Origin of the sequence: Peribacillus alkalitolerans (assembly GCF_010882125.1) — a bacterium.
Taxonomy (GTDB): Bacteria; Bacillota; Bacilli; order Bacillales; family DSM-1321; genus Bacillus_BN; species Bacillus_BN alkalitolerans.
The window spans coordinates 1-57,671 of the sequence record NZ_JAAGVZ010000020.1; the positions used below are offsets into that span (position 1 = coordinate 1).

The 57,671-nt window shown below is 36.3% G+C and carries 57 protein-coding genes, 1 pseudogene, 1 riboswitch and 1 other annotated feature (1 of these 60 running past the window's edge); of the genes and pseudogenes, 48 read left to right on the forward strand and 10 right to left on the reverse strand.

Features of this window, described 5'->3' with window-relative positions; translation table 11 throughout:
* Nucleotides 1-403 precede the first annotated feature (403 nt).
* The 12 genes and pseudogenes from G3O09_RS17960 to G3O09_RS18015 all read left to right on the forward strand — a co-directional run.
* Nucleotides 404-1,159, forward strand: coding sequence for an ABC transporter ATP-binding protein (locus G3O09_RS17960; protein WP_163102827.1), 756 nt, complete (start codon nt 404-406; stop codon nt 1,157-1,159).
* Nucleotides 1,160-3,091, forward strand: coding sequence for an ABC transporter permease (locus G3O09_RS17965; protein ID WP_163102828.1), 1,932 nt, complete (start codon nt 1,160-1,162; stop codon nt 3,089-3,091). It abuts the gene before it with no gap.
* A 24-nt stretch (nt 3,092-3,115) separates the two neighbouring features.
* Entirely contained in the window at nt 3,116-3,469 is a 354-nt protein-coding gene (locus G3O09_RS17970) for a YxeA family protein (RefSeq protein WP_163102829.1), read from the forward strand.
* 305 nt (nt 3,470-3,774) lie between these two features.
* Nucleotides 3,775-4,485 (forward strand): response regulator transcription factor, encoded by a 711-nt coding sequence (locus G3O09_RS17975; protein ID WP_163102830.1) that lies wholly within the window; start codon nt 3,775-3,777, stop codon nt 4,483-4,485.
* A 3-nt stretch (nt 4,486-4,488) separates the two neighbouring features.
* Nucleotides 4,489-5,901 carry a HAMP domain-containing sensor histidine kinase gene (locus tag G3O09_RS17980; RefSeq protein ID WP_163102831.1) on the forward strand — a complete coding sequence of 471 codons (1,413 nt, stop codon included), beginning with the start codon at nt 4,489-4,491 and terminating at the stop codon, nt 5,899-5,901.
* Between the two features lie 229 nt (nt 5,902-6,130).
* The gene (locus tag G3O09_RS17985; RefSeq protein ID WP_163102832.1) at nt 6,131-6,568 is read left to right on the forward strand and encodes a BrxA/BrxB family bacilliredoxin; all 438 of its coding nucleotides are present in this window, start codon (nt 6,131-6,133) and stop codon (nt 6,566-6,568) included.
* 364 nt (nt 6,569-6,932) lie between these two features.
* Entirely contained in the window at nt 6,933-7,736 is an 804-nt protein-coding gene (locus G3O09_RS17990) for a transporter substrate-binding domain-containing protein (protein ID WP_163102833.1), read from the forward strand.
* 100 nt (nt 7,737-7,836) lie between these two features.
* Nucleotides 7,837-8,505 carry an amino acid ABC transporter permease gene (locus G3O09_RS17995; RefSeq protein ID WP_275898330.1) on the forward strand — a complete coding sequence of 223 codons (669 nt, stop codon included), beginning with the start codon at nt 7,837-7,839 and terminating at the stop codon, nt 8,503-8,505.
* Nucleotides 8,498-9,220 carry an amino acid ABC transporter ATP-binding protein gene (locus tag G3O09_RS18000; RefSeq protein ID WP_163102835.1) on the forward strand — a complete coding sequence of 241 codons (723 nt, stop codon included), beginning with the start codon at nt 8,498-8,500 and terminating at the stop codon, nt 9,218-9,220. Before G3O09_RS17995 ends, G3O09_RS18000 begins: the two co-directional genes overlap by 8 nt.
* A 460-nt stretch (nt 9,221-9,680) precedes the next feature.
* Nucleotides 9,681-10,670 carry an aromatic acid exporter family protein gene (locus G3O09_RS18005; RefSeq protein WP_163102836.1) on the forward strand — a complete coding sequence of 330 codons (990 nt, stop codon included), beginning with the start codon at nt 9,681-9,683 and terminating at the stop codon, nt 10,668-10,670.
* 38 nt (nt 10,671-10,708) lie between these two features.
* Nucleotides 10,709-11,215, forward strand: a complete 507-nt coding sequence (locus G3O09_RS18010) for a L,D-transpeptidase (protein ID WP_163102880.1) — start codon at nt 10,709-10,711, stop codon at nt 11,213-11,215.
* 365 nt (nt 11,216-11,580) lie between these two features.
* Nucleotides 11,581-11,742: pseudogene (locus tag G3O09_RS18015) on the forward strand (transposase); the annotation flags it as partial.
* A gap of 429 nt (nt 11,743-12,171) precedes the next feature.
* Here the strand turns inward: G3O09_RS18015 and prli42 are convergent.
* A complete protein-coding gene (prli42, locus tag G3O09_RS18020; RefSeq protein ID WP_163102837.1) occupies nt 12,172-12,267 on the reverse strand; it encodes a stressosome-associated protein Prli42 in 96 nt (31 codons plus the stop codon).
* A gap of 200 nt (nt 12,268-12,467) precedes the next feature.
* Here prli42 and mce point away from each other — a divergent pair, with 200 nt between their 5' ends.
* The 8 genes from mce to G3O09_RS18060 all read left to right on the forward strand — a co-directional run bounded on the left by mce (nt 12,468) and on the right by G3O09_RS18060 (nt 19,971).
* The gene (gene mce, locus G3O09_RS18025; RefSeq protein ID WP_163102838.1) at nt 12,468-12,884 is read left to right on the forward strand and encodes a methylmalonyl-CoA epimerase; all 417 of its coding nucleotides are present in this window, start codon (nt 12,468-12,470) and stop codon (nt 12,882-12,884) included.
* Nucleotides 12,881-14,431, forward strand: a complete 1,551-nt coding sequence (locus tag G3O09_RS18030) for an acyl-CoA carboxylase subunit beta (RefSeq protein WP_163102839.1) — start codon at nt 12,881-12,883, stop codon at nt 14,429-14,431. The genes mce and G3O09_RS18030 overlap by 4 nt, the downstream gene beginning before the upstream one ends.
* Nucleotides 14,432-14,545: 114 nt before the next feature.
* Nucleotides 14,546-15,667, forward strand: coding sequence for a tripeptidase T (locus G3O09_RS18035; protein ID WP_163102840.1), 1,122 nt, complete (start codon nt 14,546-14,548; stop codon nt 15,665-15,667).
* Nucleotides 15,668-15,763: 96 nt separating this feature from the next.
* A complete protein-coding gene (locus G3O09_RS18040) occupies nt 15,764-16,240 on the forward strand; it encodes a chemotaxis protein CheW (RefSeq protein ID WP_163102841.1) in 477 nt (158 codons plus the stop codon).
* Nucleotides 16,241-16,370: 130 nt separating this feature from the next.
* Nucleotides 16,371-16,799 (forward strand): 3-hydroxyacyl-ACP dehydratase FabZ, encoded by a 429-nt coding sequence (fabZ, locus tag G3O09_RS18045; protein WP_163102842.1) that lies wholly within the window; start codon nt 16,371-16,373, stop codon nt 16,797-16,799.
* A 67-nt stretch (nt 16,800-16,866) separates the two neighbouring features.
* Nucleotides 16,867-18,126 carry a DNA polymerase IV gene (locus G3O09_RS18050; protein ID WP_163102843.1) on the forward strand — a complete coding sequence of 420 codons (1,260 nt, stop codon included), beginning with the start codon at nt 16,867-16,869 and terminating at the stop codon, nt 18,124-18,126.
* 87 nt (nt 18,127-18,213) lie between these two features.
* Nucleotides 18,214-19,623, forward strand: coding sequence for an NADP-dependent phosphogluconate dehydrogenase (gene gndA, locus G3O09_RS18055; RefSeq protein WP_163102844.1), 1,410 nt, complete (start codon nt 18,214-18,216; stop codon nt 19,621-19,623).
* 204 nt (nt 19,624-19,827) lie between these two features.
* On the forward strand, nt 19,828-19,971 hold the full coding sequence (locus G3O09_RS18060; protein WP_163102845.1) for a hypothetical protein: 144 nt from the start codon (nt 19,828-19,830) through the stop codon (nt 19,969-19,971).
* 59 nt (nt 19,972-20,030) lie between these two features.
* Here the strand turns inward: G3O09_RS18060 and G3O09_RS18065 are convergent, their stop codons facing one another.
* Nucleotides 20,031-20,645, reverse strand: a complete 615-nt coding sequence (locus G3O09_RS18065; protein WP_163102846.1) for a cyclase family protein — start codon at nt 20,643-20,645, stop codon at nt 20,031-20,033.
* A 15-nt stretch (nt 20,646-20,660) separates the two neighbouring features.
* Nucleotides 20,661-22,130: a glucose-6-phosphate dehydrogenase gene (gene zwf, locus G3O09_RS18070; protein ID WP_240338485.1), complete on the reverse strand. Its 1,470-nt coding sequence runs from the start codon at nt 22,128-22,130 to the stop codon at nt 20,661-20,663.
* A gap of 470 nt (nt 22,131-22,600) precedes the next feature.
* Between zwf and rnz the strand changes: the two genes are divergently transcribed.
* Complete coding sequence (gene rnz, locus G3O09_RS18075) at nt 22,601-23,515, forward strand: ribonuclease Z (protein WP_163102848.1); 915 nt, start codon at nt 22,601-22,603, stop codon at nt 23,513-23,515.
* 135 nt (nt 23,516-23,650) lie between these two features.
* Complete coding sequence (locus G3O09_RS18080) at nt 23,651-24,085, forward strand: PH domain-containing protein (protein ID WP_163102849.1); 435 nt, start codon at nt 23,651-23,653, stop codon at nt 24,083-24,085.
* Between the two features lie 56 nt (nt 24,086-24,141).
* Here the strand turns inward: G3O09_RS18080 and namA are convergent, their stop codons facing one another.
* Together namA and proC are read right to left on the reverse strand one after the other, a co-directional pair.
* Nucleotides 24,142-25,158 (reverse strand): NADPH dehydrogenase NamA, encoded by a 1,017-nt coding sequence (namA, locus tag G3O09_RS18085; RefSeq protein ID WP_163102850.1) that lies wholly within the window; start codon nt 25,156-25,158, stop codon nt 24,142-24,144.
* Between the two features lie 80 nt (nt 25,159-25,238).
* On the reverse strand, nt 25,239-26,084 hold the full coding sequence (gene proC / locus G3O09_RS18090; RefSeq protein WP_163102851.1) for a pyrroline-5-carboxylate reductase: 846 nt from the start codon (nt 26,082-26,084) through the stop codon (nt 25,239-25,241).
* 59 nt (nt 26,085-26,143) lie between these two features.
* Nucleotides 26,144-26,362: a binding site (T-box leader), on the reverse strand.
* 200 nt (nt 26,363-26,562) lie between these two features.
* Here proC and G3O09_RS18095 point away from each other — a divergent pair.
* The 7 genes from G3O09_RS18095 (at nt 26,563) to G3O09_RS18125 (ending at nt 32,501) form a co-directional block, all read left to right on the forward strand.
* Nucleotides 26,563-27,525 carry an MBL fold metallo-hydrolase gene (locus tag G3O09_RS18095; protein ID WP_163102852.1) on the forward strand — a complete coding sequence of 321 codons (963 nt, stop codon included), beginning with the start codon at nt 26,563-26,565 and terminating at the stop codon, nt 27,523-27,525.
* Nucleotides 27,526-27,530: 5 nt separating this feature from the next.
* Nucleotides 27,531-28,322 carry an SDR family NAD(P)-dependent oxidoreductase gene (locus G3O09_RS18100; RefSeq protein ID WP_163102853.1) on the forward strand — a complete coding sequence of 264 codons (792 nt, stop codon included), beginning with the start codon at nt 27,531-27,533 and terminating at the stop codon, nt 28,320-28,322.
* 332 nt (nt 28,323-28,654) lie between these two features.
* Complete coding sequence (locus tag G3O09_RS18105) at nt 28,655-29,188, forward strand: DUF3221 domain-containing protein (RefSeq protein ID WP_163102854.1); 534 nt, start codon at nt 28,655-28,657, stop codon at nt 29,186-29,188.
* Between the two features lie 81 nt (nt 29,189-29,269).
* A complete protein-coding gene (locus G3O09_RS18110) occupies nt 29,270-29,794 on the forward strand; it encodes a sigma-70 family RNA polymerase sigma factor (protein ID WP_163102855.1) in 525 nt (174 codons plus the stop codon).
* The gene (locus tag G3O09_RS18115) at nt 29,787-31,127 is read left to right on the forward strand and encodes a DUF4179 domain-containing protein (RefSeq protein WP_163102856.1); all 1,341 of its coding nucleotides are present in this window, start codon (nt 29,787-29,789) and stop codon (nt 31,125-31,127) included. The genes G3O09_RS18110 and G3O09_RS18115 overlap by 8 nt, the downstream gene beginning before the upstream one ends.
* Before the next feature lie 155 nt (nt 31,128-31,282).
* Nucleotides 31,283-32,038, forward strand: a complete 756-nt coding sequence (locus tag G3O09_RS18120) for a threonine/serine exporter family protein (protein WP_163102857.1) — start codon at nt 31,283-31,285, stop codon at nt 32,036-32,038.
* Between the two features lie 16 nt (nt 32,039-32,054).
* A complete protein-coding gene (locus G3O09_RS18125; RefSeq protein WP_163102858.1) occupies nt 32,055-32,501 on the forward strand; it encodes a threonine/serine exporter family protein in 447 nt (148 codons plus the stop codon).
* A gap of 44 nt (nt 32,502-32,545) precedes the next feature.
* Here G3O09_RS18125 and G3O09_RS18130 read toward each other — a convergent pair whose 3' ends face one another.
* Complete coding sequence (locus G3O09_RS18130) at nt 32,546-32,692, reverse strand: hypothetical protein (RefSeq protein WP_163102859.1); 147 nt, start codon at nt 32,690-32,692, stop codon at nt 32,546-32,548.
* A gap of 60 nt (nt 32,693-32,752) precedes the next feature.
* Nucleotides 32,753-32,947 (reverse strand): YqzH family protein, encoded by a 195-nt coding sequence (locus tag G3O09_RS18135; protein WP_163102860.1) that lies wholly within the window; start codon nt 32,945-32,947, stop codon nt 32,753-32,755.
* Nucleotides 32,948-33,083: 136 nt separating this feature from the next.
* Here G3O09_RS18135 and G3O09_RS18140 point away from each other — a divergent pair, with 136 nt between their 5' ends.
* From G3O09_RS18140 to G3O09_RS18175, 8 genes are all read left to right on the forward strand, one after another.
* Complete coding sequence (locus G3O09_RS18140) at nt 33,084-34,280, forward strand: MFS transporter (RefSeq protein WP_163102861.1); 1,197 nt, start codon at nt 33,084-33,086, stop codon at nt 34,278-34,280.
* Between the two features lie 56 nt (nt 34,281-34,336).
* Nucleotides 34,337-36,511, forward strand: a complete 2,175-nt coding sequence (locus G3O09_RS18145; protein WP_163102862.1) for a beta-propeller domain-containing protein — start codon at nt 34,337-34,339, stop codon at nt 36,509-36,511.
* 24 nt (nt 36,512-36,535) lie between these two features.
* Nucleotides 36,536-37,105, forward strand: a complete 570-nt coding sequence (locus G3O09_RS18150; protein WP_163102863.1) for a GNAT family N-acetyltransferase — start codon at nt 36,536-36,538, stop codon at nt 37,103-37,105.
* Between the two features lie 486 nt (nt 37,106-37,591).
* Entirely contained in the window at nt 37,592-38,536 is a 945-nt protein-coding gene (locus G3O09_RS18155; protein WP_163102864.1) for a sugar-binding transcriptional regulator, read from the forward strand.
* Nucleotides 38,537-38,772: 236 nt separating this feature from the next.
* Complete coding sequence (deoC, locus tag G3O09_RS18160; RefSeq protein ID WP_163102865.1) at nt 38,773-39,447, forward strand: deoxyribose-phosphate aldolase; 675 nt, start codon at nt 38,773-38,775, stop codon at nt 39,445-39,447.
* A 127-nt stretch (nt 39,448-39,574) separates the two neighbouring features.
* Complete coding sequence (locus tag G3O09_RS18165) at nt 39,575-39,970, forward strand: cytidine deaminase (protein WP_163102866.1); 396 nt, start codon at nt 39,575-39,577, stop codon at nt 39,968-39,970.
* A 66-nt stretch (nt 39,971-40,036) separates the two neighbouring features.
* Nucleotides 40,037-41,218 carry a NupC/NupG family nucleoside CNT transporter gene (locus G3O09_RS18170; protein WP_163102867.1) on the forward strand — a complete coding sequence of 394 codons (1,182 nt, stop codon included), beginning with the start codon at nt 40,037-40,039 and terminating at the stop codon, nt 41,216-41,218.
* A 92-nt stretch (nt 41,219-41,310) separates the two neighbouring features.
* Nucleotides 41,311-41,946, forward strand: a complete 636-nt coding sequence (locus G3O09_RS18175) for an AmiS/UreI family transporter (protein ID WP_163102881.1) — start codon at nt 41,311-41,313, stop codon at nt 41,944-41,946.
* A gap of 232 nt (nt 41,947-42,178) precedes the next feature.
* Here G3O09_RS18175 and G3O09_RS18180 read toward each other — a convergent pair whose 3' ends face one another.
* Both G3O09_RS18180 and G3O09_RS18185 read right to left on the reverse strand, forming a co-directional pair.
* A complete protein-coding gene (locus tag G3O09_RS18180) occupies nt 42,179-42,967 on the reverse strand; it encodes a LysM peptidoglycan-binding domain-containing protein (protein WP_205439681.1) in 789 nt (262 codons plus the stop codon).
* Between the two features lie 186 nt (nt 42,968-43,153).
* Nucleotides 43,154-43,924: a L,D-transpeptidase family protein gene (locus G3O09_RS18185; protein ID WP_163102868.1), complete on the reverse strand. Its 771-nt coding sequence runs from the start codon at nt 43,922-43,924 to the stop codon at nt 43,154-43,156.
* Between the two features lie 540 nt (nt 43,925-44,464).
* Between G3O09_RS18185 and G3O09_RS18190 the strand changes: the two genes are divergently transcribed.
* The 10 genes from G3O09_RS18190 (at nt 44,465) to G3O09_RS18235 (ending at nt 54,749) form a co-directional block, all read left to right on the forward strand.
* Complete coding sequence (locus G3O09_RS18190) at nt 44,465-44,713, forward strand: alpha/beta fold hydrolase (protein WP_338048420.1); 249 nt, start codon at nt 44,465-44,467, stop codon at nt 44,711-44,713.
* A complete protein-coding gene (locus G3O09_RS18195; RefSeq protein WP_163102870.1) occupies nt 44,701-45,297 on the forward strand; it encodes an alpha/beta fold hydrolase in 597 nt (198 codons plus the stop codon). Before G3O09_RS18190 ends, G3O09_RS18195 begins: the two co-directional genes overlap by 13 nt.
* Before the next feature lie 30 nt (nt 45,298-45,327).
* On the forward strand, nt 45,328-46,860 hold the full coding sequence (locus G3O09_RS18200) for a carboxypeptidase M32 (protein WP_163102871.1): 1,533 nt from the start codon (nt 45,328-45,330) through the stop codon (nt 46,858-46,860).
* 90 nt (nt 46,861-46,950) lie between these two features.
* Complete coding sequence (locus G3O09_RS18205; protein WP_163102872.1) at nt 46,951-47,949, forward strand: NAD-dependent epimerase/dehydratase family protein; 999 nt, start codon at nt 46,951-46,953, stop codon at nt 47,947-47,949.
* Between the two features lie 14 nt (nt 47,950-47,963).
* The gene (locus tag G3O09_RS18210) at nt 47,964-48,284 is read left to right on the forward strand and encodes an MGMT family protein (RefSeq protein WP_163102883.1); all 321 of its coding nucleotides are present in this window, start codon (nt 47,964-47,966) and stop codon (nt 48,282-48,284) included.
* A gap of 558 nt (nt 48,285-48,842) precedes the next feature.
* Nucleotides 48,843-50,048: an MFS transporter gene (locus G3O09_RS18215; protein ID WP_163102873.1), complete on the forward strand. Its 1,206-nt coding sequence runs from the start codon at nt 48,843-48,845 to the stop codon at nt 50,046-50,048.
* Between the two features lie 135 nt (nt 50,049-50,183).
* Nucleotides 50,184-51,005, forward strand: a complete 822-nt coding sequence (nadE, locus tag G3O09_RS18220) for an ammonia-dependent NAD(+) synthetase (RefSeq protein WP_163102874.1) — start codon at nt 50,184-50,186, stop codon at nt 51,003-51,005.
* A gap of 549 nt (nt 51,006-51,554) precedes the next feature.
* On the forward strand, nt 51,555-52,118 hold the full coding sequence (locus G3O09_RS18225; protein ID WP_163102875.1) for an ECF-type riboflavin transporter substrate-binding protein: 564 nt from the start codon (nt 51,555-51,557) through the stop codon (nt 52,116-52,118).
* A 95-nt stretch (nt 52,119-52,213) separates the two neighbouring features.
* The gene (locus tag G3O09_RS18230; protein WP_163102876.1) at nt 52,214-53,947 is read left to right on the forward strand and encodes an ABC transporter ATP-binding protein; all 1,734 of its coding nucleotides are present in this window, start codon (nt 52,214-52,216) and stop codon (nt 53,945-53,947) included.
* A complete protein-coding gene (locus tag G3O09_RS18235) occupies nt 53,919-54,749 on the forward strand; it encodes an energy-coupling factor transporter transmembrane component T family protein (RefSeq protein ID WP_163102877.1) in 831 nt (276 codons plus the stop codon). The genes G3O09_RS18230 and G3O09_RS18235 overlap by 29 nt, the downstream gene beginning before the upstream one ends.
* Before the next feature lie 70 nt (nt 54,750-54,819).
* Here G3O09_RS18235 and ade read toward each other — a convergent pair whose 3' ends face one another.
* Nucleotides 54,820-56,559, reverse strand: a complete 1,740-nt coding sequence (gene ade, locus G3O09_RS18240; RefSeq protein WP_163102878.1) for an adenine deaminase — start codon at nt 56,557-56,559, stop codon at nt 54,820-54,822.
* Between the two features lie 84 nt (nt 56,560-56,643).
* Nucleotides 56,644-56,745: riboswitch (purine riboswitch) on the reverse strand.
* A gap of 207 nt (nt 56,746-56,952) precedes the next feature.
* Here ade and G3O09_RS18245 point away from each other — a divergent pair.
* A protein-coding gene (locus G3O09_RS18245) for a DsbA family oxidoreductase (protein ID WP_163102879.1) crosses the window boundary here: on the forward strand, nt 56,953-57,671 show its 5' portion. It continues 19 nt past the right edge of the window; only the first 719 of its 738 coding nucleotides appear in the window; its start codon is at nt 56,953-56,955; the stop codon falls past the right edge of the window.

Sequence of the window (57,671 nt, forward strand, 5' to 3'; positions counted from 1 at the left end):
AGCCCCAAATAGCTTCTCTTCTTAAAAGTGCCCAAAAACAAAACCAAACCAGTTATGGAGTGGGAGCCTTGACAGTTTCGTTCATATCAGGAGGCTCGGTGAACGCCCCCCGGAAAGCAAGCGGCTGGAGTGGAAATCAACCATTCGCCTCCCATACATATCAAAAATGTCAAAAGGTATCGAGAGAGCGTACTCTCGATACCTTTTGTCGACAATCTGAAAGGATGACTTCTTTTCATTAATAATAAGGGATTTTATCTAAGTATAAATCCATAGTAATCCTAAAAAAGCAAATCCTATTTCAGGGTTTGCTTTTTTAAGGTTTATGTAAGGTTTGAATTAAATTAGTGTAAGGTTCAGGATTTATAATCACCTATGTAGTTGATACGAGGAGGATTATTAAATGAAAACAATCTTACAAGCAAATAGAGTTCAAAAGGTATTTGATAATAAAGGAATCGTGTATAAAGCTTTGGAAGATATTGATTTAGAAATTAAAGAGGGCGAATTTATTGGGATTATGGGCCCATCAGGCGCTGGTAAATCAACATTACTAAATATTTTTTCCACCATTGATTCCCCATCGTCTGGAGATATCATTATCGCAGATCAAAACATTGTTAATATGAAGGAAGAACAACTGTCTGATTTCCGACGGAATAAACTTGGATTTATCTTCCAAGATTACAATCTTCTTGATACATTAACGGTCAAAGAAAACATTCTGCTTCCTCTTGCGTTATCAAAAGTACCAGCCAAAGAGATTGAAATACGTGTTAATAAAATCGCTGATACATTTGGAATTCGAGAAATCTTGGATAAATACCCATATCATATATCAGGAGGTCAGAAACAACGAACTGCAGCATCTCGGGCCATAATAACAAGTCCAGATATCATCTTTGCGGACGAGCCTACTGGTGCATTAGATTCAAAATCTGCTATTAGCTTATTAGAAAGCTTAAACGCATTAAATAAAGAGAATAAATCTACTATTATGATGGTGACGCATGATGCTTTCGCTGCTAGCTTTTGTCAACGGGTGTTATTTATTAATGATGGCAAGATCTATACAGAGATTCATAAAATGAACCTTTCTCATAAGGAGTTCTTTCAAAAAATATTAGATGTCCTAGCTTCTCTTGGAGGTGGGCATTAAATGACATTATTTAGTTTGGCTAGGAAAAATATTAGGCAAAATTTCACCAACTATTTCTTATATTTTGCATCCATGATTTTCAGCATAGTGATCTACTTTACATTCGTTTCATTAAAATACGATAAAACCATTCAAGCTACTACAGGCTCATCACAAAAAATCAACTCTGCTTTTAGTGGTGCAGCAGTAGTCTTAATGATCTTTGTAGGGATTTTCATTTGGTATTCTAACGCCTTCTTTACAAGGAAACGTAAAAAAGAAGTGGGTCTTTATTCTTTATTGGGTGTACGTAAGAAACAAATTGGCCGTATGTTATTTTATGAAAATTTTATTATGGGGATAGTAGCCCTTATTATTGGAATTCTTCTAGGTTCTTTATTATCAAAGGTTTTTGTTTCAATTTTAATGAAAGTCATTGGTTACGAATCCATGGGGAATTTCGTCATTTCATTCGAAGCGATAATAAATACGATAATCGTATTCTTTCTAATTACAATCCTAACTTCGATTCAAGGTTACCGATTGATATATCGATTTAAATTAATTGAATTATTCCAAGCAGATAAAGAAGGTGAAAAAGAGCCGAGAGCTTCTTTTATCCTGGCTCTTATATCCATAATATTAATCGGAATTGGTTATTGGCTAGCTTTACAAAATTTATTGGAATCGAATGTTTGGAAAGTAATAGGATGGATGGTTACTCCACTTGTAATTTTAAGTACAGTTATACTGGGTACGTATCTACTATTCAGTACATTAACCGTATTCCTATTAAAGCTGTCTAGAAAAAATACTAGATCCTATTGGAAAGGGATTAACATCATTGGGGTTTCCCAGCTTCTATATCGCATAAAAGGCAATGCTCGGACTTTGACGGTTATTGCAGTACTAAGTGCTACAACATTAACAGCAGTTGGAACTGCCTACAGTTTGTATTACAACACTAGAAGTAATATAGAAATCGCTGATCCTAACGACATGATGTTTGTTTCTAAAGATAAGACCGTATCTAAAAAAGTTGAAAATATCATCTCAAGTAATAATAATCATGACATTGTCTATCATGTAGAAATTCCGACGCTTCAAATCACTGCAGATATCACAACCCTAAAAAGTAAAATGTCTAGTGATGAAATGATTTATACAGTAATTTCAAATAGCACATTTAATAAATTAGCTAAAACACAAGATAGAGGAGACTCCTTATCGTTAATTGGGAATGATGCAGCTGCATTAGAAGCCGTATATTATGACGGTTTGTCACCAAAGTATGTGGGATCAACGATATCCTTGAATGTAAAGGATCACGTCGAAAACATTACGTTTAAGAACCTAAAAAAATACAATGTCCTAAATCTATATACTGCAGGTGCCACTCTCGTTGTGAGTGATGAGTTGTTTTCCAAATTAGAAAAAGAAATATTCCCTGTGAACATGGAAATATACAAGATTACAAACGAAGATGAAGCTAAGCAACTTACAAAAGATATTCAATCCATTTTATCGGAAGAAGCAAACTTCTCAAGTTTTTATGCAGATTATACAGCTGCCTTGGAATCAACAGGATTAATGATATTTATGGGTGGATTTTTAGGATTAGTATTCCTTGTCGCAACAGGAAGTATCATTTACTTTAAACAATTAACAGAGGCAAATGCAGATAAATCTCGTTATGAGATTCTATACAAAATTGGTGTAAATAAGAAAGAAGTAAGGAAATCAATCGCAAAACAAGTATTGTTTATCTTTTCCCTTCCATTAATAGTAGGAATCGCTCATTGTGCAGTTGCTTTGACTGCTTTATCAAGACTATTACAAACAAACCTAATGATCCCGGTTGTACTATGCATGGGGGTATATACTTGTATTTATATTTTTTATTATTTCTTAACGGTAAATGCATACTACAAAATTGTCATGAAAACAAAATAATCAAATAGATAGAGGAGCTTATCGATGAAAAAATTAATTTTATTTGGAGTAGCTATAGGAGCATTATTAATTGGTGGTTTATTGTTTATTCAAAATATAAATGTTAATAGAATAGGTGCGAATCAATATTATACTCAAATTGAAGGTCAAGGAAAGAAGTTAGTAGGGAAAGCAGACAATGGTGAGACGTTTATATCATATGAATACGAATTACCAGCTTTTAATAAAAAGGGCCAAGAAAAAACACTAACGTTTACATCACATAAACAACTTCGTGACAAAGCGTATTTATGCCTTTTTGTTAAGGATGGAAAAGGTGTTACATCCTATCAGGAAGTAACAAAGAAAGAACTTCCTGAAAAAGCAAAAATAGATTGAAATAAAGACATACCTTTTCCTTAAGCATTAAAACTTCTATAAACTAAAAAAGAATCCTTAAAAAGGGTTCTTTTTGTATGCCAGAATTTATATCTAATGGAGGATAATATAAGAACAGACATCGACTTTCTCCATTAGGGAGATAAGGGGTGATTTTCTAATAAACATAAAAGGGATGAATTATAGTAAGCTTTAGGATTATCATTTTGTTTTTCCTTTGAATTTTGCCATCCCTGATATTAAACAAGTTCCCGTTTTTTATATAATGAGGATTAAATTTGTCCAATTATGGAGGTAGTTTTTTAATGACGCTAAAAAACAAAAAAGTTTTAATTATTGACGATGAAGAAGATCTATTAAGACTATTGAAGACCGTTTTAATGAAAGAGGGAATAGAACATGTGTTTACCTCTACCACAACGAGTGACGGATTGATTCAATTTCAACAAAAACAACCAGATATTGTTTTATTGGATATTATGCTACCAGATGGAGAGGGCTATGATGTGTGTAAGCAGATTCGAACCACTTCTAACGTGCCCATTTTATTTATATCTGCAAATGCAGAAGAAATTGACAGAATTTTAGGATTTGCCATGGGTGGGGATGATTATATCACAAAGCCATTTAGTCCGAAGGAAGTCGCATATCGAGTAAAGGCTCAATTACGAAGAGCGGATTACTTACTGATAAATGATACAAAGGAATCAATTATTAAAGCAGGTCCTTTCGAATTAAATGAACATAGAGCAGAATTGACCAAGAATGGAAAAATGATTGATCTGAAGCGAAAGGAACTTGGATTAATGACTTATTTTCTAAAAAATATGAATAAGGTCATTAGTAAGGAAAGACTTTGTGATGCTGTCTGGGGCGAGGATTTTATTGGCTTTGATAATACCATAATGGTACACATCCGAAGACTTCGTGAAAAAATTGAAGATCAACCTTCCAGCCCAAGATATTTAATTACCGTTAAAGGATTAGGTTATAAACTAATTGTAGAGGAAGAATAGGAGATGAAATGGAGATTAACTGGAAGATATTTGATGTCAGTAGTTTTGGTTGTAATACTAGTCATATTAATAAATATTTTTACCATTTTGTTATTACTGATTGTTCAAGTTACATTAAATGTACCAATTTTTCAAGCGAAGGAATCAACTCCTGCTGAAACTTTTACCAGGAGTTTTCAAGAACATATAATGGCTTCAAATGATGAAATCGCTATTAGTGAGAAAGGTAAGAAAGAGCTTATTTCTAATAAAGCATGGATACAAATTTTAGATGAAAATGGAAAAGAAGTATATGGCTATAGAATTCCTGTAGGTATCAAGAAGAAGTATACCCCTTTAGAAGTGGTTAATTCACATAAATATGTTGAAGCTGATACTTCTTCAACTGTTTTTATTAGTGGAAAAAAGATAAATAACAAAAAATATAGTTACTTTATTGGGTTTAAGAATCCTTATATTGAAAAAATCATATTTTCTTATGATTCACGAAATATCTTACATAAGATAAAAGTAGGAAGTATTGTTTTATTACTTATAGATAGTTTTATTGCTTTATTGATAGGATATTTTTTTAGTAAACGACTTACTCATCCATTACAAACATTAATTAGTGGAATTATAAGATTGGCAAATAAAGATTACAATGTACTTTATGAACCTAAAGGAATCTATAAAGATGTTTTTTATAATGTAAATAGTTTATCGAATCAGCTTAAAGAGAACGAAAAAGAAAGAAAAAAAATAGACTTGTTAAAAGAAGAGTGGATTAGCAATATATCCCATGACATAAAAACACCGTTAGCCTCTATTCAAGGCTATGCAGAAATGATGAAGGATCAAGAATATCATTTTTCTTTAGAAGAAATGAGAGAATTTGCGGAAATAATCGAAAAAAAATCACTATATATGAAAGAGCTCATTGAAGATTTAAACATAACCACAAGATTGAAAAATAAAGAACTAGCGTTAAATACAAAAACGATTAATATTGTAACTTTATTACGTAATACTGTAATTGATATATTAAACGATGCAAGATATTCAAATAGAAATATTAAATTTCAAGTTCAGAATGAAATTATTAATATTGAAGTTGATGAAATATTAATTCGGAGAGCGTTTAATAATTTAATTTACAATGCAATCGTCCATAATGACTCCAAAGTAAATATAGTTGTAAGTATTGAGTCGAAAGAACGAACACACATTACAATAATGGATGATGGTAAAGGAATCAAAAAGGAAGATCTTAATAGAATTTTTGACCGTTATTATCGTGGAACCAATACCGGGGAGTCACATAAAGGATCTGGACTCGGAATGGCCATCGCCAAAGATATCATTCAGGCACATAATGGGGAGATATCAATTAGCAGCGTGATTGATCATGGTACAAAGATTGAAATCGAATTATAATGGACCATTTAATACCATTTTCTTTCAATATATATGTATATGCACAAAAAAAGATAGCAACGACTTTGGTTGCTATCCAATCTAGGGAGTTTAGGGGTATAATCTAGATGTACTAGTATTGTACCCGGACTTTTTAAAAATAAACCAACTTTACTAAAATCCTTCTTTATTGAATAGTAGCGTTTCTATTGATATGATAGATATGAATATTTGATTAGGAGACGATACCATGAGTATGGACTTTAACTTTTTTATGAATGATATTGTAAGACAAGCACGCCAAGAAATTACTACTGCAGGTTATACAGAGCTTAAGACACCTGAAGAGGTAGATGAAGCATTCAATAAAAGTGGCACGACACTTGTTATGGTGAATTCAGTATGCGGTTGTGCAGGTGGAATTGCCCGTCCAGCAGCAGCTCATTCCGTTCATTATGACAAGCGCCCAGATCATTTAGTAACTGTATTTGCTGGTCAAGATAAGGATGCAACGGAGCATGCCCGTAACTACTTTGTAGACTATCCACCATCATCACCTTCTTTTGCATTATTAAAGGATGGAAAGCTTTGTACGATGATAGAGCGTCATGAAATCGAAGGTCACGATCCTATCTCTGTTGTGACAAAGCTGCAAAATTACTTTGATAAATATTGTGATGAAATTTAATTCAATGGGGACCCTAAAATAGGGTCCCTTTTTCTAATGCAGTTTTAAGACTGCATAAACTGGTAGCAAAGAATGCAAAAGAGAGGTGGAAACTTACGAGTACTTGAATAATGAAACTACACTTTAGCCCTTATTTGAAGGTGCCGAAATCAGTAATATCCCTTTTGGAAAATATTTTTAAATAATATTAAACTATTTATTTTTAATAACAATATTGCATAAATATAAGTATGTGTTAAAATACATATCAGTGAATATATATTAAATTTAAGGTTTTTGCTTGATAAAAATCTATAAATATCTCATAATAATTTATTATTGTGAAGTATGAAAATATTTAGAAAATTATAGGAGGAAAGTAAAAATGAAAAAATGGTTAACAGTAATCCTAACATCAATTCTATTAGTGGGACTTCTATCAGCTTGTGGAACTTCTGACAAAGAAGGTGCTTCCAATGCTGAAGGCGGAGAAAAGAAAGTACTAAAAATGGGAACATCAGCTGACTACCCACCATTTGAATATATCGATACAGCAAAAGGTGATGATATTATCGGTTTTGATGTTGATTTAGCAAAAACAATCGCAAAGAACCTTGGATATGAAGTTACAGTTCAAGATATGGATTTCAGTGGACTTATCACTGCTTTACAATCCGATCAAGTTGATTTTGTATTGGCAGGTATGACACCTACTGAAGAACGTAAGCAAAGTGTTGATTTCTCCGATGTATACTACATGGCTAATCATATGATCGTAACGAAAAAAGACAGTGGTATTGAAAAACAAGAAGATTTAGCAGGGAAGACAGTTGGTGTACAACTGGGTTCAATCCAAGAAGGATTAGCAAATGATTTGAAGGAAACTGGCAATATCGATATGAAGGTTGAAAACCGAAATCGTATTCCTGAACTAGTCCAAGAGATAATGGCTGGACGTTTCGATGCAGCGATCATCGAAGATACGGTGGCAAAAGGATACCTAAACGATAACAAGGAACTGGTTGGTCATGTAATCCCTGTACCTGAAGAAGAAGCTGGTTCTGCAATTGCATTCCCTAAGGACAGTGAATTAACTGAAAAGTTCAATGAGGAACTTAAGAAAATGCAAGAAAATGGTGAACTAGAAAAATTAATCGTTAAGTGGTTTGGTGGAGAGCAAGCAAAATAATGTAATAATCCATCATAAACCTTAAAGTGTCTGGCATTCTAAAAATTTCCCTTTTTAGAATGCTTGGCACTTTATCTAGTTTATTCCCGGTCTTAAGGAGATGAGAAAGATGAATTTTGATTTCGAAAGGATTTTGCCTTCATTGCCTTTCATTTTGGAAGGTATTCCACTAACGTTAAAGGTCGTAGCAGCAGCAGGGTTGTTAGGGTTTGCATGGGGTATCATATTGGCCTTATTCAAAATCAGTAGACTTAAGCCATTAAATTGGTTTGCAGATATTTATACCTCTATTTTCCGTGGTACCCCTTTAGTCCTTCAATTAATGTTGATTTATTACGGGGCGCCTCAGTTATTTGGAACTCAGATTGACGCGTTTGTAGCTGCATTTCTATCGTTTGGATTAAACTCTGCAGCATATATCTCGGAAGTTATTCGGGCAGGTATTCTTGCAGTGGACAAAGGACAAAAGGAAGCATCTATGGCTTTAGGTGTTCCTTATAATCGAATGATGTGGGATATTATTTTGCCACAGGCTATGAAAAACATACTTCCAGCACTAATGAATGAATTTATTACTCTTACGAAAGAGTCTGCAGTAGTAACTGTCATTGGATTACAAGATATTATGAGACGATCCTATATTGTAGGTGGACAAACTTATAAATTCTTAGAGCCAATCCTTTTTGCAGGAGTCATCTATTACGTAATGGTAATAATCCTAACTGTACTTGGTAAGCTAGTTGAAAGGAGAATGAGACGCAGTGATTAAAATCGATAATCTTCATAAGTATTTCGGGAAATTGGAAGTTTTAAAAGGAATCACTACTTCCATCAGTGAAGGTGAAGTGGTTGCGATTATTGGACCATCTGGTTCGGGAAAATCGACGTTCCTGCGTTGCATGAACCTTTTAGAGCAGCCAACTGAAGGGAAAATCTTTGTAAAAGATCACGACATAACAGATAAGAAGACAAACATTTTGAAGGTTCGTGAAAATGTAGGGATGGTATTTCAGCATTTTCATTTATTCCCTCACAAAACGGTATTAGAAAACCTCACATACGCACCAATGAAAGTGAAAGGACTTTCTAAACAAGAAGCCGATAAAAAGGGAATGGAATTACTTAAAAAAGTGGGACTTGCTGAAAAAGCTCATGAGTATCCGAACCGTTTATCAGGGGGACAAAAACAGAGGGTAGCAATTGCGCGTGCACTTGCAATGGATCCCGAAGTGATGTTATTTGATGAACCTACTTCCGCCCTTGATCCTGAGATGGTAAAGGAAGTTTTAGAAGTTATGAAATCACTTGCCCACACAGGAATGACAATGGCGATCGTTACCCATGAAATGGGCTTTGCTCGAGAAGTAGCGGATCGAGTTTTATTCTTAGATGGTGGAAATCTAGTAGAGGATGCTCCTCCAGCAGAATTCTTTACTTCACCTAAATCCCCACGTGCAAAGGACTTTCTTGAGAAAATGCTATAAGAGAAGGATAGCTTTTTGCTATCCTTCTTTTTTTATTTTATAGGGTAAATTAAAGCTTATTGTTGATTGGTATGGAAGGCGTGAGATTACTCGAGGAATCTGTTCAATGTCCTTCGGGAAAAGCGAGTCTAGGGAGAACCAACAGGCGTGCAATTCGCAGTGGAGGATCCCAACCCCCGCGGAAAACGAGTGCTGGAGCTGTGATCATCAAAACAGAGCCATTAAATAAAATTAAATTGGAAGCAATGAAGTATAAGAAGAATCAAAATATCAGTAAGGCAAATAAAAGTGGAAATTCTCCTTTATCCCCACCTAATGGCTCGAGAATTGTCGAGTTTTTTAATATTTTAGGGTAGTATAAATAAGTGGAAAAGATGTAAATCCACGAAAAAATCGGTCAGGTAATAGGGGTAAATTACACTATCATTGCGTGACGGAAATTCTCAAAGGGAGGGACCTTATGTTTAAAATTGGCTATAGAACATTAAAAACATCCATAGGAGTAGCCATTGCGATATTAATTGCACAACTTTTCGGTCTTTCCAATTTTCCATCTGCAGGAATCATAACTATTTTAAGCATTCAGGTTACAAAAAAGAAATCAGTAAGGACGTCTATTGACCGTTTCATTGCATGTTTGATAAGCATTGTTTTCTCAGTGATATTCTTCGAGGGAATCGGATACCATCCGATTGTCATCGGGCTGATGCTATTATTTTTTATTCCAACTGCAGTTGCTGCAAAGGTCCAAGATGGGATTGTAACAAGCAGTGTTATTATTTTACATATCTATAACCAAGCGGAAATCAGCTATCAATTTATCCTCAATGAAATTTCATTGATTTTAATTGGTATCGGTGTAGGTCTTATTATGAATTTATACATGCCGAGCTTAGAGAATACATTGTACGAATACCAAGAAGGAATCGAACGTAAATTCAGTATCATTCTTAAACAGATGGCTCATTATCTGAGGACAAATAACACGGATTGGGACGGTAAGGAAATAGTAGAAGTATCAAAGCTGCTTCAAAATGCAAAGACATTGGCATTCCGAGATGTTGAAAACCATTTTCTACGCCATGAAAATCTGTTCTATCATTATTTTAAAATGCGAGAAAAACAATTTGAAATAATAGAAAGGCTTTTGCCATTAATCAGTTCCATACCTGCCACTTGTTGTCAAAGTCACATTGTGGCAGAATTCATCGAAGAAATAAGCGAAAATGTACATCCAGAAAATACTGCTAATATTTATTTACATAAACTAGATGAGATGATGGATCAATTCAAGGAAATGGATTTGCCGAATACAAGAGAAGAATTTGAGGTGCGGGCTGCACTAATCCAAATAACGAAGGAAATTCAAGATTATTTATCATTGAAGAGTGCTTTTACGGGATTACCGAGTAGACAGGTGAATGAAAAAAGGAAAGGCCGTTTAAACTAAGTGGACGATGAATTGAATCAGAAACGAAGGTGAATGGCATTCGGTTTTTATTAACTTTGTTTATTATTTTAAGTATTTCTCCTGTTTGGCCCATAGGGCAGAATCCATTACGAGGGGACCCATTCATAATTGTCAATAAAAGTAAGAATGAATTAGCTTTTATTAAAGATGGGAAAGTTCAGCAGGTGGTGAAAGCTGGAACGGGTAAAAGCCAAGATTTAACTCCTGAAGGATTGTTTACTGTTACCGTAAAAGCTAAAAATCCTTATTATCGCAAAAAGAACATTCCTGGTGGGGATCCGAGAAATCCACTTGGAACCCGTTGGATTGGTTTTGATGCTAGAGGAACGGATGGGCGCATATATGGGGTACATGGAACAAATCAGCCATGGACGGTTGGTAAATACGTTTCAAATGGATGTATAAGACTTTTAAATCCTGTCGTTGAAAAATTATATGACCAGGTTCCTATAGGGACAAAAATACTTGTCACTCGATCAACTAAAAGTTACAAGCAACTGGCAAAGGAGCATGGAGCACTATAAAAAGAGAGTGAAACAATCACTCTCTCAGACTGTAGTCAAACTCGAAGAGTTTCGAGTTTGACTACAGTCTTTTTTTTACAATGAAAGAAGTTAACTAAGAACTAGAGAAGTTGATTGCAGCGAAGGGCGAACGCTTTCCGCGGGCGTGGCTTGAGCCTCCTCCTTCGCTACGCTCGTGCGGGGTCTCAAGTCTCAAGCTTTTCCCGCAGGAGTCGTCGCCCTCTGCTCCAATCAACGGTGTTTGTACATAATTTAGAGGTGATAAGCGATGATGAATAAAAATCAAATCAATGAACGTGAACAATTAGAAATGCTGACTATTGAACAACTTGTTCCTCAAGACCACATAGTAGGGATTTGTAGTGGAAACGATTGAACGAGTCTTTGCGGATGCGAAGGAAAAGCATGGTATGCGTTGGACAACCCTAAGAGGATTAAAAAAATTGTCCATGCAGGCGATGCTTACGTTTGCATCCATGAATCTAAAGAAACTTGGACATGGGAAGTTGCTTAAGGATGATTTATAAAGCTTAATGAACAGGTTTTTAAGTTGATTATTCAAGGACACTGGTTGATTGGAGCGGAAGGCGCTTGACTCCTGGGGGATTAGCGTTACAGGCGAGACCCCGCAGGAGCGATAGCGACGAGGAGGCTCGGCGAACGCCCCCCGGAAAGCAAGCGGCTGGAGCGGAAATCAACCTTTTCGCCTACCAAACATATCAAAAATGACAAAAGGTATCGAGAGAGCGTATTCTCGATACCTTTTGTCGACAATATGAGAGAGTGAAACAATCACTCTCTTTTTTACGTTTAAAGCGGCTAAATCAATATTTATGATATCAAATTTTTGAATAATCATTTTGTATTCAAGTATACTGAATCTACCTTTAATCATATGCCTCAAATTGTTTGTAAATTAAAACCCTGAAGACATAATGTCTTCAGGGTTTTTATGTTTAGAATAAAAATGATATTCCAGTAAGTAAAGTTGAAAGCAACATAACTGCCATCATCATATATACGACGAATTTACGGAATTTTTTATTTTTCATATTGCATCTCTCCTATTTAGGAATAGTACAAGTCTATTTTACCTTTAATAAGCAATTTAGACAACTGTAAGAAGTATGCAATGCGATAGAGAAATTTGAAATAAAAGAGTTATTTTTTGAGTAAAAAGCAGGGTTTTGGCGAATTTTGTAGAATAGTATCTGAGTACTGAAAGTTTAGTGACAGAACTTGGGGGATTTCTATGATTAATAAAATTGACCACATTGGAATTGCAGTAAAATCACTGGAGTCTGCATTGGAGTTTTATCAAAACACACTTGGACTGACTTTCGAAGGAAAAGAAACAGTCGAAAGCCAAGGAGTGACTGTAGCGTTTTTATTAGCAGGTAACACTAGGCTGGAATTGTTGGAGGCCACTTCTGATAGTAGCCCAATTGCTAAATTCATTGAAAAACGTGGGGAAGGAATTCACCATGTTGCGTTAGGTGTGAGTAAGATTGAGGAAAGAATCCAAGAAGTGAAAGAAAAAGGAATTATTATGATTAACGACCAACCAAAACCTGGTGCACACCATGCTCAAGTAGCGTTTATGCACCCTAAATCTACTGGTGGCGTTTTATATGAGTTTTGTGAACGTAAAGAGGAGGAGCAATCATGATTGACATCTATGAAAAAATTAATGAATTATATGATCGTCGCAGAGAAATTGAACTAGGTGGCGGGGACGATAGAATAGATAAGCAACACGAAAAAGGAAAATTGACAGCGCGTGAACGGATCGACTTATTGGTCGATCCAGGGACTTTTGTAGAATTGAATCCTTTTATTTCCCATAGATGCAATGATTTCGGACTTGCTGATGCAAAAGGACCTGGTGACGGGGTTGTTACAGGTTATGGAAAGGTTAACGGCAGGGACATTTATTTATTTTCTCAAGACTTCACGGTTTTTGGTGGGGCCTTAGGGGAGATGCATGCTAAAAAGATTGCCAATGTTATGGATTTAGCAGCCAAAAATGGGGCTCCATTTATCGGATTGAATGATTCAGGTGGTGCAAGAATCCAAGAGGGTGTCGTTTCCCTTGACGGTTATGGACATATTTTTTATCGAAACTCCATCTATTCCGGAGTAATACCACAAATCTCGGTAATCATGGGGCCGTGTGCAGGAGGGGCCGTTTATTCACCAGCTATTACTGATTTCGTCTTTATGGTTGAAAAGACAAGTCAAATGTTCATTACCGGTCCAAAGGTCATTGAAACAGTAACAGGAGAAAAAATCAGTGCTGAAGATCTAGGTGGAGCAGATGTGCATAATAGCATTAGTGGGAATGCACATTTTAAAGCTGAAACAGAAGAAGCGGTAATTGAGATGGTTCGTGCTTTATTAAGCTACCTTCCACAGAACAATGAACAAAAGCCTACAAGGTTAGATGCAGATCAAGCTGATGATTATCGACCTGACTTAACGGATGTTATCCCATTTGACGCAATCCGACCTTATGATGTACGTAAGGTAATTGAGCAAGTGGTTGATGGAGATTCCTTTATGGAGATTCAAAAAGATTTCGCAAAAAACATTGTGATAGGTCTTGCAAGAATCAAAGGTGAAGTAGTTGGATTAGTGTGTAACCAACCTAAGGTGATGGCAGGAGGCCTAGATATCGATTCCTCTGATAAAGCGGCTCGTTTCATTCGTTTTTGTGATTCTTTCAACATTCCGATTATTACGTTTGAAGATGTAACGGGTTTCTTCCCTGGAGTTAAACAAGAGCACGGCGGTATCATTCGTCACGGCGCTAAAATTCTTTATGCTTATTCAGAAGCAACCGTTCCAAAGCTTACTGTAATTCTGCGTAAGGCATATGGAGGGGCTTATGTGGCATTGAATAGTAAATCCATTGGGGCTGATCTGGTATTTGCTTGGCCAAATGCAGAAATTGCTGTTATGGGACCTCAAGGTGCTGCCAACATCATTTTTGCTAGAGAAATTGCTAATAGTGAAGATCCTGAAGCAACAAGAGCGCAAAAAATAGAAGAATATAGAGAAAAGTTTGCTAATCCATATGTCGCCGCTAGTCAAGGAATGGTTGATGATGTGATTGATCCAAGAGAGACTAGGATTAAAATCATACAATCTCTTGAAATGCTTCGAAATAAAAAAGAATCAAGACCATATAAGAAACATGGCAATATCCCGTTATAGGTTCAAATAATAAGAATATGTATATTAACGCAAAACAAGTATGTTTGGTTTGCCACACCACTCTTAGAATAGGTATACTTGTTTTGGTACGTTATACATATGGAGGTAGTATAAATGATTAATCAAGAGCGTTTACTTGCAGAGTTTTTAGAGCTTGTGCAAATTGATTCTGAAACGAAGTTCGAAACGGAAATCTGTAAAGTGCTGAAGGAGAAGTTCTCTGCACTTGGTGTTGAAGTTTTCGAAGATGATACAACTGCTGTAACAGGACACGGTGCTGGAAATTTAGTTTGTACACTTCCAGCTACTAAAGATGGAGTGGATACTATTTACTTCACTTCCCACATGGATACTGTCGTGCCTGGTAAAGGTATCAAGCCTTCTATCCAGGATGGATATGTAGTGACTGATGGTACTACAATCCTAGGTGCTGATGATAAAGCAGGTTTAGCTGTCATGCTTGAAGCAATCCGTGTTCTAAAAGAACAAAATATCGCTCATGGAAAAATCGAGTTTATTATCACTGTAGGGGAAGAGTCAGGTTTAGTAGGCGCTAAAGCCTTAGACCGCAATTTGGTAACTGCTAAATTTGGCTATGCTTTGGATAGTGACGGTAAAGTAGGTAACATTGTGGTAGCAGCTCCTACTCAAGCGAAGGTGTCTGCAGTAATCAAAGGAAAAACAGCTCATGCAGGTGTAGCACCTGAAAAAGGGGTATCTGCTATTACGATTGCAGCAAAGGCTATCTCTAGAATGCCACTTGGCAGAATTGATGAAGAAACGACTGCAAACATCGGTCGATTTGAAGGTGGAAGACAAACAAATATCGTTTGCGACCATGTTGAAATTTTAGCTGAAGCACGTTCACTTATCCCAGAGAAAATGGAAGAACAAGTGCGTAAGATGAAGGAAGCTTTTGAATCCGCTGCAGAGGAAATGGGCGGCAAAGCGATCGTTGAAATTCAAGTCATGTACCCTGGTTTCAAATTCGGCGACGGAGATCACGTTGTGGAAATCGCGAAAAAAGCAGCTACAAAAATCAATCGTCCAAGTGAATTGCAACAAAGTGGCGGTGGCAGTGATGCTAACGTAATTGCTGGCTTTGGAATCCCAACTGTAAACTTGGCAGTTGGATATGAAGACATCCATACAACAAATGAAAGAATGCCTATCGAAGAGCTTGTAAAGCTTGGGGAAATGGTTATTGCCATAATCGAAGAAGTATCAGGGGAATAATATCAACATTTGTTCCGAGTAAAGATTATGAACATAAAAGGAGTATTTGCTATGAGGCAGGTACTCCTTTTCAATAAATAAAGGGAGGGTGAAAAGATGAATAACTTAGATAAAATTGTGGTTTTTAATTGTGGCAATGAGGAGTACGGTATGTCCATCCAACATGTGATTTCAATCGAAAAACCTGGACCATTGACACCTATCCCTCAATTTCCTTCCTATGTAAAAGGGATGAGCAAAATTCGTGATAAGGTATTACCAATACTTGATCTTCGGACTGTCCTATATGGTTTCGACACAGATCCGATTGCAGTGGAAGCAAGATGGATTATTCTTCAGAATAAAGATTTTGTATTTGGGCTTATTTGTAGTCAAGCAAAAGAAATAATAGAAGTATCTGATTCCTCTATGACAAAGTTGGGGTTGACCGGCTATAAAAAGACAGAGTATTTAAAAGGTGTAGCAAATATTAATGGAAGATTGATTACCATTATTGATCATGCTCAGTTATTACACTCTCTTGATGGAATGAATCAATTAGAGGACTATGTTAATGCGGCTAAAGAATCATAATAAGTCCGGCTCGGGGTTGTAAGAAACAACTCAATGAGTCAGGGCTTTTCTTTTTTACAACCTATAAAATTAGTAGTATAGTTTTAATTAGTATCAGATACTAATAACTACTCATAATTCGGAGGGAACTTTGCTTTTAGATACGCAACAAATAAAAGATGTCATAAGGCATCGCTATCCATTTTTATTAGTGGATCGAATTATAGAGCTTGAAGTAGGAAAAAGGGCAGTGGGAATAAAAAACGTTTCAGCGAATGAAGAATTTTTCAACGGACATTTTCCTGATTATCCTGTGATGCCTGGAGTGTTAATAGTAGAAGCGTTAGCTCAAGTAAGCGCAGTTGTAATGCTGACAAAAAAGGAAAATGAAGGACGATTGGGTTTGTTAGCGGGAATTGATCATTGTCGCTTTAAAAGACAAGTAAAACCAGGAGATCAACTTATCTTGGAAGTAGAAATTACAAGATTAAAAGGTCCGATAGGCAAAGGCAAAGGAATCGCCAAAGTAGATGGTGAACTAGTGTGCGAAGCTGAATTAATATTTGCTTTTGGTGATTGATGAACCACATCCATGGGAAGTTTCCATACATTTTGGTAAAATAGATGTATGGAAAGGAGGGTAGAGTATGAGTCAATACTATCCAAAGAATGGTAGAGTGATTTTGCATGTTGATATGAATAGTTTTTACGCATCTGTGGAAATGTCATATGATTCTAATCTCAGGGGAAAGCCAGTTGCAATCGCTGGAAATACCGAAGAAAGAAGAGGCATCATCATTACTTGTAGCTACGAAGCAAGAAAACTCGGTATTAAAACTACCATGCCACTTTGGGAGGCGAAAAAACTCTGCCCGAGCCTTATTGTCCTTAAGCCGAATTTTGAGCGATATAGAAAGGCTTCAGAGGCTATGTTCCATTTACTCCGTCAATATTCAACATTAGTGGAACCAGTTTCGATAGATGAAGGATATGTGGACATAACCCAATCTTCCCATCTTGGTTCACCACTAGATATTGCTAAAAGTATTCAATTCAGACTTAAAGATACAATGGATCTGCCGTGTAGTATTGGTATTGCTCCGAACAAATTCCTTGCAAAGACTGCATCAGATATGAAAAAACCGATGGGAATCACCATTCTAAGAAAAAGGGATGTTTCATCCAAAATTTGGCCATTACCTTGTGTAGAGATGCATGGAGTAGGGAAAAAAACGGCAGAAAAGCTCGCGACAATCGGTATCATAACAATCGGTGATTTGGCGAAAGCGCAAGACATACAACTGAAAGCCCTGTTGGGGATAAATGGAATTCGTTTGAAAGAAAGAGCAAATGGGGTTGACCAACGTGAAGTAGACCCGGAATCTATCTATGATTATAAAAGTATTGGAAATTCAACTACATTACCGAAAGATACGACAAATCAAAAAGAGTTGGAACAAGTAATTAAGCAACTTTCTGAAAAGGTTGCCTATCGCTTGGCAAAAAAATCATTAGTAGGTTTAAAATTAGGAGTGACGATCCGGTATAAAGATTGGAAGACCATAACTAGAAGCACGACTCTCTTAAACCCAATCTTTAAAGCTAACGATATCCACATGAAAGGGATTGAAATATTCCGAAAGAACTGGAATGGAGATCCCATTAGGCTACTCGGTGTAACGGCTCTGGAAGTGGAAGAAAAAAGCGCTGCGATCAAACAGCTAGATTTGTTTTCTTTTCAAGAAGACGCCAAAGAAGAACCGCTTATATCTGCCCTTGAAAAACTACAAAGTAAGTACGGAAAAGGGATCATTTCAAAGGGGGCTATAGCACCTAAGGGGAATAATGGAACTTTTATGGGTGCTGAGACCAGCTTTAGCAAGGACTTCTTCGACAAAGGTCAATGAAAGCTTTAACTTGCGTGGATTAGGTAAAATTGCTACAGTAATATGAGTTTAATATCCGTATTTTCAAATCGAAAGGATGTATAAAACATGTCAAAACAACAAATCGGTGTGGTTGGTCTTGCAGTAATGGGGAAAAACCTTGCCTTTAATATTGAAAGCAGAGGGTATTCTATTTCTGTTTATAACCGTTCAAAGGAAAAAACAGATGAAATGATGCAAGAGGCAAAGGGTAAGAATGTTAAGCCTACCTATACAGTGGAAGAGTTTGTACAATCTCTAGAAACACCCAGGAAAATTCTATTAATGGTCAAAGCTGGCGCGGCTACCGATGCGACAATCGAAGCATTAAAACCGCATCTTGATAAAGGCGACATCTTAATTGATGGTGGGAATACATATTTTGTAGATACACAAAGAAGAAATAAAGAACTAAGCGAATTAGAGATTAATTTTATCGGTACAGGAGTATCCGGTGGAGAAGAAGGAGCTTTAAAAGGGCCTTCAATCATGCCAGGCGGTCAAAAAGAAGCTTATGAACTTGTGGCTCCTATTTTTAAAGAAATTTCGGCAAAAGTAGATGGAGATGCATGTACTACATACATTGGCCCAGATGGAGCAGGTCATTATGTGAAAATGGTGCATAACGGAATTGAGTACGGGGATATGCAACTAATCTCTGAATCCTATTTCCTTTTAAAAAATATCCTTGGTTTATCTGCAGAAGAACTTCATAAGGTATTCGCAGATTGGAATAAAGGAGAACTTGATAGCTATTTGATCGAAATCACTGCAGATATCTTCAAGAAATATGATGATGAAACAGGCAAACCAATGGTAGATGTAATATTAGATAAAGCTGGTCAGAAGGGAACAGGGAAATGGACAAGCCAAAGTGCATTGGATCTAGGCGTTCCACTTCCAATTATCACAGAGTCCGTATTTGCACGTTTTATTTCTGCGATGAAAGAAGAGCGTGTTGCTGCGAGTAAACTACTGAATGGACCTGTGAATGAAGAGTATAAAGGCGATAAGGAAGCTTTGATTGAAGCGATTCGCAAAGCACTATACATGAGTAAAATCGTTTCATATGCCCAAGGATTCGCACAAATGAGAGCAGCTTCTGAAGAATACGGCTGGGATTTAAAATATGGTGAAATCGCGATGATTTTCCGTGGAGGCTGTATCATTCGAGCGCAATTCCTACAAAAAATTAAAGAAGCATATGATTCTAACCCAGAATTGAAGAACCTACTATTAGATCCTTACTTCAAGGAAATAGTAGAAAGCTACCAAAAAGCACTTCGTGAAGTAATTTCCTTAGCTGTTATGAATGGTATTCCTGTTCCTTGTTTCTCATCAGCGCTGGCATACTATGATAGCTATCGTACTGAAACATTGCCAGCTAACCTTCTTCAAGCACAAAGGGATTATTTTGGAGCTCACACGTATGAGCGTGTAGACAAACCAGGTGTGTTCCATACAGAATGGATGAAATAATTTAAAAATGCACCGGGGAATTTCTCCGGTGTTCTTTTTTTAAGCAAAAAATACAAAAGTCCTATTACCAAGTTCATGAATTTGATGAAATTTAGACATAAAAGATAGTGACCATGACTCTTTTTACCATACTCCCTAACGTTTAAACTAAGCTTATTAGGGGAAATTACTCTCACAAAGGCATTAGACGGAAGGTGAAGGTTCATGACTACAATCCTATGGATTACTATCATTGTTCTTGTTGTCCTGGCCATTGTCGAAACTGCTGCTAACTACTGGCTAAAAGCATTTACTGCAGATGAGGTATTATTGGATTCGCGTGTTATTAATGAAGAGGATGTCTCTTGAATAGAAAAAAGGATGGTTGTTATCCATGTAAATGGACCACTACCATCCTTTTTTTACTTTCAGATACCTTCTATCAAAACAATTCTTGCAGGAGCTGCGTCAACATCTTGTAGTTTTAGTGGTAAAGCGGCCATAAAGTATTCACCTTCTGGCACTTCCTTTAATTGCAAGCCTTCCATAATAATGATGTCTTGTCCCATTAAAGCACGATGAGTAGGATGACCTTCTTGGGCTCGCTCAATGCCTAAAGCATCGATTCCGACTCCTTCGATACCCTGTTCTACTAAGAACTCTGCTGCATCATGAGCTACAAAGATAAATTCAAAATTGAATTCGGTATCAAACGAATTTTTTGTTTTGAACAAAATAAAATCGCCTTTATTGATACCTTTGTCTTGAATATCTTCCTTTGTGATTCTATCAGATACCCCTTTTAAATCGATAACCTTTGCATGTCTTACTAAACGTTCAATGGAGAGACTCTCAATGGTGCTACCCTCATTCATCATGTGTAAAGGAGCATCAACGTGAGTCCCAGTGTGGACATCTATGGAGATGCGTGATTCAGTTACATGAGCGTTAGTGACAGTCGAAATCTCTGGTTGTTTTTCTGGTTTATTTTTATATACAGGCATTCCTTTAAAGATGGGAGCCGTTACATCATATATCTTCATATATGCCCTCCTAATTTAGCAATTATCTACGTCAAACTCTTCAATTGGCCACCATGTATGACCATCCTTTTGTAATAAATCATCTGAACTTTGGGGACCCATCGATCCAGAAGCATAATTAGGGAATGACTCTTCTTTTGCGTTTTCCCATGCTTCAGAAATGGTATCTACAAACTTCCATGACAATGCCACTTCATCCCAGTGAGTAAAGTTGGTTGCGTCGCCACGCATGCTATCATATAATAGCTTTTCATATGCTTCTGGTGTGTTCATCCGATCCACACTTTTATTAGCAAAGTTCAACCTAACTGGTGTTGTAGTCATGCTTTGACCTGATTTTTTGGCATTCAAGTGAAGAGTGACACCTTCTTCAGGCTGAATATGGATGACCAGTAAATTCGGATTCAATGTTTCCTTTGTATTGTAATAAAGGTTCATTGGAATATCTTTAAATTGGACAACTATTTTCGTGGACTTCGCAGCCATTCTTTTTCCCGTACGAATATAGAATGGTACGCCTGCCCAACGGAAATTATCAATCATAAGCTTTCCAGCAACATAGGTCTCAGTGTTGGAATCAGGAGAAACCATTTGCTCATTAGGATAAGCAGGAACTTCCACCCCATCAACTATGCCGCTATCATACTGTCCACGTACAAAATAATCTTTCACATCCTCTACATTCATAGAACGGAATGATCGCAGTACTCGGACTTTTTCGCTTCGAATCTCTTCAGTGTTTAGTCTAATTGGAGGCTCCATTGCTAAAAGTGCGACCATTTGTAACATATGGTTTTGTACCATGTCACGCAGAGCTCCACTTTTTTCATAATAGCGACCGCGTTCTTCCACTCCGAGTGTTTCACTCGAAGTAACCTGGATATTGGATATGTAGCGATTATTCCATAACGGCTCAAACAATGCATTGGCAAATCGAATTACTTCAATATTTTGTACCATTTCTTTTCCAAGATAATGGTCAATACGGTAAATCTCATCTTCAGCAAAAGCGGTACGAATCCTGCGGTTCAATTCTTGGGCAGATTCGAAACTATGTCCAAAAGGTTTTTCAATTACAAGGCGTTTAAAGCCGTCTGTATCGGTCAAGCCTTCTGATTTTAAACTTTCTGCTATTGTGCCAAAAAATTCTGGTGCCATAGCCATGTAGAATAATCTATTGCCTTCTAAGTTGTATGTAGAATCAAGCCCTTCAGCCAATGATTTAAGTTCACGGTATGAAGCAGCGTCAGTTACATCATGTGAATGGTAGTAGAAATGGGAGATGAATTCATCAATCTCAACATTCTCGCCGATATAAGTCAGGATTGATTCTTTAACGGATCTTTGGAAGTCTTCGTTACTAAGTTGTCGTCTAGCAACTCCTACAACAGCAAAACGCTCAGTGATTTTCCCTTTTTTGTAGAGTCGGTATAATGAAGGGTAGAGCTTTCGGTTCGCTAAATCACCGGTTGCTCCGAATAGCATGATTAATGCAGATGGTCTTTGTTTGTTACTCACGTTATGGAACCTCACTTTTCTATTTAAACTCGAATAATTACAAATTAAAAATACCCCATACAAATATATAATTTTAAAGATTAAGTCACAGTAAATCAATCATTATGACACACTATATCCTAAACTTTTGTATATAATGTCGAAAAATGCTTTTTCTAAAGAACTATTTTAAAGAACATTGTGGCTTTGGTAATATGTTGATTGGAGCGGAAATCATCAGGATAGGTAAACATTCCTGAATAATATAAAAGGCTAATAATAGAAAATGGGTAAATGAAGGTAAAAAACTGGAACTCGATTTTGGTAGTTTCTCCATTTTTATATAGGATATTACTTTTCAATAAGATAGTATCAGTAATGCTTTTAAGACAGTGTTGAAACATTAATAAGTTTAAGGTTATTCTTAAGGATAGTCATGAACAGTTGGAGTGATTTGTTTGGATATCGTATTTCTTGGGACAGGGGCAGGTGTTCCAGCGAAAAAAAGAAATGTTTCTTCTCTTGCTCTTCAATTATTAGAGGAGCGTAGGGCAGTATGGTTGTTTGATTGTGGGGAAGCGACTCAGCACCAAATTCTACATACTTCCGTTAAGCCTAGAAGAATTGAAAAGATTTTTATCACTCACCTACATGGTGACCATATATTTGGATTGCCAGGTTTATTAGGAAGTCGATCTTTTCAAGGTGGAACTGAACCACTCGTTATCCACGGGCCGAAGGGAATTGCGGATTTTGTATGGACCTCTTTAAAGGTAAGTGGTACACATCTTAAATATGCATTATCAATTGTTGAAAACGAAGAGGGAGTCATCTTTGAGGATGATTTATTTAAAGTGGAAACCAAACTTCTGGAACACGGTTTGCCATCATGGGGTTACCGCGTCATCGAGAAGGATCGACCTGGGGAATTAAAGGCGAATGATCTCATGTCACTTGGAATCAGACCAGGACCCATTTTCAAAAATCTTAAAAATGGAGAAACGGTTATTTTAGAGGATGGAAGGACCATTGATGGAACGGAATTTCTGAATCCACCGAAAAAGGGCAAAATAGTAACAATATTGGGAGATTCGAGATATTGTCGCGCAAGCGTTGAGTTATCCTTGGATGCCGATGTATTAGTACATGAAGCAACTTTTGCTAAAGTGGAAGAAGAGATGGCATATTCTTATTACCATTCGACTACTTCCCAGGCTGCTAGTGTCGCAAAAGAAGCCAATGTCAGCAAGCTTATATTAAACCACATTAGTAGTAGGTATGTTGGAAAAGACGTAGAAACACTCCTTGCAGAAGCTAAGGAAACCTTTGATGATGTCATAGTTGCTGAAGATTTGCTGAAGATTGAATTATAAAAATTAGAAAGGGTGCTTTGGTAAGAAATAAACTTACTTGAGCATTTTTTTGTTGTTTAAAAACTTTTTCACTTGAATTGCTGTATAATATTACCAAGAACGATTCTGTTTTTCAAAAAATAGAGGTGATGATGAATGGTGTTCAAAGTCAAAAAAAATCCTATTTTCGTGGTGTTAACCATTTTTTTATTATTTCTACCTGCCTTAATTATTAAGGATGGTGGTTTGGTTTCTATCCCAGTAACGATTATCCCGTTTGCATTAGGATTGTTTCTTACCTATGCATTATTCCAATCTTATTTAATAATTGAAAACCAGGATCTTGTAATTGTATATGGCCTGATAAAAAAAAGAATTCCAATCCGGGATATTAAAAGACTTTCATATACGTATAATCCTATTTCAGCACCTGCTTGGACATTTAAGAGATTGAATATTGAACAAAGCATACAGCAACTGTCTAGTGGGAATGTATTTTTATCTTATAATCTTGTTTCAGCACCAAAGAATGATCAATCATTTTTTCTTGAGATAAAGAAGAAGAATCCATCCGTAATATTACCAAATTAATTTATGAAGTATAAAAAATGAGGGTGACGATTAGTCACCCTCATTTCGTTTATTTCTTACCAACCACGAATATATGGGGTTGGCGCTTGAATGTCTACACCTAACTCGTTGGCTGCAGTTCTTGGCCAATATGGATCACGTAACAATTCACGAGCTATGAAGATCAGGTCTGCTCGATTGTTTTGAAGGATTTCTTCCGCCTGAATTCCAGTCGTAATCAATCCTACTGCACCTGTTGGAATATCAGCTCCATGTTTTATGGTTTCGCTAAAAGGAACTTGGTACCCTGGATAAGCATGAATAGGGGCTGGAACAACTGCCCCAGAGCTTATATCAATCAAATCGACACCATCTTCTTTCATCCATTTGGTGATTTCAATATAATCTTCTGGAGTCATTCCTTTTTCATGATAGTCGTTTGCTGAAATCCTTACAAATAAAGGTCCATCCCATACTTCTTTTACCGCAGTGATGATTTCTTTTAAGAATCGATAACGATTAACTGAAATTCCACCATATTCATCATTTCGAGTATTGGATAATGGGGAAAGGAATTCGTTGATCAGATAACCGTGTGCTCCATGGATCTCGATAACATCAAAGCCTGCATGCTTCGCGCGTGTTGCCCCTTCCTTAAAGGCTTGAACCGTTGAGACTATTTCTTCAATAGTCATTTCTACGGGAACTTTGCTTTTCTCATTAAATGCAATGGCTGAAGGTGCAATAATCGTACCTTCGACTGTTGCTTTTCTTCCCGCATGTGCAAGCTGAATACCTGTTTTCGCCCCTTGTTCTTTCATTAATGATACTAGCTCTTTAAGTCCATCAATGTGTTGATCATCCCAGATTCCTAAATCGTGATCTGAAATTCTACCTTGAGGAGTAACGGCTGTTGCTTCAAGAATTATTAGTCCAACTCCTCCGACCGCTCGGGAAGTATAATGTGTTCTATGCCAATTTTGAACTTTCCCATCACTTTCATGGCTCGAATACATACACATCGGTGACATGACTATACGATTTTTAAAGGTTACATCTTTCACTGTAAATGGTGAAAACAGCTTTCTCTCCATTTTTCTCACTCCTTGACTTTTCCTTTTATACCCAAGTCAAGTATATCAATTCTTGTTTAGTGTTCCAAAAATTTAGCCTGTTAAAGTGGCATTGATTTTGATTGGATTTCTAGGCTAAGCTGCTCTCCCAATCTCCTGGATTGTTTTGTTGCTTCTTTAATGCAATGTATGAAAGCTTGCTGTACACCATGTGAAGTGAGAATATTAATGCCAGCTTCTGTAGTTCCACCTGGGCTTGTGACTTCTTTTCGAAGTATAAAAGGATCTTTATCTGAAAGACTTAACATCTCAGCTGCCCCCAATAAAGTCTGGACTATCAATCGTTTGGCAGTTTCTTTTTCAAGACCTGTTTCCATCGCTGACTGCTCCATAGCTTCAACCAAGTAATATATATAGGCAGGACCGCTTCCTGATAGTCCTGTGACAGCATCTAATTGTTCTTCTGTAACAGTGGTTACAATACCAACGGTTTCAAGTAATTTGGAGGCTAGTAACGATTGTTCAGGTGTAACGTATTTATTTTTGCTCATCGCTGTAGCGGAGCGACCAACAGCAGCAGAAGTGTTAGGCATTGTACGAATAATCGCAATTTCATTGCCAAGGATTTGTTCCAAACTATCAATTGATACACCTGCTGCAACTGAAATGAGAAGTGTGTCTTTTTTATAATGTTTTTTTACTGTCGAAAGAGCAGTATACACATCCTTTGGCTTGACAGCTAGGATAATGATTTCAGCATCCTTCATGAGTTCCTCAACTTTTTCTGTTGTTTGGATATCATATCTATTTCGTAAAAAATTCAGTCTTTCTTTATCACTTTTATTCATCACACAAATGTCTGGGGGAAGAATCACACCTCTTGATATGATACCTGAAATAATTGCTTCAGCCATGGAACCTCCGCCTATAAAAGCAAGCTTGCTCATGGAAAGACCTCCTTTTTCGTTTTTAGTTTTTTAATAAAAAAAGACCCATCATCCTTGTTAAAAAGGACGAAAGGTCTTTGCTTCCGTGGTACCACCTTCATTCGTTGCTCAAAAAAATGCAACGCTGCTCGAATCCATTAACGCTGGAGTTACGGTTAGGTTTTCCTAACGGCTCATAAGGTAGGTTCGATAAAATAGTGGACTATGAAACCTTTCAGCCGGTGGGTCTCACTCTCTTTTGCCATATTTTATCTACTGGTCTTAATCATTGCCCTGTTTTAAGTTATTTGTGATTATGATGGATGGACAAGCTGCTTGTCAACATGTTTTTTTACTAATTCAAAATAAATTATTCGAAAATAATGACAATTGTGATAAGAAAAGGTAAACTTAATTCAATTATACGTTTCATTATAAATAATTATTCAAGAATCTTTTTTTAAAATAAAATTATTCCAATAAGAATCAGGTGATAAAAATGATTGATTGGCAAAATGACATTGCGAAAATAACCATACCAACCCCTTTTCCAGTAGGGGACGTACATGCATATATCGTTAAAGGTGAGGCTTTGACATTAATAGACGCTGGCCCTAAAACGGAAGAGAGTCGTCAGGCAATTGAAAATGCTTTAAAGGACCTCCGTTTAACGTGGAAGGACCTTGATCAGGTTCTCATTACCCATCATCATCCCGATCATTGTGGAGGAGTGGATTTTGCTCCAGCTGAATTGCCCTTCATTGGACATGAAAATAACCAACGGTGGCTTCAATTAACACAGGATTTTTTAGATGAACATGACTCATTTTACTATTCACTCGCCGAAGAAATTGGTTTGCCGAATGAGTTGAAACCTTTTATAGGAAAGGTAAGAAAGACACTTAAATATTCATGTGACCGTACGTTAAGCAATTATTTAAAAGATGGTGATTCACTACTTGGATTAGCAGGTTGGAAAGCGATTGAAACATTAGGGCATGCCCAAAGCCATCTGTCATTTTTCAGAGAAAGTGATGGAATGTTAATCGGCGGGGATATGTTACTGGAGAAAATTTCACCCAATCCATTACTAGAGCCACCTTTCAGGAAAGGCGAATTGCGTCCAAGACCTCAATTGCAATTAAATGAATCATTAAAAAAGTTAGCAAATCTTCCTATATCAGAGGTCTTTCCAGGACATGGAGATAATATAATGGATGTCCCTTCCCTTATTCAACATCGGCTTGAAGCACAGCATTCAAGGGCTATGAAAGTTCTTGGAATGATTGAAGAAACTCCATCAACGGCTTTTCAACTCTGTCAACGACTGTTTCCTAAAGTGTATTTGAAGGAAATTGGTCTGACCCTATCTGAAACAATTGCCCAACTTGACTATTTAATTGATTTAGGTGAGATTAAAGGAAGTCATACAGAAGCAGGTTTGATATATTCCGTGAGGTGAAAGATTTGAAGACCCTTGAACAAAAATGGGTGGTCATCACTGGGGCATCAGGAGGAATTGGAAGGGAAATCGCTCTTCAAGCAGCCTCCCATGGTGCAAACGTTGTACTATTAGCCCGAAGTATTGAAAAACTAAAGCAAGTAGAATTATTGATTAAAGAATCCTACAATGTTGAAGCTTTATCATTCCAATTAGATGTAGCAAATCCAAGTGAGGTTGAACTTGTTTTCACTGCAATCTATAAACAAGTTGATCAGATTGATATTCTAGTTAATAACGCGGGCTTCGGATTATTCAAGGAAGTTCATGAAGCAACATTAGTGGAAGTAAAAGAAATGTTTGACGTCAATGTACTTGGATTAATCGCTTGTACCAGTATGGTTGTGTCCCAAATGAGAAGAAGAAAATCTGGTCACATCATAAATATTGCTTCCCAAGCAGGGAAAATTGCTACACCTAAGTCGAGCGGGTATTCAGCGACCAAGTATGCCGTACTTGGCTTCACTAATAGTCTTCGTCTTGAATGTATGGATGACAATGTCTATGTGACAACGGTTAATCCTGGACCAATCGCGACAGATTTCTTTACTATGGCTGACCAATCAGGCACTTATGTAAAAAGTGTGGAGAAATACATGCTTAAACCTGAATATGTTGCCAAGAAAGTCGTTGAAAGCATGATGAAGAACAAAAGAGAAATTAATTTGCCAGGATGGATGAATGCCGCAAGTATTTTTTATACCTTATTCCCTAAAACTGTTGAGAGAATAGGGAAAAATGCTTTTTTTAAAAAATAGCTCTGTTAAAGCTTAAAGTTGATTGGAGTGGAAGGCGCCCGCCCCGCGGAAAGCGAGTGCCTGGAATGGGAAATCAACAGCCCCGTTTAACAGAGCCTAAAAAATAATACTGTATGGGACATTTTTAACCGTACCTTAATAGGTGCGGTTATTTATTATTGATAAAATACGCTGGTTCAGCTTAGTAACTGCACTTCGAAGTGCCTAAGGTAGAAACATAGTATAATTGGATGTACAAAGTATATTTTTATTAATGAGGATTCCATTATAATAACTTGAAACTAAAATGCATTAAATCCTGTCATATAAAGTAGAAAAAATGAGGTGAGAGTATGAAACGTCTAAGAATCTTACTGATGTCAATCGCGATATTTTTGGTAGGATGTCAAAATATAGGAAGCCAAAACACATCTTATGGTCCTTCCAAAGAAGGTTTTGTAACAGATGTGGTCAATGGGAATCAATTTTTGATAGGAGATACAGTCTTTCATGTAACCGATGAAACGATTTTAACAGATTCGAAGAATAAAAAGAGGAGTTTAGATGGAATCCAACTTGGGATGAAAGTCAAGGCATATCCCAAAGGCCCTATTGCTGAATCTTTTCCTTCAAACGCAACAGCTGGAAAAATAATTATATTGACCGACCAAAAAAGTTTAACTGAATCAGAAATGATGGACGATGTTTTAGACCAGTTAAGTCATTCAGTGGAGGATCGATTCATCATTACGAATGTGGATTGGCATGAAAGCGAACGTGTTTATGTCATGACGGTAATGAGTCGTTCAAATCTTGATAGCAGCTATAAAGTAACCGTATCGGCAGAAACTCATGAAATTCTTTATCAAGATGCTATCGAGGAATAAAAAATAGTAAATTCTTAAAACTTTTCTCAACCTTCAGAGTCTAATGGTTATAGACTCAAATTGGAAAGGGGGACTTCGCTCATGGATGTGGAAGGCGTGGTCCGACGTGCCCAAAAAGGGGACGATGTGGCTTTTTTGGAGGTTATGAACTTTTTTAAGATAGATTTGTATAAAATGGCTTTTGCTTTCCTGAAAAATCAAGAAGATGCTGTAGAGGCTGTTCAGGAAGTGACGTACCGAGCATATAAAAGTATCCGTCAGCTTAAGGAACCCACTTACTGCAAGACTTGGATTCTTAGAATTATGATGAATTATTGTAACGACTCATTAAAGAATAAGAAACGAATGATATTGGATGAAAAAAAGATTCTATTGCAAGGAAAGGAATCTGATTATTCATTCATTGAAATTGAGGAAGCTATGAATCTTCTAGATGAACGATCTAGAGAAATTATCGCACTTAAATATTTTCACGACTTACGTATAACTGACATAGCGATAATAATGGATTGTCCTGAAGGTACAGTGAAAACTTGGTTATATAAAGCATTGAAAGCACTAAGAGGACATTTAGGTGAGGAGAAGGGAGGGGTACGGAATGTTTGAAAGAGAAGAGGGTGTACTTGCTGAAATGAACAAGCAGTATCATGAAGTCCAAATTCCAATAGAGCAGATAGATACTGCAATTATGGGAGGACTAAATCGTGCTAAAAAAGAAGCAAAAGTAAGAAAGAAAAGAAAGCATATCCTGTTTCCAATTGTAGCAGCGGCTATCCTTCTAATGAGTTTCTTTACTTCGATCCGTATCTCACCTACCTTCGCAGATTTTGTATCTGTCCTTCCTGGCATGGAAAATGTAGTGGATTTAATTCGAAATGATAAAGGCCTTTTGGCAGCTGTTGAAAATGACTATCTTCAAGAAATTAATCAGTCTCAAGAAAAGAATGGGATAAATGTTACCATTAATTCTGTAATTGCCGATGAAAAGGGCATGGTTTTGTTTTATACCATTGACACTACGAAAGCGCATGAGTTACTAGACATTAAAGAGCCGACAATCCGCTCTTTGAATGGTTCTCCGATTAGTTTAGCATCACTATCCTTTGGAAGTCCGGAAATAAATGAAGGTTCAAATAAGCTTAGTGGAAATCTAGAATTTTTCTTCCAAGATGCAATTAATGCTAGTAAATTTGAAATTGATTTGAAAGTGAAAAAAAATAATCAAATAGAAACGTTTTCCATCCCGTTTGAATTAAAGAAGCCATTAAAACAAATGAAATCCTATCAAGTAGACGAAACAGTAACAGTTGAGGGGCAGCGAATCACAATCAAAGAGATTACCGTATACCCATTAAGAATAGCTATTCATCTTGTTATGGATCCTACGAATAGTAAAAAACTGTTAGAATTTCAAGATATTCGTCTGATAGATGAAAATGGAGAAACGTGGACGAAAATACAAAATGGCTCTACTGCAAGCCATATTTCCGCTCTTGAAAAAATCTTGTATTTACAGAGTAATTATTTCCGAGAACCAAAAGAGTTATATGTAGCATTCAATAAAATACAAGCCGTTGACAAAGATGAAGCATATGTTTTAGTCGATATGGAAAAACAAGTGATAATAAAGCAGCCAAAAGGTGAGAAGCTATCGGATTTTAAAGTTAACAATAAGGAATTTACTTTCATCTTGGAAACTACTGGGTATAATACCGACAATTCAAATGGGTTCAATTATTTTATCTTTTCCGATATTACCGATTCCACAGGAAAAATTATGGATCATAATTCATACATGACTACTACTGATGAGGGAAAACAACAAATGGGAGTCACTTTTGGAAATGACGTCTTAGCAACCTTTAAAAATCCAATCAGGCTTGAATTGTTTTTTTATCCATCATGGATAGAAAAAGAAGTGAAAGTAAAGATAAAGTAAAACAAACTAGACTAATTCAACAAAATCCTTTGAGAAATCAAGGGGTTTTTGTTTTTATAAAATATTAATTAATGTTTTATAGGAAAATAATTGATATCTCCTAAGGTTTTGCGATATAAATGTTATTTAAGAAGAAGTTACGGTAGGGGGATGTAATGGAACAGCAAGTAAAGTACGATATCATGGAAGTGTGTCTACTGGCAGGGAAAATACTTGCACAAAATGGTGCTGAAACTTATAGAGTAGAGGATACAATGATGCGAATAGCTGCTTCATTTGGTATACCAAACTCTCATAGTTTTGTAATACCAACGGGAATCATTTTTTCTATCGAAACTGCAGAGCCGACAAAAACAAAATTAATTAGAATTTCTGAACGGACGACGGATTTATTGAAAGTTACTTTGGTCAATCGTGTGTCTAGGAATATCAGTGAAGGCAAGCTATCAATACAAGAGGCTTATGAAAAACTACAAGAAATCGAAAAGGCCAAAATGTCATTTTCGGTTTGGACCCAGTTTCTCGCTGCGGCAATTTCAAGTGGTTGCTTCTTGATCATGTTTCAAGGCGGGTGGGTGGATTTTATTCCTGCAGTGATTACAGGAGGAGCGGGTTTCCTTGCCATGGCTGGATTACAACGAGGTATATCCATTAAGTTTTTTTCTGAGTTTTTGGCTTCCATAGTCATTGGGAGTTTAGCCTATACGTTTGTTCATTTCGGATGGGGATACGAGCTAGATAAAATTATTATTGGTTCAGTTATGCCGCTCGTTCCGGGCTTATTGATCACTAATGCTGTTAGGGATTTAATGGCAGGACATTTATTATCTGGTTTATCGAAAGGTGCAGAAGCATTTCTAACATCATTCGCAATCGGTGGAGGAATAGCAGTAGTGCTTACATTCTTATAGGAGGGCGGTTAGTCAAATGATGTTTATTGAGCAAATGATAACTAGCTTTGTGGCATCAGCCGCTTTCGGTATCATTTTTAACATTCCCAAAGATTCGGTGGTGAAATGTGGGTTTACCGGAATGGCTGGATGGATTTGCTATATTACATTGTCATATTTTCAGGTGGATATGATGATGGCTACTGCTGTTTCATCTTTTTTAGTAGCCATTATCAGTCTGATATTTGCCAAAAAATATAAAACACCTATCATCATTTTTACAGTAGGTGGAATTATTCCTCTTGTACCTGGTGGAATGGCATATGATGCGATGCGAAACTTTGTAGAGAATGATTACAATGCAGCCATCAATCTTGCGGCCAAGGCGTTTATGATCTCGGGAGCTATAGCAATAGGTCTTGTATTTTCAGAAGTGCTCCATCAGCTATACAGAAAAAGTCAAATGATAAAAAAAACTACATGAAAAAAGACTGGATTTGACCAGTCAATTGGGACATGAAAATGGACTCAATGATTGTTTTCATCTTTAGGTAAAGGATCAATCCGAACTGAATCCTTTATATTGACCGCGGATGTAATGGCGAGGATAAAGACTCCCCCAAGGCTGAACAAAATAAATAAAAAACCAATAATGATGAGAACTGATAATACCATTTGTTCATTCCCCCTTTATAACGTATATGACGTTTGAAGGGGGATTTTTCATTAAATTTCTTATACAGTTAAATATTCATATACAACATCATGGACAATCTCATGCACTTCTAATGAGGGCTGTTGTTTTCTTATCTGTTCCACTTGTTGTATTAAGTCTTTATAATCTTCATCCCCAACTGGGATGCTAGTTTGATTGTGGGCATATTGTAAAAAGCAATTTCTTATGTATTTTTTGATCAAGGCTTGATCCATTACACTACTCCTCTTTAATGGTTTCTAAAATGAGAATATCATATTGCTAATTGAATTTCTTTCTAATTTTAAATGTCCTGTGCTATTATTTAGTGATACGAAATAAGGGATGATACTACCTTGGGGAGGTTCACAAATGAATATAAGTAAAGACAGACTCTGGACAAAATCATTTATCCTTATTTTGGTAGGGAATTTATTTGTCTTTATGTCATTCCAAATGTTGATTCCTACTTTACCACCATATATAAAATCACTTGGTGCATCTGGATTAGAAATTGGTTTGGTCACTGCATTGTTCTCAATTGGGGCAGTTGTCATACGTCCGTTTATTGGATTTATGCTGGAGTACCGTAGCAGAAAACCACTCGTGATGCTTGGTGTTGTTTCTTTGTTCCTCATTACTCTTCTTTATCCTCAATCTACTATAGTATTTGTTTTCCTTCTTTTTCGCTTGATACATGGTTTAGCTTGGGGATGGTCAACTACAGTTAATGGTACAGCAGCAGTCGATGTCATTCCTAATTCAAGGCTCGGGGAAGGTATGGGGTATTTTGGGTTGTCTGTTTCTCTTGGAATGATCATTGCACCTAGCCTTGGAATATACTTATTCCACGTCACTTCGTTCTTTAATTTAATACTTATTTCAGCTGTACTTGGTTTGATATCGATCTTGTTGCTATGGATGGTAAAATACAAAACGCCGCAAGCAGTTGATAAAACAAAAAAAGAGGACTTAAAATTTTCTTATTGGGGCTCATTTATAGAAAAATCCAGTTGGTTTCCAGCTTTCATCACATTTTTGGCTTCGTTTGGATATGGGTCAGTTGTGACTTTCATTGTGATTTTTGGAGAAGAACGTCACATTGAGTCCATTTTTCTTTTCTATCTATTGAATGCTCTCATGGCTTCCGTTTCAAGACCGATTGCAGGGAAGTGGTTTGATTTGCACGGTCCCGTAGGTATTGTGACAGTATGTCTTGGATTTTCTTTTTCAGGTCTTTGGGTCCTATCATTAGCTCATTCTAGTCTTATGATTGCAATCTCAGGAGCTTTATTTGGTCTTGGAATTGGTTGTTTGATGCCAACCTTACAGTCATGGGCCTTGCAATTGACTCCAGACAATCGACGTGGTGTGACCAATGGAATGATCTTCTCTTCCATCGATTTCGGCATTGGTGTGAGCGGACTGGTTTTCGGGTTGCTTGCACAGTTTTTTACTATCGGAACAATCTTCCAAATTTCAAGCTTTTTCATTTTGTTAGCTACTTGTTTTATCATTTTTTATGGCAAGAAAATCATACACACATCCAAGGAAAGATTGTCAGCCTAATAGCATGTAACACATGGCTTCCCTCTCACGTCTATCAGTGAAAGGGGGCTTTTTTTATGAAAAAAGTAATGTACGGGATATTTTTGCTTTTTATTATAGGAGGAATTGGCATCACTTACTTCTCAACTGAACCTAAAGTTTTAGCGACCTGGAACGGAACAGAAGAACAGATTGTTTTGCCAAATGGGGTTTTGAAGGTCCCATTTACCCAGGAAATATCCTCTCATTCAGTTAATCCAAAAAACTTTTATGTAGAAGATGAAGAAGGAAATAAATTGGATGTGTTTTTATCATTAAGTGATGATGGAGAAACTGTTTCGGTGTCACCACCAAAAGGAGGGTACGATGGCAAGAAAATTACCCTTTATATTAAAAAAGGCATAAAAACTGAGATGGGAAGAAGCATTTCCAAGGGGCACTCCTTTTCCTTTAGTGTCAAAGAGGAATTGCCAGTTATCGGAAATGAAACACGCTTAAAAAAATATTTCACAGCTATATTAGAAGATCAGAAGAAGTCTGAAGGATTTTTCAGCGATGCTGCTAAGCAGGAGAAATCAAGCTCATCTGAAGACTCTGTTGGCGATAAAGGATATTCAGAAACAAACGTCCAGGTACAAGGCATAGATGAAGGAGATCATGTGAAAACAAATGGTACCAACATCTTTCAAATTGTAGAATCCTATATCAGAATCATTAAGGCAGTCCCTGCAAATTCTATGAAACAAGAATCCCTAATAACTTATGACTATACTTTTCACCCCGAGCAACTTTACGTGCATAATAATAAGCTTGTAGTAATTGGTCAAAGCTATCGTGAAGAAGTGATGAATAGAGAAGGAAGTTCAGAAAAGAAAATGATTCATCCAATGCGTGGGATCCAGACAACGAAAGTATTTGTCTATGATATTTCTAATCCAGCTAAGCCAACTGAAATTAGGGTACTAGAGACAGAAGGTAATTTTAATTCTTCCCGTAAAAAGGATGGGAAGTTATATGTGATAACTCAATATATGCCGGATCTTTGGTTAATGAGGGAAGATGATGGTCTTGAATTAAGGCCAATGATCTTTGATTCAAAAATGGATACTGAATTACATCCTGTTTCATATCGTTCAATTAAATACATGCCCAATTCAAAAGAGGCTAGCTATTCCAACATTACGACACTTGATTTAGATGAAACTAATAAAAAATCCCTTGTATCAACTTTCCTTGGAAGTGGTTCTGATGTATATATGTCAGATGATCATTTATTTTTTGCAGTGAGGAATTATTCCAATCAGCAAAATAAAAGAGCAGAAATCGGTTGGTTTTACTCACCTGATACAACGATATATAAATTTAGTATCAAAGGAATGAAAGTTACCTTTCAAGCATCAGCAGAAATTGAAGGGAATGTATTGAATCAATTTTCCATGGATGAGCATAAAGGGTACTTCCGGGTAGCCACTACAGAAGGAAATACATGGGATGAAAAAAGTCCATCTACAAACCACTTATTTATCTTAGATGAAAATCTTCATCAGGTAGGTAATCTTAAAGATTTGGCAAGAGGGGAAAAAATCTATTCTGCACGTTTTATGGGAGACCGTGTTTATATTGTGACCTTTAAGGAAGTCGATCCTCTCTTCGTCATAGATACAAGTAATCCAAAACAACCGAAAATTCTTGGTGAATTGAAAATTCCAGGCTTTAGTAATTATTTGCATCCCTATGATGAACATTATTTGATAGGTTTTGGACATGATACAAAAATCTTGGCAGATAAAAATAATAACGTACAGGGACAGCCTAGAATCGTTACCAATGGTGTGAAAATCTCTTTATTTGATGTGAGTGATTTCTCTAACCCAAAGGAAAAGTTCTCTCAAGTTATTGGAGATCAAGGGTCCTATTCTCCACTTAACTATGATCATAAAGCGTTACTTTGGAATAAAAATAAAAATATGTTCGCATTTCCTGTGTCAGTTTATCGTGATGTGAAGGGGACAGAGTTTGAACAAAAATTTGAATTCCAAGGCGGTTATGTCTATAGTGTCGATCCTACGAATGGGTTTTTATTAAAAAACAAAATTACCCATCAAAAGGGAACTCCATTCTATGAGGATTGGGAAGACGTCATCGATCGCTTTGTCTATATAGGAGATACCCTTTATTCCATTTCACCATATACCATTACTGCACATGATTTTACGACTTCCCAAAGATTAGGTACACTAGAAATTAAATAATTTATTTTCATAAGGAGTTTCGTAATGACAATCAGAAAAGCGAATATACAAGACAAGAAATATGCCGCAGAACTCATGTATTTAGCGATGCATGATATAGCTGAGGCTTTGACTGGGGAAAATGAACAACTATTAGTCCAACAGGGGCTAGAAGAGCTGTACTTGTTAAAAGGAAATCGGCTAAGTCATGAAAACTGTTTGGTGAAATGTGTGGACGACAAAGTAGTGGGTATTGTGATTTTATATCATGGAAGTCAAGCCCAGACCTTGGATCGCCCGATTCAGGTGAGGTTGTTTGCGAAATTGGGAAGTAATATTGAAATTGATTCGGAAGCGGATTTAGAAGATTTTTATATCGATACACTGAGTGTTTTTCCTGAACACGGTGGAAAAGGATATGGAACGGAACTCTTGAAACAGGCATTCTCTTTGGCATTAGAAAATCAGTATTCAACTATCTCATTGAATGCTGAAACAGAAAACAGCTCTGCCATCCGCTTATACAAAAGATTGGGTTTCAAAGAGAAAAAAGAAATTCGAATTAATAATTCAGATTATTATTACATGGTAAAAGAATTAGAAAAAACTGAGTGAACCCAGTTTCAGATTGTCGACAAAAGGTATCGAGAGTACGCTCTCTCGATACCTTTTGTCATTTTTGATATGTATGGTAGGCGAAAAGGTTGATTTCCGCTCCAGGCGCTTGCTTTCCGGGGGGCGTTCGCCCTTCGCTGCAATCAACTTCTCTAGTTCTTAGTTAACTTCTTTCATTGTAAAAGAAAAAAGACTGTAAGCAAATTCGAAATTCTTCGAGCTTGTCTACAGTCTGAAACTGAGTGAACTCATTTTTTTTGTTAATAAGGTTTGATAGTCATAGGATAAATGGCTGAAAATTGCTTGACTATTATACTGATAAAATGTATGATTTGGAAGTTTTACTATTCTTTTCATGGAAAATGGTTGAACATAATTGTATGAGGTTCGTTTGATATGAACATAATTTCAAAAAACGGAAAAAATATTACAAATTTCACTGAATTTTTGTTAACATAGATGAAAACGGTTACGAAATGGAGTAATATGATGCAGGAAAAATGGGACAAGGTCATCGAAGCAGCTAAATTATATTATTTACTTGATTATAACCAAAATGACATAGCTGGTATCTTGGGTGTTTCTAGGCCCACGGTTTCCAGGATGCTAAAAATGGCTAAAGAAGAAGGAATCGTTCAAATCACCATTCGCGATAATGGAACCAATTCAGAAGAACAGGCAAAAGCTATTCAAGAGAAATATGGTTTGAAAAAAGTGATTGTGACAACGATTCCTCAATATCAGGATTTAACCATTAAGTCACATCTTGGCCAAAGTGCTGCTGAATATTTAAATAGTATTGTTAAAGACGGGGATATTATAGGTGTAACATGGGGAACGACCGTTTATCACACAGCTGTGGAATTAAAGCAAACTTCAGTAAAAGATGTTACAGTTGTGCAATTAAAGGGTGGAGTAAGCCATTCTGAAACCAACACGTATGCATCTGAAATACTTTATTTATTTGGTAAGGCGTTCAATACAACCCCTCTTAATTTACCTCTACCAGCTATAGTGGACCATGTGGTCGTAAAACAAGCAGTCATGGCAGATAGACATATTGGAAGGACGATTCAAACTGGGAAAAATGCAAATATCGCATTATTTACTTGTGGTCCGATCAAGCATGATTCCCTATTATTTCAATTAGGATATTTCACAGATGAAGATTTAGAAATGATTGATAATAAGGCAGTAGGTGACATTTGTTCACGTTTTTTTGATGAAAATGGTCAAATTTGTAATCCTAGTTTGAATGAGAGAACATTGGGGATTGATTTAGTAGAATTAAAGCAGAAGGAATATTCAATCCTAATTGCAGGTGGAGCTCAGAAAGTCGAATCCATTAGCGCAGCCCTAAAAGGTAAATTCGCTAATGTGCTAATTACAGACCAATTCACTGCTCAAATGTTATTAGAAATGAAATTATAGTCATAGATACCCGCAATACATACTATCTTATGAAAATTTGTGGAAGCTCCTAAATACTTTGATTTACAAAATTTCAACAAACATATTTACATTTGTTCATAAGGTTGATATAGTATTGTTGTTTCAAAGAAAAGATGTAATTGATTCATATATATTTTTAGATCCTGCGCATGAAGAAATGTATTAGCGCAAACACTTTTATACATGAACTATTTCAAAAAGGGAAGTGGACTATAATGGAAAAAACTATCGGACAAATGATTGACCACACTTTGTTGAAACCAGAAGCGACAAAAGAACAAATCGTAAAACTATCAGAAGAAGCAAAAAAATATAAATTTGCATCAGTCTGTGTGAATCCTACTTGGGTTAAAACTGCTGCTGAGGTGTTAAAAGATACTCCTGAAGTTAAAGTATGCACAGTAATCGGTTTCCCTCTTGGTGCCAACACTCCTGAGGTGAAAGCATTTGAAACGACAAATGCAATCGAAAACGGTGCTGACGAAGTTGATATGGTAATAAATATCGGAGCTCTTAAAGACAAAGACTATGAATTAGTTGAGCGCGATATTAAAGCGGTTGTTGATGCTGCAAAAGGTAAAGCACTTACTAAAGTAATTTTAGAAACTTGTTTATTAACAAAAGAAGAAATCGTAAAAGCGTCTGAGCTATCTGTTGCAGCTGGTGCAGACTTTGTTAAGACTTCTACAGGTTTCTCTACTGGCGGAGCAACTGTTGAAGATGTTGAACTTATGAGAAAGACTGTAGGAGAAAACGTTGGTGTCAAAGCTTCTGGTGGAGTAAGAAGCCTTGAAGATGCACAAAATGTAGTCAAAGCTGGTGCGAATCGTATTGGAGCAAGCTCTGGTGTTTCAATCATGGAAGGTTTGACTTCTGATTCTTCTTATTAATAACCCAAAAGGAATGGCCGATTTTTTCGGCCGTCCTTTTATTAATTAAATAAGGGCAAAGGATTCATTCTCGATATTTTGTAGGCCCTGACATTTTATAAAATTTTTCTAAAGGTGGTAAAACGTTATGGACCACAAAAAATTAATAGATGAGGCGATAGAAGCAAGTAAACAAGCTTATGTCCCATATTCAAAATTCCATGTAGGTGCTGCACTTCTTTCAGAAAGTGGTAAAATCTACAAGGGCTGCAATATTGAAAATGCTTCTTACGGACTAACAAACTGTGCGGAAAGAACCGCTATTTTTAAAGCGGTTTCAGAAGGTGAAAAAAAGTTTAAGGCCATTGCTATCGTCGGGGATACGGAGGGGCCGATTTCTCCATGTGGGGCATGCCGTCAAGTATTGGCAGAGTTTTTGGATGCGGATTCTGTAGTTATTTTGACGAACATGAAGGGTAATACGAAGGAAACAACAATCGAAGAGTTATTGCCGGGGTTCTTTTCTTCAAAAGATCTTGCCTAAGTCAAACAGCTTATTTTTCCTAGAGATCAACTTCATTGGTAAATCTTACAACTTAGGAGAGTTTATATGAAATATTTAATTGCTTTATTAGGACTAGCAGTAGTTATTGGTCTTGCTTTCATTGCAAGTAATAATAAGAAAAAGATAAAATATCGTCCAGTCATTATCATGGTTATCATTCAAATATTACTTGCGTTTCTATTATTGAACACTAAATTTGGTCTTATTTTAGTTAAAGGAATAGCTGCTGTATTCGAGAAGTTACTGGAATATGCTGCCGAAGGTGTAAACTTTGTATTTGGTGGCTTGACTAATGAAGGGGCATTTCCGTTTTTCTTAAATGTTTTGCTCCCAATCGTATTCATTTCAGTATTAATTGGTATCCTTCAACACTTTAAGATCTTGCCTTTCATTATGAAGGGAATTGGTTTGCTGTTAAGTAAAGTAAATGGTATGGGGAAATTGGAATCATACAATGCCGTTGCTTCTGCGATGGTTGGCCAATCAGAGGTATTTATTACAGTTAAAAAACAATTGGATGCACTTCCTCCTCACCGTTTATATACGCTTTGTGCTTCTGCAATGTCTACAGTATCCATGTCAATCGTTGGCGCTTATATGACAATGCTTGAACCTAAATATGTTGTAACTGCTATAGTGCTAAACCTATTTGGCGGATTTATCATTGCGTCTGTGATTAATCCATATGAAGTAGATGAAAAAGAAGATATTCTTATGGTTGCGGATGAAGAAAAACAAACCTTCTTTGAAATGATCGGAGAATATATTCTTGATGGATTCAAGGTTGCTGTTATTGTTGCCGCTATGTTAATTGGTTTTGTAGCGTTAATAGCTGCGATAAACAATGTATTTGAATTGGCAATCGGAATCTCATTCCAACAAATTTTAGGTTACATTTTTGCACCGGTTGCATTTATCATGGGTATTCCAATGTCAGAATCAGTTGCTGCAGGTGGAATCATGGCAACAAAACTTGTTACAAATGAATTCGTAGCGATGATGAGCTTAGCAGAAGTCTCAAAATCATTTACTCCAAGAACACTTGGAATTATCTCAGTATTCCTTGTTTCATTTGCGAACTTCTCTTCAATTGGAATTCTCGCTGGTGCAGTTAAAGGTCTAAGCGAGAAACAAGGTAATGTTGTTGCTCGTTTCGGATTAAAACTGTTATTCGGGGCAACACTTGTTAGTGTATTGTCCGGTATTATTGTAAGTATTGTATTGTAATTAAAAGAAAAGCATTTCCTTTTATGGGAACTGCTTTTCTTGTTTTAAAGGAGGCTATGCGTGTTGCCACTTTTAGTTGGCACACTTACATCATGGGATATATCGGATTATTTTTATCTGGAGCAACTTTGTTTTTAAACGCATTAGTCATGGCTGGTAAAGCGAATGCTAAAAGCGTCAGCTATTTTAACTTATTTGTTGGAACACTTCAAATCATTATCCCGTTTTATCTAGTTCTTGTATCTGAACAAACATCATGGGATTTGTATAATAATGCTGGGACCTTCTTATTTGGATTAACGTACCTTTACGTAGGTTTTACAATGATGCGGGATCTTGACGGTACAGGTTTAGGATATTTTTCATTATGGGTCAGCATAATCGCTCTATTTTACACTACGGTTACAGTCTTGCACTTCCAAGATTATGTAATGGCATCACACTGGTTTATGTGGGCATTTCTTTGGTTCCTGTTCTACTTATCTAATACACTTGGAAAGAACATAAACACATACATTGGAAAAGTTGCTTTCGTTCAATCTTGGGTAACCCTGACAATCCCATCCCTGTTATACTTCGTTGGGCTTTGGACAGTCGATAGTGTTCAACTCTTGTTTTTAATTATCAGTTTTGTATCGATGGTATATTTCGTGGTTGCAGGTTTACCTTTTGTAAAAGCAAAAAGGAAATCAACTCAAAAGAGCATGGAGCCACAAGGAGCAAATTAAAGTGAAAATGGTATCGAATCTACCGTAAAGGAAGGGACCGCTTCTCAAAAGTTTGGAACACTGGACTTTTGAGGGGGGTCTTTTTTGGTTCTTAATTTTAGGAGGCTCCCGAATAACCCGCAAAAAGAGAGAGCCTCTCGCTACAATCAATAGGCTAGTTTAACAGTGCCTTATAAAAAAATCGCTTAGCTATAAAGATAAATATTTGAAACTACCGATTTTCTGCTTATCCCTATTTAGCTTTCATAGTCCTTAAAGTATTTACAAGTACAGGGCTGATCCCTTCGGATTCTTCATTATTGGTGAAGTGGAGTGTGAATCTCATTAGCTTTCCATCAATTGTTTTAACTACGATGTTTTGGGACAATTTCATGTTAGAAGCATGTAAATAAAAATGAGAGTTTTTATAAAAAGGATGTACAAATGGGTCATTGATTTCAATCGCTTTACCGATTGGTTTTAAATACTCGATGGAGTTTAGTTTGATTTTTAAAAGATCAGTATTTGGGGCTAATATTTCAATGCGAACAAAACTACTGCCGTCTTTTTTATGTTGCAGGATAAATCTTCTTGGTTCCTCTGCCACGAGTTCAAAGTCTTTTGGAAGTTTTGCTTGTAACGTTACTTTGTCAGGGTTATAGGATGTGATGGGAGATGATGTGGAATTTACATAAAGCTTTTGATTCGGAAAAATTTTTGTCGTTTTTAATTGATTTAATTTTTTTAGTTCCTCAACAGTCATACCATATGTTTTTGCTATTTTATAAAGCGTATCGCCTTTTTTGACGATGACAGTTTTGGCAATGATGAGCGTTCGTCCAACTGGAATGATATTTGATGTTATTCGATTGATTTCCTTTAATGCTTCTACTGTCGTTCCATGCTTTTTAGCGATGCTGTAGAGGGTATCACCTTTTCTTATCATATATGTCGTTTGTTTCGCTTCGGCTACTGTTGAAAAACCTAGGATAGATGCTAAAGATAAGGATAGGACTGCCATATGGATCTTAGTTTTTTTCATCTTTTTCGCTCCTTTAGTATTGATTCAATTGGGTAGACGTAAAAACCTTCCGATTGTTACTTGTCCGACAAAAATGTTGCTATTGTACTTTTAGGAAAAGATATTGATAAGTTCACTAGCTAAAATACTGGTTGTTACCTTCTAAAAAAATACACCATGTGTGCACTTGCAGACATGGTGTGAAAACTACTTGTTGTATAAAGCTTTCTGAGTAGCAGGACCTACAATTCCGTCTACCTGCAAAGAATTTGCCTTTTGGAATTGTTTGACGGCATTCAATGTACCCTTTCCGAATATTCCGTCCACTCCATTGGTGTTATATCCGAGTTCTGTAAGTCGTTTTTGCATGACTTTCACAGCGTTTCCTTTGCTACCTATTTTTAATGTAACGGAGGGAGAGCTCGGAGCAGAGACAACTGGAATCGATGTACCGCCATTAACTTTATAGCCATTAGAAGCTGCTATCGCATAAAAGCTATTTTTTGATGTGGTAATAATGACAGGCGTATTAGTTTGAATGCGATTAAACAACCAATCAATGTCCTCGTTAAACATCCGGATGCAGCCTGCACTAACATATTTTCCTATAACATCAGGATTGTTATTCCCATGGATGGCATATGTTGTTCCCCATGTACCCCTAGCATTGATCCCAAGCCATCTTTTCCCTAAGGGGTTCCTAGGATCTCCTCCAGGTATTTTTTCTTTATAGTAGGGTCGATTCTTTATTTTATTTACAATTATAAACCGCCCTTCTGGAGTATAAGATGGTTTTCTTCCCGTTGCTACTTTAAATGTTTTACTAAGCTTCCCATTTTCGTAATAAGCAAGCAAATTAGTTTGCTTATTTATGATGATCAGCTGTTTAACAGGGTTTGTTGCTGCTTTGGTAAACGATGCTGGTAATCCCCAAGCCAGGCAGATAAATAGAAAGGTTATCAGCCATTTTTTTAACACATCCTGTCCCTCCAATATAAGTGACGTGGTGAAGAAATTCAGCCCAGTGACTTATTAATTTTGTTGTCTTTTTTACTCTATGAAGAATGAAAAGAAAAATTTACAATAATATTACAGAATGTTACAAAATTGATTCGTATTCCCTACAATATCTAGTTTCTTTTATTACAAAAGTATGTTATAGTTAATGAGCGATGAGCTGATTTGCATAAGTCGGAGTACACGCTTAAAGCACGTATGGATGTGGCCGTACGGTACCTCGCCGCAAATTTACGCAAAAAGACGTCTGTGTATGCAGGCGTCTTTTTCTATTGCCTTTTTTATTAAGGAGATAATATTTTCTGGTAGAAAGAGGAATTTTCTACTGAGTGACAAATATATTATGGAGGAAGTCTAATAGATATTTTTTAGACTGACTGGTCAGTTTATTCGGATTAAAAATTTAGAAAATTAAAATAATAATTTGATAGATTGGAAAAATTATGTTTTAATTAAATAAACTGTATAGTCACTTTGAGGGGAGGGGGTATTTTGAATACCATGCCTTTAATGGATGAAAGGTTTATTAGTGTTAGAGGGGAAAATATTTATGTGAAGATTCTTGGTCAAGGTGAGCCACTAGTATTTTTACATGGCGGCCCTGGAGGGGAACATCGCTATTTTCTTCCTCATCTAGAGGGGCTAGCAGAATATTATCAATTAGTATTCTATGATCAGCGAGGCTGTGGAAGGTCTGAAGAATCCTCTGATAAAGAAGCTATACAATGGAGGAGGAAGTGGAAACTCTAGAAGCACTCCGCATCGAATTGGGCATAGCGAAACTGAATTTGATTGGTGAGTCTTGGGGATCCATGTTAGCACTGCTTTATTCAAGTAAATATCCTGAGAACATCAATAAGATTTTATTAACGGCTGCAGTTGGTCTAAAGTCCGATGATTATTTAAGTTTTGGAACGGATTTAGAAAACAGATTGACCTCTGAAGAAAAGGGAAAATTCAACGGACTTGTGGAAGCCCTTAGTAAAGGAGAGGTTGATGTACAAGAGATTTTTAAAATTATAGATAAGTATTATGTCTTTAATCAGGAAGCTCTCGAATGGAAAACTCCTACTAAAAGCAACGCCGAGATAAATAAATATCTTGGTCAAGATATCATAAAAAATTATGATTTAACCGGTAAAAAGCACCTTTTGAAGAATGTCCCAATCCTTATAGCGCAAGGGGACCATGATATAAAACAACCTTCTATGCTACAAGAATCACTTTTACGATTTATTCCTCATGCCCAACTTGAAGTCATTCAAGAATGCGGCCATTGGTCAGTTGTAGAGAAACCGTATGAATTAATGAAAATCATCAAAGAATTTTTTTGATAAAAATTAATTATTTTTGGAGGTAATCGCATGGAAGCAAAGGTAATCGATCAATCAATCACTACAGCTTTGGAGAAATTTAAAACACTTGATGAAAAAATCACGCATTTTTCAAGTATTTCAGGATTAATTGGATGGGATCAAAAAGTCATGGCACCTAAAAAGGGTAGAGCTACTTTTGCAAAAGCTAGTGGTACGTTCCGAACTGAAGAATTTAAAATGACCGTTTCAGATGAGATGGGTGAGCTATTACATATTCTAACTTCACCACAAGCTGTAGAGGTACTTGATGAGATCTCTAAAGCACAAGTAAGAGAGCGCAAGAATTTCTATGATAGGGCAAAAAACATTCCAGCTGAACAATATAAGGAATATGCTGTTTTAACTTCCCTGGCTAATGATGCATGGGAAGAGGCAAGGGCAAACAACGATTTTAAACACTTCCTACCTTTCCTTGAAAAGATTGTCGACTTCAATAAGAAGTTTATAGAAATCTTTGGATATGAAAAACATCCATATGATGCATTATTGAATGAGTATGAGCCTGGTTTAACGGTGGAGAAACTAGATCCAATATTTGCTAAACTAAGAGAATCTAGTGTTATGTTGCTAAAAAGAATTCAAAATTCATCATATAAAACACCTGACGAGATTTTTGAACAATCATATGTTGTAGCAAAACAGAAGGAATTTAACCAATATATTTTGCCAATCATTGGTTTTGACATGGAAGCAGGCCGTCTGGATGAAACGGTTCATCCATTTGCTCAAACGATCAATACTGGCGATGTAAGGATTACGACTCGCTATCTCGAAAATAATGTTCGTTCTGCATTATTTGGAACGATCCATGAAGCTGGTCATGGTATTTATGAACAGAATGTGAATCCTGATTTTGAAGGTACTGTTTTACAAAGTGGTGCTTCATTTGGGATACATGAATCTCAATCGCGTTTCTTAGAAAACATGGTGGGACGTAGTGAAGAATTTTGGAATTACTTCTATCCTAATCTACAAAAGTATTTCCCAGAGCAATTAGGAGAAGTAAAGGTAGAGGATTTTTATCGTGCAATCAATAAGGTAGCACCATCCTTTATTCGAGTAGAAGCGGATGAATTAACATACAACCTGCACATCATGATACGATATGAAATAGAAAAAGCACTGTTTGGTGGAGAAATCGAAGTGAAGGATCTACCGTCCATTTGGAACAAAAAGATGGAGGAATATCTTGGTATAACACCAGATTCAGATACAAAAGGAGTCCTACAGGATGTACATTGGTCTTTTGGTGGGTTTGGATACTTTCCTTCCTATTCATTAGGAAACCTGTATGCTGCACAAATTTTAAATACAATCCAAAAGGAAATCCCAGATTTCTATATGAGTATCGAAAATGGTGATTTTTCAAAAATTCAAACCTGGTTGAAAGAGAAAATCCATCAATATGGAAGATTACTTTCACCTAATGAACTGATTGTAAATGTAACTGGTGAAGAGTTAAACGCAGAATATCTTGTTGAATATTTAGAGAATAAGTATAGCAAAGTATATAAACTATAAATCTATTCATGGCGCGCCTCTAAGTTAGTACTTCAAATAGAGGCGAGCTTTCCATTTAGATATGAATTATTATGAATGGGGGGCTTTACTATGAAAGTCTTGATTATTGGAGGAACACGTTTTATTGGTCCATATGTCATCAAGGAGTTATTGGAGTTGGGCCATGAGGTATCTGTTTTTAATAGAGGGGAATCAGAGTATATACTTCCAGCTGAAGTTGAATTCATTAAAGGGGACAGAGACTCAATAGAAAATCATCTATTGGAAATAAAAAAGTGTAAACCTGATGTTGTTCTTGATATGATTCCATTTACAGAAAAGCAGGCTAAGAAGGCGCAAGATATCTTTTCTGGAGTTGCTGGAAGAATTGTTGGTATTAGTAGTGGGGATGTTTATCGTGCTTATGGGAGGCTAATTGGGTCAGAACCAGGAGATACAGTCCTTACCCCATCTAACGAAGAGTCACCACTGAGAGAGAAACGTTATCCTTTTCGTGGAAAATTTAAGGATAATCATCCAATGTATGATTATGACAAAATATTAGTCGAACAAGTCTATTTAAATAATAAAAATATTCCTGGAACAATATTGAGATTACCAATGGTGTACGGACCTGGAGATCGACAGCACCGCTTATTTGAATATGTTAAAAGGATGAAGGACGATAGGCAAATAATTTTGATTGACAGAACTCTTGGAAATTGGAAAACTGCTAGAGCATATGTTGAGAACGTAGCTCATGCTATTACGTTATCCCTCATCAACCCAAATTCGGCAAACAAAATTTATAATGTTGTAGAAAATAATTTCACTGAAACAAAATGGGTACACTTAATCAAAGATCATATGAATTGGGTGGGGAAAATTGAAATCATTTCGGATCATCCAAATGGATTAAATTTTGCACAAAATCTTGATATGGATTCCGAAAAAATCAGAAATGAACTTGGGTATTCCGAAAAGGTTCCTTTTGAAGTAGGATTAGAAAGAACCATTAACTGGGAAATTAACCATTATCCAGATTTTGACCCACGAACGTTTTATGATAAAGACGATCAGTGGATAATAAATAACTTGAGTAAGACCTGAAGAATTAGGAAGTGATGAAATTGGAGACCTTTACAGAAAGAGTGATTACTATAGTTCAACAAATCCCATCTGGAAAAGTCATGACATATGGGCAAATTGCAGGACTAGCAGGCAGTCCTAGAGGAGCTAGACAAGTGGTACGTATCCTTCATTCAATGAGCAAGAAATACAATCTCCCATGGCATAGGGTTATTAATGCAAGAGGTGAAATTGGGTTAAAAGATGAAGAATCCGTCTTCTATCAGAAAATGACCCTTGAAAATGAGGGAATAAAGTTTATTGATGGAACTTCTATTAATTTAGAGATATATCAATATGTTCCTCTGTCTTATTAACCTTACATCTCCCAAAAAATTAGAAGTTCCTCCTCAAATCAAATATTTTATCTGGATGCAATGAGAGGATTAAAATACTCACTGCATTTTTTTTCTGGAATTATTTAACTCGTTCTAGTTGGGATTCATGAACTAAAATTACTTTAAATTCATTGTATTTTTGACGGATTTCCCAGAAACCAGTTTCATACTTATAAATCACAATATAAGGAATCCCGTTGTAGATGACTTCTTCTTGTATTGGACTCACTCCTTGTGGGTCTTTTTTACTATAATAATAGAAAATGTATAGATTTGATTTTTTTAGATTGGGTGATTTAAGACGGAAAAGTTCACTTTTTCTCTAAAATGCATATAAAACATTAAAAAAATATAACTCTAGGCATATTTTGATGTCTTTGTTTAAATTTTTTAGAACTAGGAAGACAGATTCGTTAATAATTAATGACAACTGTAAAGACAAGTGTTAATATACTGTTGGACCATAATGATGATTAAATATCTGCAATTTGGGCATAAGATGGTTAATTAGTTGTTATATAAATTAAGGAGAAAACGATGAAGAATAAGAAAGAAATTTCTAATAAAAAATTATTGGGGATTGCTGGACTTGGGTGGATGTTCGATGCCATGGACGTAGGAATGCTATCCTTTATTATTGTGGCATTGCAAAAGGATTGGGGTTTGTCCGTACAACAAATGGGTTGGATTGGAAGCATAAATTCTATTGGTATGGCCGTCGGGGCATTAGTTTTCGGATTGCTGGCAGATCGAATGGGCCGTAAGTGGGTTTTTATCATAACTTTACTATTATTTTCAATCGGAAGTGGTCTATCGGCATTTACAACAACTTTGGCCGCATTTTTGGTTTTAAGATTTTTGATTGGAATGGGTCTAGGTGGTGAATTACCGGTAGCATCGACTCTAGTCTCTGAAAGTGTGCCTGTGGAAAAACGTGGGAAAGTGGTTGTGCTGCTTGAAAGTTTCTGGGCCGGGGGTTGGTTAATCGCGGCTTTAATTTCTTTCTTTGTCATTCCTAAATTTGGTTGGCAAGCAGCCTTGTTAATCAGTGCTTTGCCTGCATTTTATGCTTTATATCTTCGATTGAACTTACCTGATTCTCCTAAATTTGAAGCTGTTAAGGTAAAAGAAAAACCTTCCATCCTTCAAAATATAGGAAGTGTGTGGTCAAAAAAACATGTTCGTCAAACGACTATGCTTTGGATTCTTTGGTTTTGCGTAGTATTTTCTTATTATGGAATGTTCTTATGGTTACCAAGCGTAATGGTCATGAAAGGCTTTAGTATGATTAAGAGCTTCCAGTATGTACTAATAATGACCCTTGCACAATTGCCTGGTTATTTTACGGCTGCTTGGTTTATAGAACGTTTAGGAAGAAAATTTGTTTTAATAACGTATTTAATTGGAACTGCTGCTAGTGCATATTTCTTTGGATCTGCAGAATCATTTGCTTTATTACTAACATCGGGTATTTTCCTATCCTTCTTCAATCTTGGTGCGTGGGGGGCTTTATACGCTTATACACCTGAACAATATCCTACTGCCATTCGAGGTACTGGTGCAGGGATGGCGGCTTCATTTGGTAGGATTGGGGGAGTGTTAGGACCACTTCTTGTTGGTTATTTTGTGGCTCAAGAAATCTCTATAAATACAATTTTTACCATTTTCACCATCTCGATCCTGATTGGTGCACTTGCCGTTTTTGTACTTGGAAAAGAGACAAAACAAATGGAATTGGAATAATTGCAAATGTGATAACTCAGCTTTATGCTGGGTTATTTTTTTGATAAAATTTGGCTTATTAATTTGTCTATCCCGAAATTGAAGCCTATAATTTATAGTAAATCATTTCAATAATCTGAAAGAGGTGTTTACTTCATGAGTATTCAAGAGAAAATCATTGCTGATTTGAACGTGAAGCCTGAAATTGACGCTAAAGAAGAAATAAGAAAAAGAATCGATTTTTTAAAAGACTATTTAAAGCAATCTAAAGCAAAAGGTTTTGTGTTAGGAATTAGTGGTGGTCAAGATTCCACTTTAGCTGGAAGATTAGCTCAGTTATCGGTAGAGGAATTAAGGAAGGAAGGGTATGAGGCTTCCTTCACAGCTGTTCGTCTACCTTATGGAGTGCAACAGGACGAAGAGGATGCACAAAGATCAATGGAATTTATTAGAGCCGATAAAGAGTACACGTTCAATATTAAAAAGGCTGTAGATGAAGTAAAGGAAGAATACGATAACATGACTTCTGGGGCGCCGTTAAAGGATTTCCAAAAAGGAAATGTAAAAGCCCGTGTGAGAATGATTGCACAGTATGCTATTGGTGGCCAGGAAAGCTATCTTGTTATAGGGACGGATCATGCCGCAGAAGCAGTTACAGGTTTCTATACGAAGTATGGTGATGGTGGGGCTGATATCCTACCTCTATCAGGTTTGAACAAAAGACAAGGCCGTGTATTATTAAAAGAGCTTGGAGCAGATGAACGACTTTACTTAAAAACACCAACAGCGGATTTACTAGACCAAAAACCTGGACAAGCAGACGAAACTGAATTAGGTATTTCATATGAAGAATTAGATGATTATTTAGAAGGAAAAACGGTTTCTACTGAAGCTGCAGAGAAAATTGAAAAAAGGTACTTAATGTCTGAGCATAAACGACAAATGCCAGCAACGATGTTTGATGAATGGTGGAAATAATTATAGGTGAACAATGGGTGATTTAAGAAAGTTAAGCTTCTTGAATCACCCTTATTTTTTTTAACTAAATTTATTTTTACCTGTCTTTGATAATTGAATATTGTCTAAAACGTAATCTTCTAGGGATAAAAATTTAGTAACCAATAGAACGTTTGATTCTCTGATAGAGCATCCATCCTATTAATATGATTGGCATCAAATATGACCATACTTGTGATTCCATTAACTTACCAATATTTTACCTCTAATAATACTTTTTAGATTAATAGAAAATTCTAAACTATTTTTCTTACATAAGGTAAAGCAAGAAAAAAGCTTGCCATTAAATAATGTAAAAAACAAAAAAAACTAATAAAAATTAAGAGAAAAGCCAAAAAAATTTCTGTTACAAATTCCCAAAAATTTTCTTGTTATTGTATATCATTTATTTCATCTCGTATGATTATTTTGAATAATGTCAAAATTTTCATATATATTTCATAAGGAGGAGAATTGTTTTCGCCATTATTAGTGTAAGGATTAATTGATAATAAAAAAGGAGTGGTTTTCATGCAAAGAAGTAAATTGTCAACAAAAACCATTGTTGCGGTTGGTATTGGTGCAGCAGTATTTGTAATTTTAGGACGCTTTGTCTCTATCCCATCTGGAATTCCGAATACATCAATTGAAACAACATATGCATTTCTTGCTTTAATGTCTGTTGTATTTGGTCCTATTGCTGGAGGATTAATTGGATTAATTGGGCACGCCCTAAAAGACGCGATAATTTATGGCTCACCTTGGTGGAGCTGGGTTGTTGTATCTGCATTTGTTGGATTAGGATTGGGGTTAGCTAAAAAGAAAATCAATATTCAAGAAGGGGTATTTGGACCAAAGCAAATTGTTACCTTTAATATTGTCCAAGTAATTGTTCAAGCAATTGGGTGGGGTGTTGTGGCTCCTGTCTTGGATATTGTCATTTATGCAGAGCCTGTAAATAAAGTATTTACGCAAGGAATCGTTGCAGGTATTGCAAACATGGTTAGTGTAGGGGTTCTAGGAACGATCTTACTTTCAGCTTATGCAAAGACACGTACAAAAAGTGGAAGCTTGGATAAAGAAGAAACGATGTAATTTGGCATTTTACCTGATTTTAATTTTTTTTACTAAGGGGCTGGCTCAATATTTGAGTCAGGCTCTTTCTTAATTATGTTTGTAGGAGATTTGTAATGAAAAAATCAATTATTCAATTTGAAAACTTTGGGTTTAAATATCGTAGTCAAGCCCAGCCAACCCTTTTTGACATTAATTTGACGATAAATGAAGGTGAAAAGATCGTTATTGTAGGCCCATCAGGATCAGGAAAAAGTACATTGGCTCATTGCATAAACGGCTTGGTGCCTTTTTCTTATAAGGGAGAAGTAACAGGAAGTCTATCTATAATGGGTAATGAAGTAAAGAATCTAGGGATATTCTCGCTTTCTAAAATGGTGGGTACTGTACTACAAGACCCGGATGGACAGTTTATAGGTTTATCTGTTGGTGAGGATATTGCCTTTGCCCTAGAAAATGATGGAGTCCCTCAAGACCAAATGAAGCACCGAGTTAAAGAGGTTGCAAAACTGGTTGATCTAAAAGATCATCTACATCATTCTTTGCATGAGCTGTCTGGTGGGCAAAAGCAAAGAGTGACTTTAGGAGGGGTAATGGTAGATGACGTGAAAATTCTTCTATTTGATGAGCCGCTTGCAAACTTAGATCCAGCAACAGGAAAAAATGCTATTGATCTAATCGATCGAATCCAAAAAGAGACTAACAAAACGATCATTATTGTTGAGCATCGATTAGAGGATGTGTTATATCGCGATATTGATCGAATAATAGTTGTAAATAACGGACGTATCGTTTGTGATAGTACTCCTTCCGAAGTGCTAGCTTCTCATGTGTTAGAGAAGAACAATTTACGAAACCCCCTTTATATAAAAGCATTACAATATGCTGGATGTTTAGTCGCTCCAGAAATGCGACTTCAACATATCGATCATCTAGTTTTAGATGGCTGCAGAAAGGATCAACTAGTCAACTGGTTTGGTGAGCATATTACGCCTAAAGAAAAATCGAATACTACACCAAATTTAGAATTGAATGGAATTCATTTTAGCTATGACGAAAGCCGTGAAATATTGAAGGATGTTTCATTCACAATTTCAAAAGGGGAAATGGTTAGTATTGTAGGGAAAAATGGAGCTGGAAAATCTACATTATCTAAAATCATTTGTGGATTTGAAAAACCATCCTCAGGGACCATTAAAGTAGATGGTCGTGACATTACACATGACACGATTAAAGAACGATCCATGAGAATCGGAATGGTGTTACAGAATCCAAACCATATGATTTCTAAGACTATGATTTTTGATGAGGTAGCACTTGGTCTAATTGTTCGTGGAATATCTGAATGTGAAATTAAATTTCGTGTGGAAGAAACATTAAAAATATGTGGTCTTTATCCGTTTCGAAATTGGCCTATTTCAGCATTAAGCTTTGGGCAGAAAAAACGGATGACCATAGCCTCCATTTTAGTCTTAAAGCCAGAAATCATCATTTTGGATGAGCCGACTGCAGGACAGGATTACCGACATTATACTGAAATGATGGAATTTTTAGTAGAGCTGAATCAATTAGGAATTACCATTTTAATGATTACACATGATATGCACCTTATGCTGGAATATACACCAAGAACCATTGCTATTGGCAATAAGGAAATAATAGCTGATGACAGTTCAGTAAATATTTTAGGTAATAAAGATGTGATTGAACAAGCAAATTTAAAAGAAACAACACTATTTGAATTAGCAAATAAAGCAGGAATCGAACAGGTAAATGATTTTGTTCAGCATTTCATTTCCTATGACAAGGAGGTAAGGCGTCATGGCAGTAGAAATGTTGACCTACATTGATAGGAAAACTCTAATACATCAACTGACAGGGGCTACTAAACTACTATGTTTTTTTATGTGGTCTACTGCAACTATGCTTACATATGATACTCGGATACTATTATTACAGTTTTTTCTTAGTATCGTTCTTTTTTTTATCTCTAAAATAAAGCTTAAAGAAGTTTCGTTTGTAATAGGCTTCATATTATTTTTTCTACTGATCAATAATATAACCATCTATCTCTTTTCTCCACAGGAAGGTGTTGGGATATACGGAACAAGTCACATTTTATGGGAGCTTTCTGGCAGCTATAATATTACGTTAGAACAATTATTCTATCAATTTAACCTAACTCTAAAATACATAACCGTTATTCCAGCAGCGCTTATATTTCTTATAACCACACATCCAAGTGAGTTCGCTTCATCCCTAAATCGAATTGGAGTGAGCTATCGCATAGCCTTTTCCGTTTCGATTGCATTACGCTATATACCAGATGTTCAGCGTGATTTTCGTAACATTGCACGTGCTCAACAAGCTAGAGGAATCGATCTGTCACGTAAAGAAAAGCTACCTAAACGGATTAAAAATGCTACTTCCATTCTTTTTCCTTTAATCTTTTCAAGCTTAGATCGAATTGAAACCATTAGCAATGTTATGGATCTTCGAGGGTTTGGAAAACACAATCAGAGGACATGGTATAGTGCCAGACCATTTACATTGTATGATTACGTGTCTTTATTTTTGGTAGGTGTATTATTAGTTGCTTCAATTATAGTAACCTATCACGATGGGAATCGTTTTTATAATCCGTTTATGTAAGTGTTAAAGGATAGAAGGTCACACTTTTATTTAGTGTTACCCTCTATCCTTCATATATTTAGAAGCTCGCTTATATTTTCACTTCAATATGCCTAAAACTCTCAAAATCAAACAACCCTAAGTCAGTTAATTTCAGTGATGGAATCACCGGCAACGTAAGAAATGACAGGGTTAAAAATGGATTAAATTCGCCATGAAATTCTAATTTTGATAATGCGGTTTTAATACTTTGTAGTCCGTTTATTACAGTTTGATGATCTTGGTCAGAAATTAATCCTGCTATTGTTAAGGATAGGGATGCAAGGACCTCACCATTTTTAACGACAACTAATCCACCATTCATATCTTTGAGTGCGTTAATAGCTGTTACAATATCTCGATCATTTGTACCTGTACAAACCAGATTATGGGAGTCATGGGCAATAGTTGTGGCGATCGCACCGTCCATTAACCCAAATCCTTTTACTATTCCGAGTCCGATGTTTCCTGTATTATTATGTCTTTCCACCACTACAATTTTTAATTGATTACGAACAACCGATGGTTCAAAATAATGATTTTTGGTATTCACTATTTCGATCAATTTATTGGTTATTAGCTGATTTGGAATGATTTCAATAATATTTGCTTTATTGCTCTCACCAATTGAAATTTGAAGGTCTTCCTCTGTAATTTCAGGAATATTTACAGTGTTAATTATTTGGGTCTTTGGCTCAATGTTTAATATGGTTTTACCTATATATGCCCCATTTTTAGCAACGAGTTCGCCTGCTTTATACACCTCAGAAATTACAACCTCTTCTAGATTATCTAGGAAAATTAAATCTGCCACATAACCAGGGGCGATGGCTCCTTTTTGAGTAAGACCATAGCACTCTGCTGCATTTAATGAAGCCATTTGGATTGCAATTAATGGGTCAACTCCAAATTGAATGGCTAAGCGAACATTATGGTCAATACTTCCTTCTATAACTAAATCATCGATATGTTTATCATCTGTACAAAATAGACAACGGCGTGCATTATTTACATTGACTGTTTGTATAAGTGATTTTAAGTTTTTTGCTACAGAACCTTCTCGAATTAACAGGTACATACCGCGTCTTAATCGTTCTAATGCTTCTTCAAATGTCGTACATTCATGGTCCGTTCGAATACCTGCTGCCTTGTAAATATTGACGGCATTTATATCCAATCCTGCTAAATGACCATCTATTAGATGACTATACTTTGATGTCATTAACAACTTATCGACAATAGGTTCCTCCGCATTTTGTAGGGATGGATAATCCATTACCTCTGCCAGGCCGATTACTCTTTGATGACTGAAAAAAGGCTCTAAATCATTAGCTTCAAGCACAGCTCCTGAATTTTCAAAAGGAGTGGCAGGAACACTAGAAGGTAGCATGAATAACACATCTAACGGAATGTCCTCAGAATCTTCAATCATAAAATGGATTCCTTCACTACCAGACACATTTGCAATTTCATGTGGATCAGTAATAACTGTAGTGACTCCGTGTGGAAGAACGACTTTGGCAAATTCAGTCGGGGTCACCATTGAGGACTCGATATGAACATGGCCGTCAATGAAAGCTGGGCTAATATAACGATTTTTTGCATCAATCACATGTAAGCCTTCAAACTCTCCGATTCCAACAATCATTCCATCAGCAATAGCGATATCGCCTTCCATAATATCCAGATTAAAAACATCGATAATTTTCCCATTTTTTATGACAATGTCAGCGGGCATCCTCTTACTAGCAACATGAATTCTTTTATTTAATTTTAATTTATCAAATGTCATTGTGACCTCTCCCTGATAAAAAATAAAACCCTAGGAATACCTAGGGTTGACTTAGAGAAGGGTAATTAGACTATAAAAAACGTATAGTAATCTAATCCCTCTCGTAGTCAAACCATTTACGGTAGTTTGGTAGAAACTTATGGACCATATCTCCAAGATTATACGAGTGGTTATTAAAATATATTGTTACACATTTTATATGTGAGTAATGAAAGTGTCAATAATATACATGATCGACGGAAAATTAAAAATAATGAGAATGAGAGTTTGAATTTTGTATGAATTAAAGGAAATCTTATATAAAAGAATAGCACTGAGCAAATTAATTAGGATGTTTACGCACTTATGGTACTATTAATCCTAATTACAATTACGTTTAATGAGGTGTTTAATTTGAAAATAGAAGTATGGTCTGATTTTGTATGTCCGTTTTGTTATATTGGAAAACGTCGTCTAGAAACGGCACTAGAGCATTTTCCGAATAAGGAAGAAGTTGAAATTGAATTTAAGAGCTTTGAGTTGGACCCTAATGCACCAAAGAATAGTGATATTCATATCAATGAGGCATTAGCAAAAAAATATGGAATGAGTGTAGAGGAAGCTAAAAGAGCAAACGAAGGACTTAAGCAGCAGGCAGCTACTGTCGGTTTAGATTTTAATTTTGATAATATGAAACCAACCAATACATTCGATGCTCATCGATTAGCCAAATATGCAAAAACGGTTGGAAAAGAAGCAGATTTGACCGAAAAACTGCTTTCAGCTTATTTTACAGAATCAAAGAACGTTGGCGATCAAGAAACTTTGTTAACTATTGCAGAGGCAGCTGGAATAGACCGTGAATCAGCACTCAATGTTTTAAATGATGAAAAAGAATTTTCAAACGATGTTCGTATTGATCAAGCAATCGCCGGGCAATACGGGATTAGAGGAGTACCGTATTTTATCATCAACCAAAAATATGCAATCTCTGGTGCTCAACCAATGGAATCATTCGTAGGGGCGCTCCAAAAAGTATGGGATGAAGAAAATAAGAAACCAGTTTTTCAGGATCTTTCAGATGGTGAGGGTGGATCTTACTGTACGGATGAGGGTTGTGAGATACCATCTAA

What these genes read in the sequence shown, in the direction of transcription:
- G3O09_RS17965 (WP_163102828.1), top strand. Translation starts at nt 1,160, where the DNA reads ATGACATTATTTAGTTTGGCTAGGAAAAATATTAGGCAAAATTTCACC.
- G3O09_RS18095 (WP_163102852.1), top strand. Translation starts at nt 26,563, where the DNA reads ATGATTGATTGGCAAAATGACATTGCGAAAATAACCATACCAACCCCT.
- G3O09_RS18135 (WP_163102860.1), bottom strand. Translation starts at nt 32,947, where the DNA reads ATGGATCAAGCCTTGATCAAAAAATACATAAGAAATTGCTTTTTACAA.
- G3O09_RS18225 (WP_163102875.1), top strand. Translation starts at nt 51,555, where the DNA reads ATGCAAAGAAGTAAATTGTCAACAAAAACCATTGTTGCGGTTGGTATT.
- G3O09_RS18170 (WP_163102867.1), top strand. Translation starts at nt 40,037, where the DNA reads ATGAAATATTTAATTGCTTTATTAGGACTAGCAGTAGTTATTGGTCTT.
- G3O09_RS18190 (WP_338048420.1), top strand. Translation starts at nt 44,465, where the DNA reads ATGCCTTTAATGGATGAAAGGTTTATTAGTGTTAGAGGGGAAAATATT.
- G3O09_RS17960 (WP_163102827.1), top strand. Translation starts at nt 404, where the DNA reads ATGAAAACAATCTTACAAGCAAATAGAGTTCAAAAGGTATTTGATAAT.
- ade (WP_163102878.1), bottom strand. Translation starts at nt 56,559, where the DNA reads ATGACATTTGATAAATTAAAATTAAATAAAAGAATTCATGTTGCTAGT.
- G3O09_RS18155 (WP_163102864.1), top strand. Translation starts at nt 37,592, where the DNA reads ATGATGCAGGAAAAATGGGACAAGGTCATCGAAGCAGCTAAATTATAT.
- mce (WP_163102838.1), top strand. Translation starts at nt 12,468, where the DNA reads ATGATTAATAAAATTGACCACATTGGAATTGCAGTAAAATCACTGGAG.
- G3O09_RS18105 (WP_163102854.1), top strand. Translation starts at nt 28,655, where the DNA reads ATGAAACGTCTAAGAATCTTACTGATGTCAATCGCGATATTTTTGGTA.
- G3O09_RS18030 (WP_163102839.1), top strand. Translation starts at nt 12,881, where the DNA reads ATGATTGACATCTATGAAAAAATTAATGAATTATATGATCGTCGCAGA.
- G3O09_RS18205 (WP_163102872.1), top strand. Translation starts at nt 46,951, where the DNA reads ATGAAAGTCTTGATTATTGGAGGAACACGTTTTATTGGTCCATATGTC.
- G3O09_RS18145 (WP_163102862.1), top strand. Translation starts at nt 34,337, where the DNA reads ATGAAAAAAGTAATGTACGGGATATTTTTGCTTTTTATTATAGGAGGA.
- deoC (WP_163102865.1), top strand. Translation starts at nt 38,773, where the DNA reads ATGGAAAAAACTATCGGACAAATGATTGACCACACTTTGTTGAAACCA.
- G3O09_RS18050 (WP_163102843.1), top strand. Translation starts at nt 16,867, where the DNA reads ATGAGTCAATACTATCCAAAGAATGGTAGAGTGATTTTGCATGTTGAT.
- G3O09_RS17985 (WP_163102832.1), top strand. Translation starts at nt 6,131, where the DNA reads ATGAGTATGGACTTTAACTTTTTTATGAATGATATTGTAAGACAAGCA.
- gndA (WP_163102844.1), top strand. Translation starts at nt 18,214, where the DNA reads ATGTCAAAACAACAAATCGGTGTGGTTGGTCTTGCAGTAATGGGGAAA.
- G3O09_RS17990 (WP_163102833.1), top strand. Translation starts at nt 6,933, where the DNA reads ATGAAAAAATGGTTAACAGTAATCCTAACATCAATTCTATTAGTGGGA.
- G3O09_RS18110 (WP_163102855.1), top strand. Translation starts at nt 29,270, where the DNA reads ATGGATGTGGAAGGCGTGGTCCGACGTGCCCAAAAAGGGGACGATGTG.
- G3O09_RS18060 (WP_163102845.1), top strand. Translation starts at nt 19,828, where the DNA reads ATGACTACAATCCTATGGATTACTATCATTGTTCTTGTTGTCCTGGCC.
- G3O09_RS18040 (WP_163102841.1), top strand. Translation starts at nt 15,764, where the DNA reads ATGAATAACTTAGATAAAATTGTGGTTTTTAATTGTGGCAATGAGGAG.
- G3O09_RS18230 (WP_163102876.1), top strand. Translation starts at nt 52,214, where the DNA reads ATGAAAAAATCAATTATTCAATTTGAAAACTTTGGGTTTAAATATCGT.
- G3O09_RS18065 (WP_163102846.1), bottom strand. Translation starts at nt 20,645, where the DNA reads ATGAAGATATATGATGTAACGGCTCCCATCTTTAAAGGAATGCCTGTA.
- G3O09_RS17995 (WP_275898330.1), top strand. Translation starts at nt 7,837, where the DNA reads ATGAGAAAGATGAATTTTGATTTCGAAAGGATTTTGCCTTCATTGCCT.
- G3O09_RS18215 (WP_163102873.1), top strand. Translation starts at nt 48,843, where the DNA reads ATGAAGAATAAGAAAGAAATTTCTAATAAAAAATTATTGGGGATTGCT.
- G3O09_RS18175 (WP_163102881.1), top strand. Translation starts at nt 41,311, where the DNA reads ATGGGATATATCGGATTATTTTTATCTGGAGCAACTTTGTTTTTAAAC.
- G3O09_RS18210 (WP_163102883.1), top strand. Translation starts at nt 47,964, where the DNA reads ATGAAATTGGAGACCTTTACAGAAAGAGTGATTACTATAGTTCAACAA.
- G3O09_RS18165 (WP_163102866.1), top strand. Translation starts at nt 39,575, where the DNA reads ATGGACCACAAAAAATTAATAGATGAGGCGATAGAAGCAAGTAAACAA.
- G3O09_RS18235 (WP_163102877.1), top strand. Translation starts at nt 53,919, where the DNA reads ATGGCAGTAGAAATGTTGACCTACATTGATAGGAAAACTCTAATACAT.
- G3O09_RS18035 (WP_163102840.1), top strand. Translation starts at nt 14,546, where the DNA reads ATGATTAATCAAGAGCGTTTACTTGCAGAGTTTTTAGAGCTTGTGCAA.
- G3O09_RS18115 (WP_163102856.1), top strand. Translation starts at nt 29,787, where the DNA reads ATGTTTGAAAGAGAAGAGGGTGTACTTGCTGAAATGAACAAGCAGTAT.
- G3O09_RS18120 (WP_163102857.1), top strand. Translation starts at nt 31,283, where the DNA reads ATGGAACAGCAAGTAAAGTACGATATCATGGAAGTGTGTCTACTGGCA.
- G3O09_RS17980 (WP_163102831.1), top strand. Translation starts at nt 4,489, where the DNA reads ATGAAATGGAGATTAACTGGAAGATATTTGATGTCAGTAGTTTTGGTT.
- G3O09_RS18150 (WP_163102863.1), top strand. Translation starts at nt 36,536, where the DNA reads ATGACAATCAGAAAAGCGAATATACAAGACAAGAAATATGCCGCAGAA.
- G3O09_RS18005 (WP_163102836.1), top strand. Translation starts at nt 9,681, where the DNA reads ATGTTTAAAATTGGCTATAGAACATTAAAAACATCCATAGGAGTAGCC.
- G3O09_RS18130 (WP_163102859.1), bottom strand. Translation starts at nt 32,692, where the DNA reads ATGGTATTATCAGTTCTCATCATTATTGGTTTTTTATTTATTTTGTTC.
- G3O09_RS18140 (WP_163102861.1), top strand. Translation starts at nt 33,084, where the DNA reads ATGAATATAAGTAAAGACAGACTCTGGACAAAATCATTTATCCTTATT.
- G3O09_RS18180 (WP_205439681.1), bottom strand. Translation starts at nt 42,967, where the DNA reads ATGAAAAAAACTAAGATCCATATGGCAGTCCTATCCTTATCTTTAGCA.
- G3O09_RS18200 (WP_163102871.1), top strand. Translation starts at nt 45,328, where the DNA reads ATGGAAGCAAAGGTAATCGATCAATCAATCACTACAGCTTTGGAGAAA.
- G3O09_RS18125 (WP_163102858.1), top strand. Translation starts at nt 32,055, where the DNA reads ATGATGTTTATTGAGCAAATGATAACTAGCTTTGTGGCATCAGCCGCT.
- G3O09_RS18080 (WP_163102849.1), top strand. Translation starts at nt 23,651, where the DNA reads ATGGTGTTCAAAGTCAAAAAAAATCCTATTTTCGTGGTGTTAACCATT.
- prli42 (WP_163102837.1), bottom strand. Translation starts at nt 12,267, where the DNA reads ATGAAAAATAAAAAATTCCGTAAATTCGTCGTATATATGATGATGGCA.
- proC (WP_163102851.1), bottom strand. Translation starts at nt 26,084, where the DNA reads ATGAGCAAGCTTGCTTTTATAGGCGGAGGTTCCATGGCTGAAGCAATT.
- G3O09_RS17970 (WP_163102829.1), top strand. Translation starts at nt 3,116, where the DNA reads ATGAAAAAATTAATTTTATTTGGAGTAGCTATAGGAGCATTATTAATT.
- namA (WP_163102850.1), bottom strand. Translation starts at nt 25,158, where the DNA reads ATGGAGAGAAAGCTGTTTTCACCATTTACAGTGAAAGATGTAACCTTT.
- G3O09_RS17975 (WP_163102830.1), top strand. Translation starts at nt 3,775, where the DNA reads ATGACGCTAAAAAACAAAAAAGTTTTAATTATTGACGATGAAGAAGAT.
- zwf (WP_240338485.1), bottom strand. Translation starts at nt 22,130, where the DNA reads ATGCTATTCGGAGCAACCGGTGATTTAGCGAACCGAAAGCTCTACCCT.
- nadE (WP_163102874.1), top strand. Translation starts at nt 50,184, where the DNA reads ATGAGTATTCAAGAGAAAATCATTGCTGATTTGAACGTGAAGCCTGAA.